The 57671-nt window shown below is 70.0% G+C and carries 50 protein-coding genes and 2 pseudogenes (1 of these 52 running past the window's edge); 26 read left to right on the forward strand and 26 right to left on the reverse strand.

The genetic code is table 11. The features are described 5' to 3' along the window. The 3 genes and pseudogenes from ACFQ4H_RS01920 to ACFQ4H_RS01930 form a co-directional block, all read right to left on the reverse strand. A pseudogene (locus ACFQ4H_RS01920) lies at positions 1 to 930 on the reverse strand (hypothetical protein); the annotation flags it as partial. Then, positions 927 to 1829, reverse strand: coding sequence for an ATP-binding cassette domain-containing protein (locus tag ACFQ4H_RS01925; protein ID WP_377566240.1), 903 nt, complete (start codon positions 1827 to 1829; stop codon positions 927 to 929). The pseudogene ACFQ4H_RS01920 and the gene ACFQ4H_RS01925, both read right to left, overlap by 4 nt. Positions 1830 to 1839: 10 nt before the next feature. Beyond that, entirely contained in the window at positions 1840 to 2667 is an 828-nt protein-coding gene (locus ACFQ4H_RS01930; protein WP_377566242.1) for a DUF4097 family beta strand repeat-containing protein, read from the reverse strand. A gap of 168 nt (positions 2668 to 2835) precedes the next feature. Between ACFQ4H_RS01930 and ACFQ4H_RS01935 the strand changes: the two genes are divergently transcribed. Then, positions 2836 to 4161 carry a sensor histidine kinase gene (locus tag ACFQ4H_RS01935; RefSeq protein WP_377566244.1) on the forward strand — a complete coding sequence of 442 codons (1326 nt, stop codon included), beginning with the start codon at positions 2836 to 2838 and terminating at the stop codon, positions 4159 to 4161. Further along, complete coding sequence (locus ACFQ4H_RS01940; RefSeq protein WP_449289014.1) at positions 4152 to 4832, forward strand: response regulator transcription factor; 681 nt, start codon at positions 4152 to 4154, stop codon at positions 4830 to 4832. Before ACFQ4H_RS01935 ends, ACFQ4H_RS01940 begins: the two co-directional genes overlap by 10 nt. Positions 4833 to 4860: 28 nt before the next feature. Here the strand turns inward: ACFQ4H_RS01940 and galE are convergent, their stop codons facing one another. Further along, entirely contained in the window at positions 4861 to 5877 is a 1017-nt protein-coding gene (gene galE, locus ACFQ4H_RS01945; protein ID WP_377566246.1) for a UDP-glucose 4-epimerase GalE, read from the reverse strand. A gap of 216 nt (positions 5878 to 6093) precedes the next feature. Here galE and ACFQ4H_RS01950 point away from each other — a divergent pair, with 216 nt between their 5' ends. Together ACFQ4H_RS01950 and ACFQ4H_RS01955 are read left to right on the forward strand one after the other, a co-directional pair. Then, entirely contained in the window at positions 6094 to 7287 is a 1194-nt protein-coding gene (locus ACFQ4H_RS01950) for a thiolase family protein (protein WP_377566248.1), read from the forward strand. Positions 7288 to 7292: 5 nt separating this feature from the next. Further along, a complete protein-coding gene (locus tag ACFQ4H_RS01955; protein WP_377566655.1) occupies positions 7293 to 9374 on the forward strand; it encodes a 3-hydroxyacyl-CoA dehydrogenase NAD-binding domain-containing protein in 2082 nt (693 codons plus the stop codon). 143 nt (positions 9375 to 9517) lie between these two features. On the opposite strand, the gene ACFQ4H_RS01960 is transcribed toward ACFQ4H_RS01955, so the two are convergent. From ACFQ4H_RS01960 to ACFQ4H_RS01970, 3 genes are all read right to left on the reverse strand, one after another. After that, the gene (locus tag ACFQ4H_RS01960; protein ID WP_377566250.1) at positions 9518 to 9901 is read right to left on the reverse strand and encodes a VOC family protein; all 384 of its coding nucleotides are present in this window, start codon (positions 9899 to 9901) and stop codon (positions 9518 to 9520) included. 205 nt (positions 9902 to 10106) lie between these two features. After that, complete coding sequence (locus ACFQ4H_RS01965; protein ID WP_377566252.1) at positions 10107 to 11327, reverse strand: sensor histidine kinase; 1221 nt, start codon at positions 11325 to 11327, stop codon at positions 10107 to 10109. Beyond that, entirely contained in the window at positions 11324 to 12010 is a 687-nt protein-coding gene (locus ACFQ4H_RS01970; protein ID WP_377566254.1) for a response regulator transcription factor, read from the reverse strand. The genes ACFQ4H_RS01965 and ACFQ4H_RS01970 overlap by 4 nt, the downstream gene beginning before the upstream one ends. A 197-nt stretch (positions 12011 to 12207) precedes the next feature. Between ACFQ4H_RS01970 and ACFQ4H_RS01975 the strand changes: the two genes are divergently transcribed. Beyond that, positions 12208 to 13452: a C39 family peptidase gene (locus ACFQ4H_RS01975; RefSeq protein WP_377566256.1), complete on the forward strand. Its 1245-nt coding sequence runs from the start codon at positions 12208 to 12210 to the stop codon at positions 13450 to 13452. Between the two features lie 13 nt (positions 13453 to 13465). Here ACFQ4H_RS01975 and ACFQ4H_RS01980 read toward each other — a convergent pair whose 3' ends face one another. Further along, positions 13466 to 14776 (reverse strand): outer membrane protein assembly factor BamB family protein, encoded by a 1311-nt coding sequence (locus tag ACFQ4H_RS01980; RefSeq protein WP_377566258.1) that lies wholly within the window; start codon positions 14774 to 14776, stop codon positions 13466 to 13468. Between the two features lie 100 nt (positions 14777 to 14876). Between ACFQ4H_RS01980 and ACFQ4H_RS01985 the strand changes: the two genes are divergently transcribed. Beyond that, complete coding sequence (locus tag ACFQ4H_RS01985) at positions 14877 to 16703, forward strand: hypothetical protein (protein ID WP_377566260.1); 1827 nt, start codon at positions 14877 to 14879, stop codon at positions 16701 to 16703. A 234-nt stretch (positions 16704 to 16937) separates the two neighbouring features. Here ACFQ4H_RS01985 and ACFQ4H_RS01990 read toward each other — a convergent pair whose 3' ends face one another. Together ACFQ4H_RS01990 and ACFQ4H_RS01995 are read right to left on the reverse strand one after the other, a co-directional pair. Continuing rightward, positions 16938 to 18830 (reverse strand): hypothetical protein, encoded by a 1893-nt coding sequence (locus tag ACFQ4H_RS01990; protein ID WP_377566262.1) that lies wholly within the window; start codon positions 18828 to 18830, stop codon positions 16938 to 16940. Positions 18831 to 18887: 57 nt separating this feature from the next. After that, entirely contained in the window at positions 18888 to 20792 is a 1905-nt protein-coding gene (locus ACFQ4H_RS01995) for a hypothetical protein (RefSeq protein ID WP_377566264.1), read from the reverse strand. A gap of 290 nt (positions 20793 to 21082) precedes the next feature. Here ACFQ4H_RS01995 and ACFQ4H_RS02000 point away from each other — a divergent pair, with 290 nt between their 5' ends. Beyond that, complete coding sequence (locus ACFQ4H_RS02000) at positions 21083 to 22276, forward strand: hypothetical protein (protein WP_377566266.1); 1194 nt, start codon at positions 21083 to 21085, stop codon at positions 22274 to 22276. Between the two features lie 70 nt (positions 22277 to 22346). Here the strand turns inward: ACFQ4H_RS02000 and dxs are convergent, their stop codons facing one another. From dxs to ACFQ4H_RS02015, 3 genes are all read right to left on the reverse strand, one after another. Next, positions 22347 to 24329 carry a 1-deoxy-D-xylulose-5-phosphate synthase gene (gene dxs / locus ACFQ4H_RS02005; protein ID WP_377566268.1) on the reverse strand — a complete coding sequence of 661 codons (1983 nt, stop codon included), beginning with the start codon at positions 24327 to 24329 and terminating at the stop codon, positions 22347 to 22349. Positions 24330 to 24479: 150 nt separating this feature from the next. After that, on the reverse strand, positions 24480 to 25841 hold the full coding sequence (locus tag ACFQ4H_RS02010) for a class I SAM-dependent RNA methyltransferase (RefSeq protein WP_377566270.1): 1362 nt from the start codon (positions 25839 to 25841) through the stop codon (positions 24480 to 24482). Positions 25842 to 25893: 52 nt separating this feature from the next. Then, positions 25894 to 27981, reverse strand: coding sequence for an APC family permease (locus ACFQ4H_RS02015; protein ID WP_377566272.1), 2088 nt, complete (start codon positions 27979 to 27981; stop codon positions 25894 to 25896). 223 nt (positions 27982 to 28204) lie between these two features. Between ACFQ4H_RS02015 and ACFQ4H_RS02020 the strand changes: the two genes are divergently transcribed. Further along, positions 28205 to 28870 carry a potassium channel family protein gene (locus ACFQ4H_RS02020; protein ID WP_377566274.1) on the forward strand — a complete coding sequence of 222 codons (666 nt, stop codon included), beginning with the start codon at positions 28205 to 28207 and terminating at the stop codon, positions 28868 to 28870. A 2-nt stretch (positions 28871 to 28872) separates the two neighbouring features. Continuing rightward, complete coding sequence (locus tag ACFQ4H_RS02025; protein WP_377566276.1) at positions 28873 to 29562, forward strand: potassium channel family protein; 690 nt, start codon at positions 28873 to 28875, stop codon at positions 29560 to 29562. 104 nt (positions 29563 to 29666) lie between these two features. On the opposite strand, the gene ACFQ4H_RS02030 is transcribed toward ACFQ4H_RS02025, so the two are convergent. The 4 genes from ACFQ4H_RS02030 to dut form a co-directional block, all read right to left on the reverse strand. Further along, positions 29667 to 30341 (reverse strand): DUF3159 domain-containing protein, encoded by a 675-nt coding sequence (locus ACFQ4H_RS02030; protein ID WP_377566278.1) that lies wholly within the window; start codon positions 30339 to 30341, stop codon positions 29667 to 29669. Between the two features lie 70 nt (positions 30342 to 30411). After that, positions 30412 to 30792, reverse strand: a complete 381-nt coding sequence (locus tag ACFQ4H_RS02035; protein WP_377566280.1) for an OB-fold nucleic acid binding domain-containing protein — start codon at positions 30790 to 30792, stop codon at positions 30412 to 30414. 196 nt (positions 30793 to 30988) lie between these two features. Continuing rightward, positions 30989 to 31654, reverse strand: coding sequence for a DUF3710 domain-containing protein (locus tag ACFQ4H_RS02040; protein WP_377566657.1), 666 nt, complete (start codon positions 31652 to 31654; stop codon positions 30989 to 30991). A 93-nt stretch (positions 31655 to 31747) separates the two neighbouring features. Next, positions 31748 to 32275, reverse strand: coding sequence for a dUTP diphosphatase (gene dut, locus ACFQ4H_RS02045; protein ID WP_377566282.1), 528 nt, complete (start codon positions 32273 to 32275; stop codon positions 31748 to 31750). Between the two features lie 111 nt (positions 32276 to 32386). Here dut and ACFQ4H_RS02050 point away from each other — a divergent pair, with 111 nt between their 5' ends. Then, positions 32387 to 32839, forward strand: coding sequence for a DUF3093 domain-containing protein (locus ACFQ4H_RS02050; RefSeq protein ID WP_377566659.1), 453 nt, complete (start codon positions 32387 to 32389; stop codon positions 32837 to 32839). A 51-nt stretch (positions 32840 to 32890) separates the two neighbouring features. On the opposite strand, the gene ACFQ4H_RS02055 is transcribed toward ACFQ4H_RS02050, so the two are convergent. Further along, positions 32891 to 33769 carry a hypothetical protein gene (locus ACFQ4H_RS02055; protein ID WP_377566284.1) on the reverse strand — a complete coding sequence of 293 codons (879 nt, stop codon included), beginning with the start codon at positions 33767 to 33769 and terminating at the stop codon, positions 32891 to 32893. Positions 33770 to 33928: 159 nt separating this feature from the next. Continuing rightward, positions 33929 to 34225 (reverse strand): DUF4193 domain-containing protein, encoded by a 297-nt coding sequence (locus ACFQ4H_RS02060; RefSeq protein ID WP_377566286.1) that lies wholly within the window; start codon positions 34223 to 34225, stop codon positions 33929 to 33931. Positions 34226 to 34664: 439 nt separating this feature from the next. Here ACFQ4H_RS02060 and ACFQ4H_RS02065 point away from each other — a divergent pair, with 439 nt between their 5' ends. Then, entirely contained in the window at positions 34665 to 35180 is a 516-nt protein-coding gene (locus ACFQ4H_RS02065) for a LytR C-terminal domain-containing protein (protein WP_377566288.1), read from the forward strand. A 170-nt stretch (positions 35181 to 35350) separates the two neighbouring features. Here the strand turns inward: ACFQ4H_RS02065 and ACFQ4H_RS02070 are convergent, their stop codons facing one another. Then, positions 35351 to 36178, reverse strand: coding sequence for an inositol monophosphatase family protein (locus ACFQ4H_RS02070; RefSeq protein ID WP_377566290.1), 828 nt, complete (start codon positions 36176 to 36178; stop codon positions 35351 to 35353). A 286-nt stretch (positions 36179 to 36464) separates the two neighbouring features. On the opposite strand from ACFQ4H_RS02070, the pseudogene ACFQ4H_RS02075 reads away from it, so the two are divergent. Next, positions 36465 to 36786: pseudogene (locus ACFQ4H_RS02075) on the forward strand (RNA polymerase sigma factor region1.1 domain-containing protein); the annotation flags it as partial. Between the two features lie 132 nt (positions 36787 to 36918). On the opposite strand, the gene ACFQ4H_RS02080 reads toward ACFQ4H_RS02075, so the two are convergent. Further along, positions 36919 to 38598, reverse strand: coding sequence for an MFS transporter (locus ACFQ4H_RS02080; RefSeq protein WP_377566292.1), 1680 nt, complete (start codon positions 38596 to 38598; stop codon positions 36919 to 36921). Positions 38599 to 38705: 107 nt separating this feature from the next. Between ACFQ4H_RS02080 and ACFQ4H_RS02085 the strand changes: the two genes are divergently transcribed. Beyond that, the gene (locus ACFQ4H_RS02085; protein ID WP_377566660.1) at positions 38706 to 39542 is read left to right on the forward strand and encodes a DUF3027 domain-containing protein; all 837 of its coding nucleotides are present in this window, start codon (positions 38706 to 38708) and stop codon (positions 39540 to 39542) included. Positions 39543 to 39601: 59 nt separating this feature from the next. Here ACFQ4H_RS02085 and ACFQ4H_RS02090 read toward each other — a convergent pair whose 3' ends face one another. Continuing rightward, positions 39602 to 39868: a DUF2530 domain-containing protein gene (locus tag ACFQ4H_RS02090; protein WP_377566294.1), complete on the reverse strand. Its 267-nt coding sequence runs from the start codon at positions 39866 to 39868 to the stop codon at positions 39602 to 39604. A gap of 118 nt (positions 39869 to 39986) precedes the next feature. Between ACFQ4H_RS02090 and ACFQ4H_RS02095 the strand changes: the two genes are divergently transcribed. From ACFQ4H_RS02095 to ACFQ4H_RS02115, 5 genes are all read left to right on the forward strand, one after another. Further along, positions 39987 to 41435 carry an NCS2 family permease gene (locus tag ACFQ4H_RS02095; protein ID WP_377566296.1) on the forward strand — a complete coding sequence of 483 codons (1449 nt, stop codon included), beginning with the start codon at positions 39987 to 39989 and terminating at the stop codon, positions 41433 to 41435. An 87-nt stretch (positions 41436 to 41522) separates the two neighbouring features. Next, entirely contained in the window at positions 41523 to 41972 is a 450-nt protein-coding gene (locus tag ACFQ4H_RS02100; protein ID WP_377566298.1) for a MarR family winged helix-turn-helix transcriptional regulator, read from the forward strand. Between the two features lie 70 nt (positions 41973 to 42042). Beyond that, on the forward strand, positions 42043 to 43326 hold the full coding sequence (locus ACFQ4H_RS02105; protein WP_377566300.1) for an MFS transporter: 1284 nt from the start codon (positions 42043 to 42045) through the stop codon (positions 43324 to 43326). A gap of 106 nt (positions 43327 to 43432) precedes the next feature. Then, positions 43433 to 43954, forward strand: coding sequence for a hypothetical protein (locus ACFQ4H_RS02110; protein WP_377566302.1), 522 nt, complete (start codon positions 43433 to 43435; stop codon positions 43952 to 43954). A gap of 38 nt (positions 43955 to 43992) precedes the next feature. Beyond that, complete coding sequence (locus tag ACFQ4H_RS02115; protein WP_377566304.1) at positions 43993 to 44649, forward strand: 2'-5' RNA ligase family protein; 657 nt, start codon at positions 43993 to 43995, stop codon at positions 44647 to 44649. A 32-nt stretch (positions 44650 to 44681) separates the two neighbouring features. Here the strand turns inward: ACFQ4H_RS02115 and sepH are convergent, their stop codons facing one another. From sepH to ACFQ4H_RS02130, 3 genes are all read right to left on the reverse strand, one after another. Beyond that, positions 44682 to 45770 carry a septation protein SepH gene (gene sepH / locus ACFQ4H_RS02120; RefSeq protein ID WP_377566306.1) on the reverse strand — a complete coding sequence of 363 codons (1089 nt, stop codon included), beginning with the start codon at positions 45768 to 45770 and terminating at the stop codon, positions 44682 to 44684. Between the two features lie 213 nt (positions 45771 to 45983). Further along, entirely contained in the window at positions 45984 to 47111 is a 1128-nt protein-coding gene (gene serC / locus ACFQ4H_RS02125) for a phosphoserine transaminase (RefSeq protein ID WP_377566308.1), read from the reverse strand. A gap of 319 nt (positions 47112 to 47430) precedes the next feature. Further along, entirely contained in the window at positions 47431 to 48537 is a 1107-nt protein-coding gene (locus ACFQ4H_RS02130; RefSeq protein WP_377566310.1) for a citrate synthase 2, read from the reverse strand. Positions 48538 to 48809: 272 nt separating this feature from the next. Between ACFQ4H_RS02130 and pdxH the strand changes: the two genes are divergently transcribed. The 8 genes from pdxH (at position 48810) to ACFQ4H_RS02170 (ending at position 57582) form a co-directional block, all read left to right on the forward strand. Beyond that, positions 48810 to 49439 (forward strand): pyridoxamine 5'-phosphate oxidase, encoded by a 630-nt coding sequence (pdxH, locus tag ACFQ4H_RS02135; RefSeq protein WP_377566312.1) that lies wholly within the window; start codon positions 48810 to 48812, stop codon positions 49437 to 49439. 83 nt (positions 49440 to 49522) lie between these two features. Continuing rightward, positions 49523 to 50845 carry an MFS transporter gene (locus ACFQ4H_RS02140; protein ID WP_377566662.1) on the forward strand — a complete coding sequence of 441 codons (1323 nt, stop codon included), beginning with the start codon at positions 49523 to 49525 and terminating at the stop codon, positions 50843 to 50845. 169 nt (positions 50846 to 51014) lie between these two features. Further along, a complete protein-coding gene (locus tag ACFQ4H_RS02145; RefSeq protein WP_377566314.1) occupies positions 51015 to 51962 on the forward strand; it encodes an aldose 1-epimerase family protein in 948 nt (315 codons plus the stop codon). A gap of 14 nt (positions 51963 to 51976) precedes the next feature. Further along, positions 51977 to 52591: a nitroreductase family protein gene (locus ACFQ4H_RS02150; protein ID WP_377566316.1), complete on the forward strand. Its 615-nt coding sequence runs from the start codon at positions 51977 to 51979 to the stop codon at positions 52589 to 52591. A gap of 188 nt (positions 52592 to 52779) precedes the next feature. Then, the gene (locus tag ACFQ4H_RS02155; RefSeq protein ID WP_377566318.1) at positions 52780 to 53079 is read left to right on the forward strand and encodes a type II toxin-antitoxin system VapB family antitoxin; all 300 of its coding nucleotides are present in this window, start codon (positions 52780 to 52782) and stop codon (positions 53077 to 53079) included. Between the two features lie 41 nt (positions 53080 to 53120). Further along, entirely contained in the window at positions 53121 to 54281 is a 1161-nt protein-coding gene (locus tag ACFQ4H_RS02160) for an acyl-CoA dehydrogenase family protein (RefSeq protein WP_377566664.1), read from the forward strand. Positions 54282 to 54445: 164 nt separating this feature from the next. Next, a complete protein-coding gene (locus ACFQ4H_RS02165) occupies positions 54446 to 55276 on the forward strand; it encodes a DUF4230 domain-containing protein (RefSeq protein ID WP_377566320.1) in 831 nt (276 codons plus the stop codon). Between the two features lie 386 nt (positions 55277 to 55662). Then, positions 55663 to 57582 (forward strand): arabinofuranosyltransferase, encoded by a 1920-nt coding sequence (locus tag ACFQ4H_RS02170; RefSeq protein ID WP_377566322.1) that lies wholly within the window; start codon positions 55663 to 55665, stop codon positions 57580 to 57582. A 59-nt stretch (positions 57583 to 57641) separates the two neighbouring features. On the opposite strand, the gene ACFQ4H_RS02175 is transcribed toward ACFQ4H_RS02170, so the two are convergent. After that, positions 57642 to 57671 carry the 3' end of a PspC domain-containing protein gene (locus ACFQ4H_RS02175; RefSeq protein ID WP_377566324.1) on the reverse strand. It continues 171 nt past the right edge of the window, so 30 of the gene's 201 nt are visible here — the last part of the coding sequence; its start codon lies beyond the right edge, outside the window; its stop codon occupies positions 57642 to 57644.

The following is a 57671-nucleotide window of genomic DNA, read 5'->3' on the forward strand; positions in this document are numbered from 1 at the left end:
GGCGGGTACGACCCCGGCGGGCACGGCCCCGGCGGGTACAGCCCCGGCGCCGGGCTGGACCCGCAGGCGACCCCGGGCCGGGTCGAACCGGCCGAACCACAGCGCCCCCAGCGTCGCCAGCACGACCGCGACCAGGACGAACACGATCCGCCCCCCGACGAAGCCGGCGGAGAGGTCCAGCCCGGACCATTCGAACGTCCGGAGCGGATGGTCCAGGTACATCAGTCCCAGGGCAAACTCGCCGTTGGCCCGGCCGCCGTGTTGGGCCACGATGTCGGCCCGCATCGAATCCCGGATCTCGCCGATGCCGAGCCCACCGAAGAGGTCATCGGTGCCCTGTCCCACGAAGACGAAGACCAGCCAGCCGAAGAACCAGACGACGTTGCCGAGGCCGCCTCGCAGCGGCCGGACCGTCTCGAAGAACACCGCCGCAGCGGCGGTCACCGCCAGGACCGGCAGCGCGATCAGCACGAACGGCACCAGCAACCCGACCGGATCGACGGCCCGGGACTCACCACGCACCAACTGCATCATCAGTGCCGTACCGGCCAAGGCCAGCAGCATCGAGCCGAACACCATCAGGTTGCTGAGCCACTTTCCGGCCAGGTAGGTGGCCATCCGCAGTGGCGTCGCGGCCAGCAGTTGGCCGACCCGGGTCTGCTCGTCGCGGGCCACGGCGTTGCGTACGACGTAGAACCCGCCAAGGGTGAGCCAGAGCATGCCGGCGAGGGCGGTCACCGTACCGACGTAGGCGCTGTCGTAGACGCCCCGGAAGTTGCCGGCGTTCAGGATCACCCAGCGTCCGTCCACAGCCGGCGCCGCCAGGTAGCCCAGGCCGATCGCGGACACCAGGATCGCCAGGTACGCCGGGCGGCGTACCCGCTCGCGGAAGTCGGCCACGGCGAGCGCGCCGAGTACACCCGGCCTCATCGGGGCACCGCCGGCAGTTCGCCGGTGCTCGCCCCTGATCCGGGAACCACACCGAGGTAGACGTCCTCCAGGTCCGGTGGCACTGCGATCGCGTCGGCGGTGGGCGGCCCGCCCGACAGTAGCCGGACCCGTACGCCGGCGGTGGTCCGTACGGTGCGGCTGACCACGTACCGTGCCTGGAGTTGGGCCGCCTCGGCCGGGCCGACCACCGTCTCCCAGACCTGCCCGGTCATCGTGCCCAGCAACTCCTCCGGGGTGCCCCGGCGCCGTAGCCGCCCCTGCGCCATGATCGCGATGTCGTTGGACACCGACTCGATGTCGGAGACGATGTGGGTGGAGAGCAGCACGATACGGTCGGCCGCCAGATCACTGAGCAGGTTGCGGAACCGCACCCGCTCCTCCGGGTCCAGCCCGGCGGTCGGCTCGTCGACGATGATCACCCGAGGGTCGGCCAGCAGGGCCTGGGCGATGCCGACCCGGCGCAGCATGCCGCCGGAGTACCCGCCCAGTGGCCGCTTGGCCGCCTCGGTCAGGTTGACCAGTTCCAGCAGTTCGTCGATACGGCTGCGGGCGGACCGGGCGGACAGTCCCTTGACCGCCGCCAGGTAGGACAGGAACTCCCGGGCGGACAGGTGGGGGTAGACACCGAAGTCCTGCGGGAGAAAGCCCAGCGTCTGCCGTAGCTCGTTCGGCCGGGCCACCACGTCGGTGCCGTTGAACAGGATCCTCCCGCTGCTCGGCCGGGTCACCGTCGCGGCGATCCGCAGCAGGGAGGACTTGCCCGCCCCGTTGGGTCCGAGCAGGCCCAGCAGCCCGGTCCCGATCCGCAGGGTCAGTCCGTCGATGGCCCGCTTCTGCCCCCGATAGACCTTCGTGACGTCGATCAATTCCAGTTGCACGTTCTGCTCCCTATCCGGCTTTCCGTACCGTGGCGTTGCCGTTCTCGGCCACCGCGGTGACCACCCGGGGGCTCGCCGGATCGTTCGGCACGGCCGACTTCGCCGTACCGGTGTCGCTGGTGGTGGTGACCCGATAGGTCTCGGCCCCCGCCGGGAGGGTGACCTTGACCGGGCCGGTGCTGGACCGGGCCTCGACCCGGGTCGGCGCGGCGGCGAACGACAGGTCGATGCCGCCATCGGTCGCCTCGGCGGTGACCTCGGCCGACCGGGACCCGGTGACCGTGATGTTCGCGTCGGAGCCGGTCAGCCGCAGCTTGCCGGACGGGTCCTCGACCCGCATCCAGTTGTCCGTCACCCTGATCGTCAGGTCGCCGGGGATCGCCACGGCCCGCACCGGCGCACCGTCGCTGCGCACCTCCACCGCGACCCCCGGCGGCACCTTGACGATGTGCCGCCCGCCACAGTTGATGACCAGGCCACTACAGGTGATCGTCAGCTTCAGCGTGCCGTCGGTCAGCGACCAGGTCGCGTTCTTCCCGGTGGCGGCCTTGCCGGTGAGCGACCGCTGCACCTCGACCGCCTCGCTGGTGCCGGCCACCAGGCGCAGGTCGGCGAGGCTGTTCTCGATGGTCAGCTTCGGGCCGGAGAACGGGAAGCTCTGCGTGTCCTCCCGTTGCTCGTCCCGCGCCGCCAGGTCACTGCAACCGGCCGCGCCGACCAGGGCCGCCACGACGGCGGGGACCAACAGCAGCCGACCCGCCCCGCGTCCTACCGGCAGACCGGTACGCCCCTGCGCTCGTTCAGGCAGTCGCCCTCGGTCCTCTGTTGTCTCCGGCATCACGAATGCCGCCTTTCTGCTGCTCCAACAACGCCGGTTCAGCAGACCAGTCGGGGGGTGGTGTGGGCACTACCAGCAGTTCCCCAAACCGAGGTAGAGCCAGGCATACCCGCTGGCTACGCGCAGGTGGCTGGGCTTCCGGCCAGGCGAGGGCCTAACCTGCCTCGGGTGGACACCCCGGATTCCAGGACAGCACTGGAGGCGATCGGCAGACGACGCCTCCTGCGCAGCGCGTGGCCATGGCGGTCCCTGGCCTACCTGGTGACCGCCCTGCCTCCGGTGTTCACCGCAGTCGTCCTGATGGCCGTCCTCGGGCTCCCCTGGGCTGTGCTCCTGCGCTGGTTGGGCACCCGTGCCGATCAGCCCCTCGGCGAACTGCTCTTCCTCGCCCTGCTCGGCACCGGGCTGATCGTGACCGTCGGTCCGCTGGGGGCGATGCCGTTGGCCGCGCTGGAACGGTCGCGGCTACGCCTCATCGACCACCGGCCGGTCACCGCCGGGCACCGCCCACCGCCGGAGGCCACCCCCTGGGCGTGGCTGCGGACCCGTTACACCGAGGCGGCCACCTGGCGCGAACTGGGCTACCTCTGTCTGATGGCCACCGTGGTCCCGGCGCTGTACGGCGTCGTCGGGCTGGTGGTGCTGCTGCTCGGGGTGTACGTGGTGAGCCCGTTCCTGGTCCACGACGGTGAACCGGTGGCGCTCGGCTTCGGAGAGATCACCACCATCGGTGGGACCCTGCCGTACGCGATCATCAGCCTGCTGCTGCTGCCGACGCTGGTGCCGTACCTGCTGACCGGCCTGGCCGGGGTGCACGGCGCGTTGGCGCGGACGCTGCTGCACGGCGGCTCCGACGAGGGGCTCCGCGCCGAACTGGTCGAGGTGTCCCGGTCCCGGGCCCGGCTGGTGGCCGCCTTCGAGGCGGAGCGCCGCCGGATCGAGCGGGACCTGCACGACGGAGCCCAGCAGAGACTGGTCAGCCTGACCCTGCAACTGGGGTTGGCCCGGCTCGACCTGCCGCCCGGCTCCGCCTCGGCACAGGCCGTGGCCACCGCACATGAACAGGCGAAGCAGCTCATGGCCGAGTTGCGCGAACTCATCCACGGCATCCATCCGCAGGTGCTCACCGACCGTGGGCTCACCGCCGCGGTACAGGAACTCGCCACCCAGGCCGCGATCGAGGTGGTAGTGCACGGTGAACTGCCCGGACGGTTGCCGGACCACATCGAGGCGACGGCCTACTTCGTGGTCGCCGAGGCGCTGACCAACGTCGCCAAGCACAGCGCCGCCACCCGCGCGACCGTGACCGTGCACCGGCATGGTGACCAGCTCGTCCTTGAGGTCGACGACAACGGCCGGGGTGGGGCCGACCCGGCACAGGGCACCGGTCTCACCGGCCTGGCCGACCGGATCGCGGTGGTCGACGGAAGAATGTTGCTGTCCAGCCCGGTCGGTGGACCGACCCGACTACGTGTGGAGTTGCCGTGCGGCTAGACCAGACCCCGATCCGAGTGGTCCTCGCCGAGGACGGTGTGCTGCTGCGCGAAGGGCTCGCCGGGCTGCTGACCCGGTTCGGGTTCGAGGTCGTCGCTGCGGTCGGCGATGCCGAGGCCCTCCTGCGGGCCGTTGCCGAGCATCGTCCTGACCTCGTCGTAACCGACATCCGGATGCCACCGGACCACACCGACGAGGGGCTGCGGGCCGCCGTACAGCTCCGCCGCGCCTATCCGGGGCTCGCTGTCGTCGCACTCAGCCAGTACGTGCAGCAGAGCTACGCCGCCGACCTGCTGGACTCCGGCGACGGGTGCCGGGTCGGCTACCTGTTGAAGGACCGGGTGGTCGACGTCGAGGAGTTCGTCACCGCACTCCGTCAGGTGGTCGACGGGGGCACCGTGGTCGATCCGCAGGTCGTACGTCAACTGCTGCGTCGGCGTAGCGATCCGTTGGCGTCACTGTCCGCCCGGGAACGTGAGGTGCTGGCGCTCGTCGCCGAGGGACACTCCAACGCCGCGATCGCCAGGCTGCTCGTCGTCACGGAGGCGGCGGTCGGAAAACACGTCGGCAACATCCTCGCCAAGCTCAGCCTCCCGCCGACCGACGACAGCAACCGCCGGGTCCTCGCGGTCCTGGCCTATCTGCGCAGCGGCGACGGCACCGCCCGGTAGCCCACAGGGGGAAACCGGCGGTCCCGACTCAGGGCCTCGCCGGCTGGTCGCCCAGTATGCTGCCCCGCTGCGCGGCCCAGTCCAGCGAGTGCCGGATGCCCTCCTCGACGGAGAGTTCCGGCCGCCAGTCGAGCAGCGCGGACGAACGGTCGCTCCGGGTGTACGAGCCGGCCGAGTCGCCGGGGCGGGGGTCGGTTTCGCGTACCCGCAGCGGCCGGTCCGCGACGGATCGGAAGGCGGCGACGAACTCCCGGACGGTGGTGCCGTTCCCGCTGCCGAGGTTGATGGACTCGTGGGACCGGGGCCCCCCGACCGGCAGGATCTCGTCGAAGCGCCGCAGCGCCTGGACGTGCGCCCGGGCCAGGTCCCAGACGTGGATGTAGTCGCGGATTCCCGATCCGTCGCGGGTGGGCCAGTCGACCCCGGTGATCAGGAACTCCCCGTCGTCCTCCAGCGCGGTGATCAGCTTGCCGAGTACGTGGCTGGGGCGACTGACCTGTAGGCCGGTACGAAGTTTGGGATCCGCGCCGATCGGGTTGAAGTAGCGCAGTGACAGGGCCCGTAGCGAGGTGGCCGCGGCGGTGTCCGTCAACACCTGCTCCATCATCACCTTGCTCCGGGCGTACGGGCTCGTCGGGGCGAGTGGGGAGGTCTCGTCGACGGAGAAGTCGTCGCCCGGCTGGTAGATCGCGGCCGAGGAGCTGAACAGGTAGCGCTCGCAGCCGTTGCGCAGCACGTGCTCGATGAAGTCGATCGACTTGGCCACGTTCTCCCGGTAGTAGCGCAGGGGCTGCTCGACCGACTCCGGCACCACGATCAGCGCGGCGGTGTGCACTACCGCTGCGATCCCGGGATGCTCCGCGAAGATCCGGTCGACCAGCGGGCCGTCGGCGATGTCGCCCTGATAGAAGATCCGATCCCGGGTGAACTCGATCCGGCCGGTGGCGAGGTTGTCCAGGATGACCGGTTCCAGGCCCTCGTCGAGGCACGCCGAGGCCACCGTACTGCCGATGAAGCCCGCGCCACCGGCCACCAGTACCTTCACGCCCACCTCCGCATCCCACCATGTTCCGCGCTCAACGTACCGGACCGGGACTCGACACCCGCCCGACCTGCTGTGGCCCGGAGCACACACCACCCTTACACGCTACGGTTACCGACGAGTAGCATTCGGGGGAACGCCCGTGCCGGCGACCTTCATTCGGTCCGTAGTGCCGCCTGTCGGCGCGGAGGCCGAATCATGGTCGAAAAGGAGGCTCCAGTGCCCCGTGAAGTCCGGGATGTCGTCTTCGTGGACGGCGTCCGCACCCCGTTCGGCAAGGCGGGTGGCATGTACGCCAACACCCGCGCCGACGACCTGGTCATCCGCTGCATCCGTGAACTGCTGCGACGCAACCCCCAGTTGCCGCCCGAGCGGGTCGAGGAGGTGGCCATCGCCGCCACCACCCAGATCGGTGACCAGGGCCTGACCATCGGCCGTACCGCCGCGCTGCTGTCCGGCCTGCCCAAGACCGTCCCCGGTTACTCCATCGACCGGATGTGCGCCGGTGCGATGACCGCCGTCACCACCGTGGCCGGCGGCATCGCCATGGGGGCGTACGACGTCGCCATCGCCGGCGGGGTCGAGCACATGGGCCGTCACCCGATGGGTGAGGGCGTCGACCCCAACCCGCGCATCCTGGCCGAAAAGCTGGTCGACCCGTCCGCGCTGGTGATGGGCGCGACCGCGGAGAACCTGCACGACCGGGTTCCGCACATCACCAAGGAGCGGACCGACGCGTTCGCCCTGGCGTCCCAGCAGAAGACCGCCAAGGCGTACGCCAACGGCAAGCTCCAGCCCGACCTGGTCCCGGTAGCCGTCCGTGACCCGGAGACCGGCTGGGGGCTGGCATGCGTCGACGAGGCCCCCCGGGACACGTCGCTGGAGAAGTTGGCCACCCTCAAGACGCCGTTCCGCCCGCACGGCAAGGTCACCGCAGGTAACGCCGCCGGCCTCAACGACGGCGCGACCGCCAGTCTGCTGGCCGCCGAGGACGTCGCCCGCGAACTGGGTCTGCCGATCGCGATGCGGCTGGTGTCGTACGGCTTCGTCGGGGTGGAGCCCGAGGTGATGGGCGTCGGCCCGATCCCGTCCACCGAGAAGGCGCTGCGGATCGCCGGACTCGGCATCGACGACATCGGCCTGTTCGAGCTGAACGAGGCGTTCGCCGTACAGGTGCTGGCCTTCCTCGACCACTTCGGCATCGCCGACGACGACCCCCGGGTCAACCAGTGGGGCGGCGCGATCGCCATCGGCCACCCGCTGGCCTCCTCGGGCGTGCGGCTGATGACCCAGCTCGCCCGGCAGTTCGCCGAGCACCCCGAGGTGCGCTACGGACTCACCGCCATGTGCATCGGCATCGGCATGGGCGGCACGGTCATCTGGGAGAACCCGAACTGGGAGGGCAACAAGTGAGTGACATGTCTCCCTCGGCAACCGCCGCGATCCACAACCCGAACGAGGTCGTGACCAAGGCGCTGCTACGCCTGGTGAACGTACCCGGCCTGGACCGTCCGGCCGCACTGATCACGCTGGACAACGGCTTCGACCACAAGAAGCCCAACTCGCTCGGGCCGGCCGGTCTGGCCAGCCTGGACAGCGCGATCACCGAGGCGCTCGCCGCCGAGCCGGCGTTCGTCGCGATCACCGGTAAGCCGTACATCTTCTGTGTCGGCGCGGACCTGACCGGCATGCCGCTGATCACCACCCGCGAGCAGGCGCTGGAAATCGGGCGGCTGGGCCACCGGGTCTACGCCCGACTCAGGGACAGCACCGTACCGACGTTCGCGTTCGTCAACGGCGCGGCGCTGGGCGGCGGCCTGGAACTGGCGCTGCACTGCCACTACCGGACCGTTTCCGGTGGCGCGGCGGCGCTGGCCCTGCCCGAGGTCTCCCTCGGGCTGGTTCCCGGCTGGGGTGGCACCCAGCTGCTGCCCAACCTGATCGGCATCCCGATGGCCGCCCAGATCATCATCCAGAACCCGCTCACCCAGAAGACGCTCAAGCCGAAGCAGGCCGCCGAGTTCGGCATCGCCGACATCCTGCTGGAGCCGGCCGACTTCCTGGAGCGTTCCCTGGAGTGGGCCGCCGGAGTGGTCAAGGGCGAGATCACCGTGTCCCGGCCCGAGGTCGACAAGGACATGTGGGACGGCGTGCTCTTCTTCGCCAAGCACCAACTCGACCAGCGGCTGCACGGTGCGGTGCCGTCCGCGAACCGGGCGCTGGAGCTGCTCGGCCTGGCCAAGGAGGCGTCGTTCGCCGACGGCACCGCCGCCGAGGACGAGGCCCTGGCCGACCTGTTGATGAGCGAGGAACTGCGCAGCAGCCTCTACTCCTTCGACCTGGTCCAGCGCCGGGCGAAGCGACCGGTCGGCGCACCGGACAGGGAGCTGGCCCGCAAGGTCACCAAGGTGGGCATCGTCGGTGCCGGCCTGATGGCCTCCCAGCTCGCGCTGCTCTTCGCCCGTCGGCTCCAGGTGCCGGTGGTGCTGACCGACCTGGACCAGGCCCGGGTCGACGCCGGTGTGGCGTACGTACACAAGGAGATCGACAAGCTGCTCGGCAAGGGCCGGCTCGACGAGGGTACGGCGGCCAAGCTGCGCGGCCTGGTCACCGGCTCGGTGGACAAGTCCGTCTTCGCCGACGCGAACTTCGTCATCGAGGCCGTCTTCGAGGACCTGTCGGTCAAGAAGCAGGTTTGGGCCGAACTGGAGCAGATCGTCTCCCCGGAGACGGTGCTGGCGACGAACACCTCGTCGCTGTCGGTCAGCGCGATGGCGGCGGACCTGAAGCACCCGGAGCGGGTGGTCGGCTTCCACTTCTTCAACCCGGTCGCCGTACTGCCGCTGCTGGAGATCGTCCGGGGCGAGCAGACCGACGACGCCTCGCTGGCCACCGCCTTCGCGGTCGGCAAGGAGCTGCGCAAGTCCTGCGTGCTGGTGAAGGACGCCCCGGCGTTCGTGGTCAACCGGCTGCTGACCCGCTTCCTCGGTGAGATCTTCGCCGCGGTGGACGCGGGCACGCCGCTGGCGGTGGCCGACAGCGCGCTGGACCCGCTGGGCCTGCCGATGCGGCCACTGGCGCTGCTGCAACTGGTCGGGCCGGCGATCGCGTACCACGTCGGTGGAACGCTGCACGGGGCGTTCCCGGACCGGTTCGGGGTCAGCGACAACCTCAAGCGGATCGCCGAGGCCGGCAAGCCGATCATGGTGGACGACGAGGTCAACCCCGAGGTCGCCGCGCTGCTGGAGGTCGGCGACCAGCCGCTGACCGCCGAGCAGGTACGTCAGCGTGCCCTCGACGCGCTCGCCCAGGAGGTCCGGCTGATGCTGGACGAGGGCGTAGTGGCCGAGGCACAGGACATCGACCTGTGCATGATCCTCGGTGCGGGTTGGCCGTTCCACCTGGGCGGCGTGACGCCGTACCTGGACCGGACCGGCACCGCCGAGCGGGTCACCGGCCGGCGCTTCCTCCCCCAGGGCGTGGCCAGCCTCCCCGCCTGACGTGATGGCAAGGAGGGTCCCTTCCTATCGCTTCCTGCGCAGGAAGGGGCCCTCCTTGCATCTACTCCGGCTGGCGGAGGTTCTTCCCGATGGTCGACCGGGTACGCCGGGTGCGGCGTACCCGGTCGACCATCGGCGAACCGTCAGCCGGCCCGCTCGGCGGCGCTACGTAGCACGCAGAACTCGTTGCCCTCCGGGTCGGCCAGCACCACCCATCCGGCACCGTCCGGTCTGCGGTGGTCGGCCACCTGGGTCGCGCCCAGCGCGATGATCCGTTCTACCTCTTCGTCCCGGGTACGGTCATCCGGCTGGAGACACATGTGCAGCCGGTTCTTGATCGTCTTTCCCTCGGGGACCTGCTGGAAGAAGACGATCGGCCCTGCTCCGTCCGTGGGCAGGAGCATCGCCTCCGGGTCGCCGGGCTGGGCGTCCGCGTGCCGGGAACAACGGAGCACCTCAGCCCAGAAGCCGGACAGGGCGTACGTGTCAGCACAGTCGAAACAGATGTTGTAGATACGGGAACTCATCGATTCTCCAGGTTGGATGAACTGCGCCCCGCGAAGAACCGGATCGTCAGCGGGAACCGAAGCGAGGCGCGGGACTGGTCATGACGAACATCGACCGCACCTCCTTCCCCTGTCACAGGCTGACAGCCGCAACCTTACCGATGCCGGCGAGCACCCACAAAACCAGTGACGCCGACCCACCGGGTCGACGTGGCACCGATCGGCATCACCGCACAGCGTTAGACGGACCGGTCCCGACCGCCGCCGGCGCGGCCAGGACCGGAGTGGTCCGGGCGGCCGGCAGGGTCACGGTGACTTCCAGCCCGCCGCCGGGCTGGGCGACGGCGTTCACCGTTCCCCCGTGCGCGTCACAGACCGCCCGTACGATCGACAGCCCGAGACCGGACCCGCGGGCCCCGGTACGTTCCCGGCCGCCCCGCCGGAACGGCTCGAACAGGCCGGGCACGTCCACCTGCTCCACCTCGAAGCCGGTGTTGCCCACCACCAGGCACACCTGCTCCGCGTCGGCGCTGGTCCGAACCCACAACCGACCGTGCAGGTGGTTGTAGCGCACCGCGTTCTCCACCAGGTTGCCAGCCAACCGTTCGAGCAGTCCCGGATCGCCGACCACCGGGGCCGGGTCCAGCTTCGTGACGACCTCGAGCTTGAGCCGGGTGGCCTCGACCCGTACCGCGGACAGCGCGGCACTCACCCCGTCCGCCAGGTCGACGGGGAGCTTGCGCCCCAGCCGACCTCCCGACTGGGCCTCGCTACGGGCCAGTACCAGCAGCGCGTCGACCAGCCCGTTGGCCCGTTCGGAGGCGTCCCGGACCACGATCCCCATCCGCCGCAGTTCGGCCACGTCCGCCTCGTCGTCGGCCAGCGTCACGTCGATCTCGGTACGCATCACCGCCAGCGGAGTACGCAGTTCGTGCGACGCGTTGGCCACGAACCGCTTCTGCGCCTCGAACGCCTCACCGATCCGGTCCAGCATCGCGTCGAAGGTGTCGGCCAGCTCCGCCACCTCGTCGTCCGTACCGGTGTAGCGGATGCGCTGGTCGAGGGTCTCCTCGCCGAGCCGCCGGGCGGTCGAGGTGACCCGGTGCAACGAGCGCAACGACCGGCCGGCTACGGCGTACGCACCCGCCACGCCGACCACACTGATCGCCAACAGGGCAACCAGCCCCTTGGCCAGCAGTTCCCGGGACGCGCTGTGGACCAGTTGCTGCTGCCACTGGCGGGCGTCCATCGTCTCGCCGTTGGCCAGCACGACCGTGTTGCCGGCGTGCAGTTCGTCGGTCGGGCGTAACGCGTCACCGACCAGTAGCCAGGCCAGCAGCACCAGGATCGCCCCGGCACCGACCAGCAGGACACCATTGAGGAGGGTCAACCGCAGTCGTAGCGTCGGCCGCAGCCAGGGGCGTCCGCGACGCAGGTGGCCGGTCATGCGCCGACCTGCCCCGGCAGCTGCCCCTCCAGCACCCGGTAGCCCGCGCCCACCACGGTCTCGATCAACGGTGGCTCACCGAGCTTCTTGCGCAGGGTCATCACGGTCACCCGGACGATCGTGGTGAACGGATCGGTGTTGGCGTCCCAGACACGTTCGAGCAGTTCCTCACTGGAGACCACCGCCCCTCGGGCCTTGAGCAGTTCCTCCAGCACCCCGAACTCCTTGCGGGTCAGGTCCACCGGTACGCCGGCGCGGGTGGCCACCCGCCGGGCCGGATCGACGACCAGGTCCGCCACCGCCAGTACGGGCGGTGCGGCCGGCGTCGCCCGCCGGCCCAGGGCCCGGACCCGGGCGACCAGTTCGTCGAAGGCGAACGGCTTGGGCAGATAGTCGTCGGCCCCCAGTTGCAGGCCCTCGACCCGGTCGGCGACCGTACCACTGGCGGTCAGCATGAGGACCCGGGTCAGGGTTCCGGAGCTGACCAGGTCGGCACAGATCTGGTCACCGTGCATGCCGGGCAGGTCCCGGTCGAGCACCAGTACGTCGTACCGGGTGACGAAGGCCATCTCGTGCCCCACGGAGCCGTCGTAGGCGACGTCCACCGCCATTCCCTTGCGGCGCAGGCCACGCACGATCGCGTCGGCGAGATTGCGCTCATCCTCGACCACCAGTACCCGCACAGCGGCCCTCCCGAGTCCGTCTCCCGAGCCCGGTGCCCCAGCGGGACCGGATTGCGTCAACGCTAGTTCGACGCTGGAAGACAACCTACTCACGGTGGCCAAACCCGCAGGCCGGCCCGCCCTCCCGGACCATTGCAAAAAATCTTCTGGTGCGGAATGCTTCGCGACATCGATCTTCAGCACGAACGGGAGTGATGGTGGAACCGGTCCAGCGCGACGTCGCCTACCGGGGCTTCCGGACCGCTGCGGACTTCGCCACCGGCACCTTCCTCGGTACGGAACTGTCCGGTTCCGGCGTCATCCTGACCGACCCGGTGGAACAGGTCGGCCACACCGACGCGGGGACCGGGATCACCGGTACCTACGACCTCGCCACCTGGACCTCCCCACCGGTCACCCCTGGCTTCACCGCCACCGAGGTGATCCCCTCCTGGACCGCGGACACCCCCGGGAACAGCTGGATCCAGGTCGACCTGCGGGGCACCACCGACACCGGTACGACGACCAGGTGGTACACCCTGGCCCGCTGGGCAGCCGACGACACCGTCATCCGGCGGGCCTCCGTACCCGGTCAGGCCGATGCCAACGGCTCCGTCGCCGCCGACACCCTGACGACGGCCAGCGGCTGCGGGGTGACCGACTGGCAACTCCGGGTCACCCTGCTCCGCCCGTCCGGTACGACGCTCACCCCGACCCTGCGCTCGGTCGGTGCCGCCGCCTCCGGCCCGGCCTGCACCGTGAGCACGCCGTCGGCGGTCACTGCGCCGGGCGCAGTGACCGGGCAGGCCGCCCCGGGCACGTCAGCCGCCGGAACCGGGTCACGCACCGCCCGGGGGCTGACCCTGGACGTGCCGGCCTTCTCGCAACGGACACATGCCGGGCACTATCCACAGTGGGGCGGTGGTGGGGAGGCCTGGTGCAGCCCCACCTCGACCTCGATGGTGCTGGCCTACTGGGGCGTCGGGCCGGTCCCCGAGGACTATGCCTGGGTGGACCGGGGGGATCCCCGGCCGATGGTCGACCACGCTGCCCGGCAGTGCTTCGACTACGCCTACCAGGGTGCGGGAAACTGGCCCTTCAACACCGCCTACGCCGGCCGGTACGGGCTGGACACCTTCGTCACCCGGTTGCGATCGCTGGCCGAGGCGGAGTCGTTCATCGCCTCGGGCGTGCCGTTGATCGTGTCCGCCTCGTACCGCAGGGGGGAGATCCCCGGTCTGGACTACGACACCAGGGGACACCTGCTGGTGCTCGTCGGGTTCACCGCGGCCGGCGATCCGGTGTTGAACGATCCGTACTCGCCGACGGATCAGACGGTGCGCAAACCCGTGGACCGGAACCGGTTCGAGGCGGCCTGGCAGGGTGCCAGCGGCGGCCTGGTCTACGTGATCCGCCCGGAGACGGTGCCGCTGCCCGCCCCACCGGCCCAGGCGAACTGGTAGCTGGACGGGTCGGCTAGGCCGGCAGTCGCCACACCATGATCGCCCCGTCGGACCGCCGACAGATCAGCACGCCGGTACCACCGTCCGGGTGGACGTAGCAGTCACCGGAGACGTCCCGTACCACCAGCACGATCCGGGCCTTCTGTTTCGCCAGATCCAGCCAGGCGATCCAGGCCCGGCCGTCCGAATCCGACCGGATGGCAGCGACGGGTCTGCCGTCGGCCACCGGGCCGGCGATGTTCCACCGGCCCAACTCACCCAGCACCCGACCGGTGTCGGAGGCCAGCACGGCCAGCATCGGAGGCCGCCGGGTCAGGTCCGCCTCGGTGGCCAGCAGGTAGCCGTCGAGCGACGAGACCATGCCCCACTTTGCGTCCGCCCACCGGTCCTTTCCGGTCGACGCGTCCACCGCCCAGATTCCACCCGATGGATGGAAGAAACACAATGAATCGCCGCAGTCGATGGGCCCGAACACCCGGTTCCGGTCTCGTTGAATCGTCCAGCGGTGCTCCAGCCGGTCCAGCCCGTACGCGGTGATCTGGTCGTTGTCGCCGGGTGCGATCAGCAGGTCACCGACGATGTAGGGCATCCGTTGCTGGTCCTCCGGCAGGCGGGGCGGCAGGTCGATCGCCCGGATCAACGCGCCCGTCGTCATCTCCCGGAGCTCCACCCGGCCCGATGGCAGTCCCACCATGATCTGCGATATCCGCTCCGTGCCGGACGAGTAGGAGAAGGACGTGGACAGCGTCGCACCGGCGGGCACCCGGTGCGACCACACGACACTGCCCGATGCCGGATCCACCGCCATCAACATGCTCGGCTGCTGGTTGCGCACCTCCCCGTCGCGCAGGAGCAGAACGTCGCCGGTGCCGATTCCGGCCAGGGTGGCCGGATGCCGCCAGGAGAGTGCACCCGTCTTCGGGTCCACGGCCGCCGTCTCGCCGGTCTCCCCCGGCTCGCGGGAGGCGGTCAGGATCAGACGTCCGCTCAACAGGCCGTAGATGGTCGGTTGCCCGACCATCGGCGGGCTCTGCCACAGCCGCCGGCCGTCCGACGCCCGGATCGCGCTGATCTGCCCTCCGTCCTCGGTCGGCTCGGAGAGGAACAGCCGGTCCCCCTCGATCGTCAACTGCGCGCCCAGTCGGGCTGGAATCACCAATTCGGGCAGGTACCGGGGCAGGGGGTCACCGGCGGTGACGACGGCCAGCAGCAGGATCAGTACCAGGATCAGCCGGGGCCACCTCAGGGACAGCCACCGGGGCAGCCTCGGCTCGGTGTCGAGCGGGACCTCGTCACGACGTTCGCCCAGCTCGATGATGACCATCGCACTTCCTCCCCAGGTCGTGCAGGTTCTGTGGACGCTACGCCAGCATCCGCAATGGTCCCGGCAAATCACCCAACATGCGCCTGTACGATGGCGCGTCGTGGCTGTCCCAGTAATCGACAATTCCTCGGATGCCGAGTCCGCGTCCACCGAACCGACCCGGTCCGGCTGGCGGCGCAGATTCCGCCCTCCGGCTCGCGCCGATCTGCTGGCCATCGGAGCGTACGTCCTTCTCGGTGTCTTCGTGTGCGCCAAGTACTGGGCAGACATCGACCACCGAGTATCTTCGCACCTACCCACCGACCACAGCTGGTTCGAATGGCTGTTCTCGCACGGGGCCTACTCGGTGCGCCATCTGGAGAACCCGCTCTTCTCACTGCGGCAGAACGCGCCCGACGGCGTCAACATGATCGCCAACACCTCGATACTGGGTGTCACCCTGCCAATGGCGCCGATCACCATGCTGTTCGGTCCGCAGGTCGCCTACGCGCTCTACCTCGGTGGGGCGCTGGCCGCGACGGCAGCCACCTCGTACTGGATGCTCTCCCGCCACCTGGTCACCTCTCGGACGGCGGCCTTCATCGGTGGGGCGTTCCTCGGCTTCGCGCCGGGTGTCATCCACCACGCCAACGGGCAGCCGAACTTCGTGTCCAACTTCCTCCTCCCGGTGATCGTCGTCCGGGTGCTACGCCTGGGTGAACCGGGCCGCTGGCTGCGCAACGGGGTGGCCCTTGGCCTGCTGGTGGCGTACCAGATCTTCATCAACGAGGAGATGCTGCTACTCACCGCGCTCGCGATGGCGGTCATCGTCGTGCTGTACGCCGTACAGCGGTGGTCGGCGATGCGGGCGCAACTTCGTACGTTCCTGCTTGCCCTCGGTGTCGGTGGCGGGCTGGCCCTGCTGCTCACCGCCTACCCGATCTGGTTCCAGTTCAACGGTCGGCAGTCCTCCCGGGGCCTACAGGATGGCGTGTTCCACAGCTGGGGCGAGGACCTGAAGGCATTCGTGACCTTCGCCCGGGACACCGTCGCCGGTTCGCCCGAGGTGGAGCAGACCATCGGATTGACCGAGCAGAACAGTTGGTTCGGCTGGCCACTGGTCATCCTCACCCTGGTCGCCATCGTGCTGCTCTGGCGGGGCTCGCTGGCCGCCCGGATCGCGGGAATCGTGGCCATCTTCTTCACCGTCGTCTCGCTCGGGCCGTACCTGCGGTTCGACGGCGAGGTGACCGAGATTCCGGGACCGTGGCACTACCTTCCCACGGACCTGCCACTGGTCGAGATGATGATGCCCACCCGGATGGCGCTGGTCGTCACCGGAGCCGTGGGTGTGCTGTTGGCCCTGGCCTGGGACCGTGTGGCGACCATGCACCAGCGCGCCGGGTCCGCCGATCCGCGTCGTCGCGGGCTGAGCTTCGTCGGGTACGCGGCCGTCCTGCTGGCCGTACTGCCGCTGTTCCCCCGGCCCCTGCCGGCCCAGCACGTCGACGCACCTCCGAAGTTCATCACCTCCGGCGCGTGGCGGCCGTACGTGCCGGACGGACGTACGCTCGTGCCGGTGCCGATCCCCAGCAACGTGCACGGCCTGTCGACGTTGCGGTGGAGCGCCCTGACCGGGCACGAGTTCCCGGTGCCCGGCGGCTACTTCATCGGCCCCGGGCCGGCGGGTGAGGGCATGTTCGGAGCACCGACCCGACCGACCACCGGTCTGATCTACACGACCATGGACCGCGACGAGGTCCCGCCGATCACCGAGGAAAACCGGCAACAGGCGCTCGAGGACCTACGCTACTGGCGGGCCTCGGTGGTGGTGCTCGGCGAGCATCCGGACGCCGAGGTGCTACAGCGGCTGATGACCGAACTGCTGGGTCCGGGGCAACGGGTCGACGACGTCTGGCTCTGGGACGTACGTCCTCAGGTGCCGTAACGACTCCCTGCCCGGGGCAGCAGGTCCGGTTCCGCTGCTCTGCTTCCGTATCCGAGACGGGTGCCGTCCGATCGTCGGACGGCACCCGTTCGGCTCTGCCCGTAGGTGGCCGCAGCACCGGTCGGTCGACCTGGGCGCACAACCGAGGCAGCTCGACAGCCTCTGCACCAGGCTCCCCGACCGAGTGCCCGGAAGGTCCCGGCGGGAAGCGTGATCCCGGTGAGAGTGACCTCGTCAGCCCACCCGGTCCCGTACGTCCCACACCCACGCACCGGAGATCTCCCGGCTCGGCCCGAGCAGCCGGTCGACGGTCTCCTTGACCGGATAGCCGTTGTGCAGACCGCCCTGCACCACGATCGCCGCCCGCCAGTGCCGCAGGTCCTCGATCGCCTGTCGACGGTGCTCGTCGGTGATCTCGGGGACCCGCCCGGTACGGGCCACCTCACCGAGCAGCACCGCCGTCGGACGATCGACCGGTCCCCACCGGGCGGTACGGTCGTCCGGCCCGGTGGGGCCGATGAAGTAGCCGCCCGGTGCGGTGAACGCCAACCCGGTACGGGCCGACCAGAGCATGCCGGCCGTCGCCTCCCCACCACCGGTCGGCGGGACCGGCACGAGGGTACGCCCCGGTGGTACGTACGATCGCCATTCCCCGCTGGCAACGAAGTCCGGGACGGGCCACACCGGGTCGGCCCGGATGGGTGTGGGTGCCAACGGCAGCAACACGGCGACGACCGCACCGGTCCAGAGCAGCCGGATCGGCACCCGCGCGGGTGCGGCGGCGGGCGCCGGGGTGGACGTCGGATCAGCGTCGGGCACCCGACGGTGGACCTGGTCGATGGAGATGGCGATCAGGATCGCCACGACCGGGATGCAGATGAGCGGAAAGCGGGCCGGCACCGCCAGATCGATCAGGGGAAGTCCGGCAATCAGCCGGTAGGGTCCCGGAACTCCGGTGGCCACGCCGTTGAACCGGATCTCCGACCCCAGCGACAGCGCCGCGAAGATGAGCCCACAGACCGCGACCGCCTTGACCATCGGACGACGCCACAGCCAGATCACCACGACCGCGCAGAGCACGATGAGGGCCAACCCGAAGAAGGAGTTCTCCTCGGTCGGGTTCGGTGACAGCAGGCGGGAGGCCTGTTCGTGGCCGGTGATCGACTGCCGGCCCGTGGTGGTGAACGAGCTCAGGTCGAGCGCGTACGCCTCCTTGTTGAACGGCAGTCCCCGGTAGTGGCCCGGCCCGAAGAACTGGTACCACAGCGGATAGGCCAGCAGCACCAGTGCCGTCCCCGCCCCGACCGCCAACCGGCCGAGGACCGCCTTCACCATGCGCCGTGCCGCCGTCCGGTCGGCCACCGCGTACGCGATCGTGAACACGCCGCAGGCCAACGCCAGGAAGAGCAGCACCTCCTCGGCAAGGAACACCTGGTAGCTCACCAGCAACCCGAGCAGCAGCCCCTGCCGGAGCACCCGGCCGGTCCCGGGACTGAACACGATCCACAGAATGGCCGGCACCAGGAACTGGGCGATCATGTGCAGGTGCCCGCCGGCCTGCGAGATCATGCCGGGCGCGAAGCCGCAGAACAGCCCGCCGACCGCAGCGGCGAACCGGGACCGGACCAGCCGGCGGGACAACAGCAGGTACCACCCGGCGGAGGTCCCCGCCAGGGACAGGATCATGGCCAGTACGAACGTGGCCTGCGAGCCGAACAACAGGGTCACCGGGGTCAGCGGGATGCCGAACCCGAGCACCGAGATGTTCGCCATCAGGTTGATCCCGTCCGGCGCGTTGAGCTGGCTGCTGTAGAACGGGTTCTCCCAGTCGGTCACCGCCCGGGCGGCCCTGGCCAGCATCCACTCCAGCAGCATCTGGTCGTTCTCCATGTGGACCATCCGCTCGGGATGCCACAACCGCCCGGTGCTGTAGAGCGCGGCCAGCAGGTAGCCACAGATCACCGCCGCGTCCGTACGCCATCGCCGGAACGCCCGGGCACCACGCCGCAACCAGATGCCGGGTCGGCCCCATGCGCCGAACCGCCACCGTCCACGCCCACCACTGGCGGGGGTCGCGGTATCGGAGACCGCGACCCCGCTGGCGTTTCGCGTGGCTGGTTCAGCCACGGTCACCCGTACGTGTAACGGCCACCACCGGTGGACGTACGGCGCCCGGCCGACTCATCAGACCTTCCTGCCGGTCAACTCGCGGACGTCCCAGAGCCAGACGTCGGACTGCCGTCGGGCCGGGCCGACCAGTTGCTCGACGGTACGACGCAGCGGTTCCACGTTCTGCTGGCTCAACGGCAGCACCAGGATCGCCGTGTTCCAGTGCCGCAGTTCGTCCAGTGCCCGGCGACGCTGCCGTTCCGACAGCTTGGGAACCCGACCCGTGGTAGCCACCTCCTCCAGGATGCTCTCCAGACCGTTGGGCCGCCCACCGAACCGGCCCGGATCGCCGGTGTTCCCGTTGCGCGGGGCCAGGAAGTAGCCACCCGGAATCTTGAAGTCCAGGTTGGTCGACGCCGCCCACCGCATGCTGTGCGTCGCGCCCATCGCCGGTACCGGCACCGCCACCAGTGTCTGGTCCTCCGTCACGTACGGCCGCCACTGGCCGGAGGTGATGAACTTCGGCACCGGGGGCCGGGAGCCCACCTTCAACGGCATCGGCAGGATCGGCACGAACGCGATGGCCAGCGCCGCCGCCAACACACCACGCAGGGCACGGCGGTTGGCCACCTCCAGGCGCCAGGCCCGGTCGACGGCGAGGGCCAGTAGCAGCGCCACGGTCACACTGGTGATCATCCCGAACCGGGTCGGTACCACCGCGTCCAGCAACGGCGCCTTGACCAGCAGTTCCCACGGGCCCCAGATGAGTTCCCGGTCCCAGTAGGAGATCCGCTCACCGAGGGACAGCACCGCGAAGAACGCACCGGTGAACGCCAACGCCCGGACGATCATCTCACGGCGCAGCCAGACCACGATCGCCACGACGATCAGTGCCAGCCCCCAACCGAAGAACGCGTTCTCCTCGGAGTAGTTGGGCGCGAGGTTGGCGTTGGCGCGTTCGTTGCCGCCGATGGTCGGTGAACCCGGGCTGAAGAAGGCGGCCAGGTCGTTTCCGTAGTCCTGCACCGCGTCGCTCAGGCCGTGGTACGCCTGCGGGCCGGCGAACTGCACGTAGAGCGGGTACGCCAGCAGCGCACCGGCGAGGACCGCGCACACCGCGACCCCGATGCCCAGTGGCCGCCAGGCCGTCAACCACCGCCGGGGCTGCTGCACCAGTACGGCCAGGAGGAACACCCCGCAGGCCATGGCGGTGAAGAGCAGGATCTCCTCGTTGATGAATGCCTGGTAGGTGACCAGGAGCGCCAGCACGATCCCGTCGCGGATCGGCCGGGTCGAGCGGGTCAGCAGGATGACCCGCCACACGATGAACGGCAGCAGGAACTGCGAAATGATGTTCGGGTGCCAGTTGGCATGGGACAGCATCGCCGGAGAGAACCCACAGAACCAACCGCCCACGATCGCGGCGACCGGGTTGCTGACCACATGCCGCGAGATCACGTAGTACCAGGCCGAGGCGGTTCCGGCGAGGCCCAGGGTCACCAGCACCACGAACGAGACGGCGGGCCCGAAGAGCAGGGTCACCGGCACCATGGGAATGCCCAACGCCAGGATGGCGGTGTTGGCCATCAGGTTGACGCCGTCGGGATAGTTCAGTTGCTCGGTGAAGAACGGAAACTCGCCGTGCAGCACCACACGCACCGAATGGGCGAGGAAGTACTGCACCTGGGCGGGGTCGCTGCTGTAGAGCGAGGCGACCCGACCGGCCGGGTCGATCCAGATCTGGCTGGTCGTCCAGAGTGCGGTGAGCAGGAAGAAGCCGTACACGGCGACGTCACGCCGCCAGGTCGGCCAACGCGGGCTCCGGGTGGTCGGCGCGTCGTCGGCACCCGACGACCGGGCCGGCTGTCCAGCTGGACCGGACGCCTCCCTGTGCCCGGCTCCGGATCCGGTCCCGGATTGCGTCTTTCCAGTTCCGGATTGATCCTGCCCGGTCCCGGACGGGGAATCCGGTACAGGCATCGGACTCTCATCGATGGCCGCAGAGCCATCGGACTCGGGCAATTCCGGACCGGGTGTATTTTCGAGACGGGACTCGGGAGGCGTCACAGTCGGCGGAGTCTACCGGAGCGCCTACGGTAGACCTGAGTCGCGTGACGCCGCCACCGGAGCTCTCCAGAACCTGCTCCACGGCCGGTAACAACGAGCTTACCCCCCATGGAGCCGAGCTTACCTAGGTCGCACCCGTGCGCCGTGCGAGATCTCGTACGATGTGGCTTCCGCTTAGGCAGTCGGATTGATCGGGGGCGCAGGTGGGTTCAGTCCGTCGTCGCGGCTGGATGGGCGTCGCGTTGACGCTGGGGCTCTTCGCGGCAGGTTGTGGTCCGATCGCGGAACGACAGACACCAACCCTGCGGACCGGCTACGACACTCTCGACGGCACCCTGCAGGTCTGGCCGGCCCGGGGTGGACTCATGGCCGACGCCGGGGCCACCGCAGCGGTCACGGAAGCCGTGCGCAACTGGCGTTCGCCGATCGACGACCGGGTACATCTGCCCTCCTCGGGCATCCTCTGGCTCGGCGAGGTGGACGGTGCGCCACTGGCACTGGTCGCGGCCAGCGTTCCCGGCGAGGCCGCCTCCTGGCTCCTGCAACTCACCCGTAAGGGCACCGGGTTCGAGGTGAGCCGCTCCGCGCAGTACACCGACCCGGGCTACCTGGTCTACTCCGACGTGCTTCCGGTGCAGTTGCCGACCGGTCGACGCTATCTGACCTCCACCCGGGTACAGCGTCTGGTCGGACCGGAGAACAAGGCACTGACCATCACCGATGGTCTCACCGCTCCGGTGGAGGTCCCCACCTGCACGGCCGTCCCGCTCACGGCGACCCTGATCACCACCGAGTCGTTGCCGAACGGCAAGTCCGACCGGCTGCTCGACCTCGGCACCGCGGTCGACTCCCCGCGCTATCCGCTGGTGGGTGACGACTCCGGGTCCGGTCGCCGGGTCCTCGAGGGGCTCGACACCTGCACGTTGACCGCGAAGACCGGACCGTTCGGCAGCATCCCGCAACGCCGTGGCGACCGGGAGGAGCCCAACTCCGTACCCGAGTCGTGGCCGATCGACCGGATCGCCACCCGGTCGCTGGGTACCATCTCGCTGCCCGGGGAGAAGCCCGGCCAACTCGACCAACTGACCTGGCACACGGATGCGGGCAACATGAGCGCCGTCATCTTCCGGCCGGCGGAGGGTACGCCCGTGGTGTCGGTCGCGGATCGCCTCGATCCGCTGCAGTCCTATCCGCTGGCCGTCGGCGACCGTCAGCTGGTCGTCCTGACCTGGAAGGCCGGCTCGGAGAGCACGCTGTCGGTGCCACCGGAGACGCCGTTGCTGGTCGACAACGCCGGCCTGGCCGTGGTGCCCAGGCCAGCCACCGCGGAGACGGTCAGTCTGGCCACGCCGGACAAGACCTACTACCGGTCGATCGGCGGCAAGATCCGCGACTGACGACGGGCGCGCCGGACGGTTTCCCGTCCGGCGCGCCCGGTCTCGTACGTATCGTGCCGGTGTGCCGTGATCAGGCGTGTCCGGCGGCCCGCTTGCCCCGGCTGCCGTTGGCCGTCACCGGGACCGGCTCGACCGCCTCGTCCAGCCGCGAGATCCAGCCGGTGACGTCCCGGGCCACGTCCTGCGCGGTCAGCCCGAGGTCGGCGAGGATCTGCGCACGGGTGCCGTGCGGCTGCCAGACCGCCGGCACGCCGAGGTCACGTACCGGGACGTGCACATCGGCGTCCCGCATCGCCTTGGCCAACGCGTCGCCCACACCGCCGGTGCGTACGCCGTCCTCCACGGTCACCACGAGGCGGTGCGAGCTGGCCAGCTTGACCAGTTCCGGCGAGACCGGCCGCACCCAGCGCGGGTCGACCACGGTGACGCCGTAGCCGTGCTCGGCGACCCGGGCGGCCACCTCGACGCCCAGCTGACCGAACGCACCGACCGCCACCAGCAACACGTCGGCACGGGCCGACTCGGCCAGTACGTCGACCGCGTGTGCGGTGCCCGCCCCGATCCGGCGTACGGCGGGCAGGTCCGCAGCGACCGAGCCGGTCGGGAAGCGCAGGATGGTGGGGCCGTCGTCGACGGCGACCGCCTCGCGCAACTCCTCCCGTAGGGTCGCGGCATCACGCGGGGCGGCCAGGCGCAGGCCGGGCACCACCCCGAAGACCGACATGTCCCAGATGCCGTAGTGACTCGGCCCGTCCGGGCCGGTGATGCCGGCGCGGTCCAGCACGAACGTCACCGGCAGCTTGTGCATCGCCACGTCGAGCAGCACCTGGTCGAAGGCACGGTTGAGGAAGGTCGCGTAGACCGCCACCACCGGGTGCAGGCCGCCCAGCGCGAGGCCGGCCGCCGAGGTGGCCGCGTGCTGCTCGGCGATGCCGACGTCGTAGACCCGTTCCGGGTACTTGCGGGCCAGCGCGGCGATGCCGGTCGGCTCGGCCATCGCGGCGGTGATCCCGACCACGTCCGGCCGCTCGTCGGCGATCGCCACCAGTTCGTCGGAGAAGACGTGCGTCCACTTGACCGACGGCGCGGCCAGCAGCTTGCCGGTCTCGACGTCGAACGCGCTGCTCGGGCCGTGCAGGCAGTCGGCCTCGTCCTCCTCGGCCGGCCGGTAACCGTAACCCTTGCGGGTCACCGCGTGCACGATGACCGGGCCACGGAAGCCCTTGGCCGCCCGCAGCGCCGACTCGACCGCGCCCAGGTCGTGGCCGTCGACCGGGCCGACGTACTTGATGCCCAGGTCCTCGAACATGGCCTGCGGGGCGACCGCGTCCTTGATGCCCTTCTTGACGGCGTGCAGCACCTCGTACATCGGCTTGCCGACCAACGGGGTCGACCCGAGGGCGTCCTTGACCGTGTCGAGGATCTTCTCGTAGCCGGGGCTAAGCCGCAGCGAGGACAGGTGGTCGGCCAGGCCGCCAATGGTCGGGGCGTACGACCGGCCGTTGTCGTTGACCACGATGACCAGCGGGTTGCGGGCGGTGGCGATGTTGTTCAGCGCCTCCCAGCACATGCCCCCGGTCAGCGCCCCGTCACCGACGACGGCGACGACGCTGCGCTGCTCGCCGCGCAGGGCGTACGCCTTGGCCAGCCCATCGGCGTAGGAGAGCGCGGTCGAGGCGTGGGAGTTCTCGATGATGTCGTGTTCGCTCTCGGCCTGGCTCGGGTAGCCGGACAGGCCACCGCGCTGGCGGAGCTTGTCGAAGCCGTCCAGCCGCCCGGTCAGCATCTTGTGTACGTACGACTGGTGCCCGGTATCGAACAGGAAGCGGTCCCTGGGCGAATCGAAGACCCGGTGCATCGCGAGGGTCAGTTCGACCACCCCGAGGTTGGGCCCGAGGTGTCCACCGGTGCGCGACACCTTCGCGACCAGGAAGTCCCGGATCTCAGCGGCGAGGACGTCCAAATCCTCGGCAGACATCCGCTTGACGTCCTGCGGACCGCGGACCGTGGCCAGCAACCGGCCGTGGTTGGCCGAGCCCTCTTCAACACTCATGACGGGAGAGTCTATCGGCCCTAGCCGAGACCGCAGTCCGAGCCGAGATCATCTTCACCAATCCCTCGCATTCCCCGAGCGGACAACCTGTTCGGAACCGTTCCGAACAGCCGGTGAGCTTCCCCACCCGCAGCCGTCCCGGACGGCCGGCTACGGCACCAGCAGTCCGACCAGTTCCACGTGCTGGGTCATCGGGAAGAGGTCGTAACCGCGTAGCGCGACCAGCCGCCAGCCCGCATCGCGGAACGTCCGTACGTCCCGGGCGAAGGCAGCCGGATCACAGGCCACGTACGCCACCGCCCGTGCACCGGAATCGGCCACCGCCCGGGTCACCGGGCCGCCCGCTCCGGTGCGCGGCGGATCGAGCACCACCAGGTCGACCGGGCCGGTCACCCGACGACGCGCCAGAGCCGTCTCCACCCGGGCCGACACCACCTCGACCTGCGGCAGGTCACGCAGGTTCTCCCGGGCCGCCGCCACACCGGGCGGCGCCGCCTCGACCAGGGTGACCCGCCCGGTCGGGCCGACCCGACCGGCCAGCGCCCCGGCGAAGAGCCCTGCCCCGCCGTAGAGATCCCAGGCCGACTCCCCCGCCACCGGGTCGAGCAGGTCGAGCACCGCCGCCACCAGGGTGTCCGCAGCAGCCGGATGCACCTGCCAGAACGCCTCTGCCGGGATCTTCCACTCCCGCCCGGCCGCCAACTCCCGTACCGTCGGAGCACCCGCGTCGACCGGACCCGCGTCGACCGGACCCGCGTCCCCGGCACCAGCCCCCCGGGGACCGCCACCACCGGCACCGGCCACCTCGCCGAAGTCACCAGCCTCGAACAGGTCGCCGAACCCACCGGTGCCGGCAGAGATCCCGCGCACCACCACGTCCCCGCCGGACGAGGCCACCGTCTCCACCGCGTCAGCATCCGGCCACCGCCGTCCATTCGACGCCAGCACCGGCAACTCCTGGATCGCGGGGTGGGCGATCAGGCAGCGGTCGATCGGTACGACCTCGTGCGAACGATGCTTGAGCAGTCCGGCCCGGCCGGCGGCATCCACCGCGTACCGCACCCGGGACCGCCAGCCCAACATGCCGCCCGGCAGGGCCTCGACCCTCACCCCGAGGTCGTCCAGCTCCGCCTCGCTGAAACCACCCAACCGCCGCAACTGCTCGCGTACGACGGAAGCCTTCCACGCCCGCTGCCCGTCCGGTGACACATGCTGGAGATCACAGCCGCCGCACCGGTCGGGGCCCGCGTACGGGCACGGTGGAGTGACCCGCTCCGGTGCGGCCGTCAGCACCGTCACCGCGTCCGCCCGCAGATATCCGCGATGTACCTCGGTGATCTCCGCGACGACCCGTTCACCGGGCAGCGCGTGCCGGACGAAGACGACCTGACCATCGAGCCGGGCCACGCAGTGACCGCCGGGCGCCACCGAGTCGACGGTCAACTCGACCCGCTCGGTCTCGTACCGCCCGTTCGCGACTGCGGGGCTCGCAAGCTCACTCCTCGCGCTCACTGAACCCACCCTCCGTTCGCGACTGCGGGGCTCGCAAGCTCACTCCTCGCGCTCACTGGTCGTGGCCTCCTTCGGTGCCGGCCCGGCGATCAGCAGCGGGTCTGCCGGCCGGTGCGGGGGGTGGTGTGGGTGGCGCGAGCTGACCGCCGAGGCTCGCACCACGCGGCCCCCGGGCCGGTCCCCAGTTGAGGGTGGCGTCTAGACGGTCCAGGTTCTTGTTGGCGGTGGAGGCCAACTGCCACGGGACGCTGGTCACCATCACGCCCGGCTCGAAGTGCAGCCGGGTCCTGATCCGCAGGGCACTCTGGTTGTGCAGCAGGTTCTCCCACCACCGGCCGACGACGTACTCGGGGATGAAGACGGTGACCACGTCGCGGGGCGCGTCCCGGCGGGTCGACGCGACGAAGTTGAGGATCGGCCGGGTGATCTCCCGGTACGGCGAGTCGATGATGGTCAACGGCACCGGTATCCCGCGCCGTTCCCACTCCTTCTGCAACGCCCGGGTGTCCGACTCGTCGACGTTGACCGTGACCGCGGTCAACGTGTCCGGACGGGTGGCCTGGGCGTAGGCCAGTGCTCGCAGGGTCGGCTGATGCACCTTGCTGACCAGCACGATCGCGTGGTTGCGGGCGGGCAGCACCGGCCGCCCGTCGGCCGGGGTCAATTCGGTGGCGACGGTGTCGTAGTGCCGGCGGATGCCGAGCATGAGCAGGAAGATGACCGCCATCGCGACGATCGCGATCCACGCGCCGAGCAGGAACTTGGTGACCAGCACGATGATCAGCACCGCGCCGGTGAGCACCATGCCGAAGGTGTTGATCGCCCGCGACCGGAACATCCGGCGACGCGCCACCGGGTCCCGCTCGGTACGCAGCAGCCGGTTCCAGTGCCGGATCATGCCCGCCTGGGACAGGGTGAAGGAGACGAAGACCCCGACGATGTAGAGCTGGATCAGCTTCGTCACCTCGGCCTGGAAGGCCACGATCAGCACCATCGCGAACAGCGCCAGCAGGATGATGCCGTTGGAGAAGGCCAGCCGGTCTCCCCGGGTGTGCAACTGGCGGGGCAGGTACCGGTCCTGGGCGAGGATCGAACCCAGCACCGGGAAACCGTTGAACGCGGTGTTGGCGGCCAGGAAGAGGATCAGCGCGGTCATGCCGGCGACCACGAAGAGCAGCACCGACCCGGAGCCGAAGACGGCCTCGCCGAGCTGGGTGGTGACGGTCTTCTGCACGTAACCGGGCGGGCCGGAGACGATCTGCAACGCCGGGTTCTCGACGAACTGCAGACCGGTCAGCCGGGCCAGCCAGATGATGCCGACCAGCATGGTGATCGCGATCACGCCGAGCATCAGCAGGGTCGCCGCCGCGTTGCGGCTCTTCGGCGGCCGGAACGCGGGTACGCCGTTGGAGATCGCCTCCACACCGGTCAGCGCGGCACAGCCGGAGGAGAACGTCCGTAGCAAAAGGAAGACCAGCGCAAAACCGGTGACGCTGTGTTCGGCCCGGATCTCCAGGCCGGCGCTGGGGGCCTGTAGGTCGTGACCGAGCACGAAGACCCGTACCAGCCCGGTCAGGATCATGCCGACAATGACGATCATGAAGCCGTAGGTCGGGATGGCGAAGGCGTTGCCCGACTCCCGTAGGCCGCGCAGGTTCATCGCGGTCAGGATGATCACCGCCACGGCGGCGATGCCGACCTTGTGGGTCGCCACGAACGGCACCACCGAGCCGAGGTTCGCCACCCCGGACGAGACCGACACCGCGACGGTCAACACGTAGTCGACCATCAGCGCGCTGGCGACACCCACCCCGAACTTCGGTCCGAGGTTGACCGTGGCCACCTCGTAGTCGCCGCCGCCGGACGGATAGGCGTGCACGTTCTGCCGGTAGCTGGCCACCACGGTCAGCATGACCACCACGACGGCCAGGGCGACCCAGGGCGAGAACACGAACGCCGACGCGCCGGCGATCGACAGGGTCAGCAGGATCTCGTCCGGCGCGTACGCCACGCTCGACAACGCGTCGGACGCGAAGACCGGCAACGCGATGCGCTTCGGCAACAGGGTGTGCTTGAGTCGGTCGGACCGGAACGGTCGTCCGAGCAGCAACCTCTTCAACAGGGAGGTGGGACTGGCCACAACCGGTAAGCGTACGTCCGCGGGGAAACCGGCGTCGGCGGGTGCCGTAGCGGTAGTCGTCACACGTTGGCGGTACGTTCGACGCCGCCCGAGGCAGTACCGTCAATCGGTCGGCGACCGGCGCGGTCCGGTCGGTCGGCGCCGGCGGGCGTGGTCGTGGCACGCTCTTGGTGACAGGCCCACCGGCAACGGACGGGGGCACGCGGTCTGTGGAAGGAACACCGTGCACATCGTGATCATGGGGTGCGGCCGGGTGGGCTCGACGCTCGCCCACAGCCTTGAGTCCCGAGGTCATTCGGTCGCCGTCATCGACCAGGACGCGGACGCCTTCCGGCGGCTCGGGGCGGACTTCGGCGGGCTCACCGTCACCGGCATCGGCTTCGACGGCGAGGTGCTGCGCCTGGCCGGGATCGAGCGCGCCGACGCGTTCGCAGCGGTTTCCAGCGGCGACAACTCCAACATCATCTCCGCTCGACTGGCCCGGGAGACGTTCGGCGTCGCCCGGGTCGTGGCCCGCATCTACGACCAGAAGCGGGCCCAGGTCTACGAGCGGCTCGGCATCCCGACCGTGGCCACGGTCCGCTGGACCGCCGACCGGATGGTCCGCCATCTGGTGCCCGAGGGGAACGTGGAGATCTTCCGTGATCCCACCAGCACCGTCTCGATCATCGAGGTCCCGGTACACGACGACTGGATCGGCCGGCCGCTGCGGGGGCTGGAGGAGGCGGCGGGCGCCCGGACCGCGTACCTGATGCGGTTCGGTATCGGCACGCTGCCCACCGCGTCCACCGTCCTTCAGGAGGGTGACCAGCTCTTCATGCTGGTCACCGACGACATCGCCGGACCGGTGACATCGGTGGCGGGCGCGCCGCCGGAAGGGGGACAGTGACGATGCGCGTCGCCATCGCGGGAGCCGGCAACGTCGGGCGGTCCATCGCCCAGGAGCTGATCGAGAACGGGCACCAGGTGATGCTCATCGAGCGGCAGCCGAAGATGCTGCGCCCGGACCGGGTGCCGGCCGCCGAGTGGGTACTGGCCGACGCCTGCGAGCTGACCAGCCTGGAGGAGGCCGACCTCGCCAGTTGTGACGTGGTGGTGGCCGCCACCGGCGACGACAAGGCCAATCTGGTCGTGTCGCTGCTGGCCAAGACGGAGTTCGCGGTGCCCCGCGTGGTCGCCCGGGTCAACCGGGCGGAAAACGAGTGGCTCTTCACCGACCAGTGGGGCGTCGACGTCGCGGTCAGCAAGCCCCGGGTGATGGCCGCTCTGGTCGAGGAGGCAGTCACGGTCGGCGACCTGGTCCGGCTGATGACCTTCCGACAGGGCGAGGCCAACCTCGTCGAGATCACCCTGCCGCCGTCCGCTCCCTACGTCGGGCATCCCATCCACAGCGTGCCGTTGCCGCGGGACGCCGCGCTGGTCGCGATCCTGCGGGGCAAGCGGGTGCTGGTGCCGACCCCGGACGACCCGTTGGAGGTGGGCGACGAACTGATCTTCGTCTGCACGGCGGAGATCGAGGACTCCGTCCGTACGGTCATCCTCGGTGCCGACAGCGTCGAACGCACCCGCAACGCCGGCTGACCGTCCGACGACTGATCGTCCTACGACCACCGGGCTGACCGCGCAGGCGCGCGGTCAGCCCGGTCAGGAAGTCAGCACAGCCGGTCAGGGGCGTCAGCAGTGGGTCAGGGAGTCAGTGGGGCCGTGTTCCGGGTGACCCGACGTACCGTCCAGCCCGTGATCACCAGCAGCAGTGCGTACGGCGGATAGCCCAGCGCCAACCGGGCGACTCCGAGCGCCGTGTCCATGTCGGCCAGGTAGAGCCCCGCCTGCACCCCGACCTTGGCCAGCCAGACCACTCCCCACAGCACGGTCAGCCAGGTGAACGTACGCACCAGACGGGGGTTCTGCCGCCACTCGGAGCGCCCACCGGCCGCGAGTACCGACCAGATCCAGCCGACCAGGGGCTGACGAACGGCCGCGGAGCCCAGCAGGACCAGCCCGTAGCCGATGCCGTAGAGGATGCCGGGCAGATGGAAGTCCTTCTCGCTGCCGGTCTTCCAGGCGATGACCGCACCGATGCCGACACCGAACAGGCCGTTGATCGCGTGCCGGATCGGCTTGCGCTGTACCAGCCGCAGAATGGCGATCAGCACCGCGACGGACACCGAGGCGATCACCGCCGGCCGTAGTTCGGCCAGGATGTTGACCACCACGAAGACGACCACCGGGATGCTCGACTCGGCCAGCCCCCGCCAGCCGCCGAGTTGCTCGGCGACCTGTTCGGCGATGCTGGGCAGTGGTGCGTCGTCCTTCGGGTCGGTGTCGACCTCGGCGTCCCGGTGTTGTCCGGTCGTCATCTGCACCTCTCCCGTTCGCAACCGCAGTCAGTTGTCCCGCCTCGGGTGAGGCGTCGGAGTGTTCTCCCGCTCACCGGGACATTTCCAGCTCGTAGTACGGGTTGTAGATGACCTTGCGGTCGTCGCGCACCGCCACCCGGCCACGGACGGTCAACTGTCGGCCCGGTTCGATCCCTGCGATGTGGCGACGCCCGAGCCAGACCAGGGTCACGACGTCACTGCCGTCGTAGAGGTCGGCCTCCAGCGTGGGCAGGTTGGTACGCGGCGTGTAGACCACCGTACGGAGTCGTCCGGAGATCGAGACCACCTGGCCACGCTGGCACTGCTGGGCAGGGGTACCGCCGAACTCGGCGCTCTCCCGCCGCAGCTCCTGCGCCTCGATCTCCGCCTCACTCGCGGTCAGCCGCTGCAGCATGCGCCGCAACGACACTCGACCCTCATCGGTCGCCATGACCTCGGTGTCACCCTTTCCCGGCGCGATCCGCACCCGCCCGCGCGCCAGCCCGGCACGACCCCGACTGGGGCCGTGCCGAAAGCGTACGCGCAACCACGGGCTCCCGGCGGGCCCTGGCGGATCGGCACGGGATCCGGGACCGGCCGGCCGGGGCCGAGCCGCTGACCCGGGGCGGGCCAGCCGCGAAGTCGGCTCAGGCCGATCCGCGGGGACGGGGTGAGGGCTTGTCCCGGTGTGGCGTCTGATGCCCGGAAACGACGCCGTTGACCGGTGCGCCGGACGACTCGTCCTCCGCCGGGCCGGCCTGTTCGGCGACCTCCTTGGGCAGTTGCAGCGGCAGTGGTTCGCGTACCGGCTTCGCCTCACGCCCACGGTCCACCACCAACCCGTCCAGGCACTCGGCCAGCGGACCGGCCGCGGCCGGGTCGACCGCCGCAGCGCCCTGGTAGACCCCGCGCACCATCCACCGTGGCCCGTCGATGCCGACGAAACGCAGGGGGGTCGGACCGTCCGGGGTACGGACCTGGGCGCGCAGTTCCACGCCGTACTCGCCGTCGACCTCCTCGGTGGTGGCCCCCTCGTTCGACAGCGAGGTACGGATCTCCGACCGGACCTCGTCCCAGATGCCCTCCGACCGGGGAGCGGCGAACACACCGAGTTGCAGGGCGCTCTCGCCGTGCACCAGCACGATCTGCTGGATCACGCCGTCGGGGTTGGCCTGAACCCGGATCTCCACGCCGTTCACCGCCGGGATCCGCAGACTGCCCAGGTCGAGTCGCTGCACCTCGGGTGCGGCCTCCGCGGCGTCGTACGGGCCACGTAGGGCCCCCTCCGTCGCGGCCTCGCCGTCGTGGCCCACCGCCGCATCGACGTCCTGCTGCCCCGACCGGGCCTGCTTTCCAGAGCCCCGGCGTCCTCGGGAGAAGATCACTTTGCCCGCCTTCCGTCTTACTCAGCTGTTGTCGCTCGCGCCACGCGGCGTGAGCAGGTCCGCGTGCCCGCCGGTCGACCCGTGCCCGCCGTCGCCGCGCCGGGATTCGGGCAACTCGTCGACGACGTGGAAAAGGGCCCGTTCGACCCGCTGCACCACAAGCTGCGCGATCCGATCACCACGGGAGATCTTCGCCGCGCTCACCCGATCATGGTTTACCAGGTTGACCAGGATCTCGCCACGGTAGCCGGCGTCGACCGTACCGGGGGCGTTGAGCACCGTCACGCCCAATCGCGTCGCGAGTCCCGATCTGGGATGCACCAGCCCGACGAACCCGTCCGGGAGGGCGATCGCCAGACCGGTGCGGACCAGCACCCGGCCACCGGGCGGGATCTCCACGTCCTCGGCGGCCACCAGGTCGGCGCCGGCATCACCGGGATGGGAGTACGCCGGCAACGGCAGATCCGGGTCTAGCTGCCGTACGGCGACTGGCACGTCGTGGGTCACGGTCTCCCTGCTTCCGTCCGAGAATTCGGTGCTCGCTCCCATCCTGCCGGGTACGGCCACCGCGCCGCGCCGTACCCTCGGACCGTGACCTCGTCCCGATCCAAGTCCGCGCTCGCCACGACCCCTGCGGTCGCCACCGGACACACCGAACGGATGACGCTGCCATGGTGGGCGTGGCTGCTCGGCATCGGCTTCGCCTGCTTCATGGCGACGGAGATCTGGATGGGCTCGACCGGGCTCCGGGCGTGGCTGCCGTTCACGGTGCTGGTGCCGGCGGCCGGGGTCGGCCTGTGGTGGCTCGGCCGGATCACGGTGGCCGTACGCGGCGGCGAACTGCTGGTCGACGACGCTCGGCTGCCGGTCCGGTTCATCGCGGACGCCATTCCCCTGGACAGTGCCGGACGGCGTGAGGTGCTCGGCGTCGGTGCCGACCCGCTGGCGTTCGTGGTGCAGCGTCCCTGGGTGGGCGGTGCCGTACAGGTGGTCCTCGACGATCCGAGCGACCCCACGCCCTACTGGGTGGTCAGCTCGCACGATCCGGTACGGCTGGCCGCAGCGATCCTCGCCGCCCGCGACACCGACCGGCCCGCCGGGGACGCCGACTGACACGTCGCCGACCACGACCGACGCCCGCACGGCAGCGACCGGACCTACGGTTCAGCCGTGGTTCGGCGGAACAGGGGCGATCGCTGTCCCCGGCCCGCCGCGCAGGTCGGCGCGGATCTGATCGCCCAGCTTCCGGGTGGCCCGGCTGTTGAGGAAGCTGGCCACGGCGGCACCGGTGAGCAGGGGGCCCATCGTGGTCAGGTTCCGCCCGAACCGACGCAACAGGGTGTCCCGCAGTTCCTTGCGTGCCGCGGTGCCGAGCACGGTGCCCACGCCTACCCCGGGCACCATCGGGTTGACCCCACGCCGGCTCGCCCAGGAATGGATCATCCCAACCGCACGTTGGGTGCCGCTGCCGGTGAAGGGCACCCCGTAGACCTCGTGCAGCTCACCGATCAGCTTGATCTCGATGGCGACCACCGCCACGGTCTCGGCGGCCAGCAGCACCGGCGCGGACAGCAGGGTCGGCGCGGCGGCCCACTCCACCGCCGCCACGCCACCACCGGCGGCCCCGACGCCAGCGGTCGCCCGAGCGGCGTTGCGGACGAGACGCTCGGCCAGCAGATCACCGTCGAGTCCGTCGAAGTGTCGGCGCAGCGTCTCGTGGTCGCGGACCGGGATGTGTGGCGCGACCTCGCTCACCACCGAGGTCAGCCAGGCGATGGCGGCCCTCGGCTTGAACATGTCGCCCAGCCCTCGGGCACGGACCTGGCCGACCAGGTTCCGCAGCAGCCGCCGCCGCTGCGCCTGCTCGATGTCGTTGTCGGTCAACGCGACGACGGTCACCCCGAGGTCCCCGTCAGCCCGGCCCGACTCGGCGTGCGGAGGCACACCGGCCGGCCCGGCCTCCTCGTCGGAGACCGGTGAAGCCGGTCCGCCGGGAAACGGTGAAGACGCTGTGGTCTCCGACACCCGATCCGGGCCACTCATCGTTCGGCCTCCAGCCATGTCGATCCGCCCGACGTCGAGTGTGCACGAACCCGTCCAGCATCGAGCTGCCTGAATCAGGTCAGGCAGCTCGACACCCCCGTACATCCCGATGCAGCGACCTCCACAGCCGAGGTCGCTGCCCGAGCCCCCTACGTAGGATCAGGCACACTCGCGGCAGATCAGCTCGCCGTTGCGCTCGGTAGCGAGTTGGCTGCGGTGATGCACCAGGAAGCAACGCCCGCAACGGAACTCGTCCGACTGCATCGGCAGCACCTTGACCGTGAGTTCCTCATCGGCCAGGTCGGCACCGGGCAGCTCGAAGCTCTCGGCCACCTCGGCCTCATCGACGTCGACCGCACCTGACTGTGAGTCGACCCGTCGCGCCTTGAGCTCTTCCAGACTGTCCTCGCCGAGGTCGACCTCGTCGCGGCGCGGAGCGTCGTAGTCGGTGGCCATCGGTTTCACTCTCCCATATCGATATAGTCGCTGCCGGTTGTAACGCCGGACGACAGTGTTTCGGTTCCCGCTGGCCGGCCTTCTTTTTTCCGGTCCTGCGCCCCGGCATCTCTGCCCGGTCGCAGTCGCCAGGGAAACTCCCCCGGCGAGCGCGGTACCTTACCCCCCTTTAGGCAGGGCATGTATACCGCCCTCGCGGCGTACATGTACGCCCGAGCGCGCGGAGTTGTTCCCAATGTGACTCAGGCGACACGAAGATAGGGGCAGTAGTACGCTGATCGCCATCGGCGCGCCGGCACAACCGCCTCTTTCCGCGTGAGTCGCCGACAACCGCTAGCCTCATCGGCATACTCGGTAGCCGGCGACGGCGGGCTCCGCCCGCTCCCGGCAGCCAACCATCACACTGCATGGGGAGCCCCCGGATATGAGTTTTGCGCGGGTGCGAGCGCTCGTTGTCGTCGGCGCACTGGTGGTGTTCGCCCTGGTCTTCGTGGTCGTCGCCCTGGTCCGGGACACACAGAGCGGGGTGAACGGCGCCAAGGGTTGCCCGGACGGCTACGCCTTGGCCGACGTCACACTGCGCGCGCCGAAAGACGTCAAGATCAATGTCTACAATGCGACCGACGAGGCCGGCCTGGCCAGCAGCATCGCCGACGACTTCCGCAACCGGAAGTTCCAGGTGCTGAAGACCGGCAACGAGAAGGCCACCGACGACGTGGCGGTGCTCCGCTTCGGCCCCAAGGGGGTCGGATCGGCGCATCTCCTGCGGGCGTACTTCCTCAACGAGGCAGAGCGCGTGTACGACCCGAAGCGCGAGGACGACGTCGTGGACGTGGTGATCGGCTCGCGTTTCCGGCAGTTGGCCACCACGACCGAGGTCAATCAGTCGTTGGGTGAGATCGGTGGCCGGCCGGTGCTCCCGGAGAACACCTGCGCCGCCCCGGCGGACAAGTGATCCATTCCGGCTGGTAGGCAATTCCGTCACGATCAGGCAACGCCCCAGGGGCGGTCCGGACGTTGGTGCGGACCGCCCCTGGGCGTCCGTGGGAGCCACGGCGAGGTCCGTGGAAGCCATGGCGAGGTCCGTGGAAGCCATGGCGAGGTCCGTGGGAGCCATGGCGAGGTCTACGGCCCACCGGAGGCGTCCAACCCGGCCAACAGGTCGTGTAGCGGCTCGAAGAGCGTGGGCGGGGCGGCAATGACCAGATCCGGCCCCGCTGCGGCACCGGCGAGACCGGCCACCCGCAGCCCGGCCTCGGCGGCGATCAGCCCCCCGGCCGCGAGGTCCCAGGCCGCCAGCCCCTTCTCGTAGTACGCGTCGACCGCACCTTCCGCGGCGAGGCAGAGATCGAGCGCAGCGGCTCCGAAGCGCCGGATGTCACGGATCTGCGGGATCAACTGGGCCAGCACGCGAGCCTGGTGGACCCGCCGGGCCGAGTCGTAACCGAAGCCGGTGGCCACCAGTGCCTGCCCGAGGTCGGTCTCGGTCGAGCAACGCAGCCTTCGGCCGGCGCGGTAGGCACCGCCACCCCGGGTGGCGGTCCACTCGTCGCCGGTCGCCGCGTTCCGCACCACGCCCGCGACCACCACGCCATCGACCTCCGCCGCCAGCGAGACGGCGTACTGCGGCAGGCCGTAGAGGTAGTTCACGGTGCCGTCGATCGGATCGACGATCCACCGGACCGCCCCGGGCACCGCCGACCGGTCCGGACCGCCGGAGTCGCCGTACTCCTCGCCCAGCACGGTGTCCTGTGGGCGTGCCTCCCGCAACGCGGCCAGGACCTGGCGCTCCACCGCCCGGTCCGCCGCCGTGACCACGTCCGTCCTGGTGCTCTTGGTGGTCACTCCGGAGACGCCCTCGACACGCATCACCCGGGCGGTGTCAGCGGCCTCCCGGGCGACCACCAACGCAATTTCCAACAGCTCGCCCGGAGCCGGCGCTGTGTCCTGCATCTCGTCCCCTTCCCGCACGCCTGCGGCATCGCGTGCCGGGCGCGAGTATCATCCTTACAAAGTCCAAATTTGCTTCGAGTTGGCGGCCCCGGCCGCCTCTCTGGCGTGCGGCGCGGGATGATCGCCGCAGACGGCGTTACAATTCACGCCTGCCCACGCGCCACGGACCGCCCGACAACGGCCGGCCCGCGACACGGGGGTTCCTAAACCACATCGGCCCGGCACGACGCCTAGCGCTGCGCTGGCCGAGCGGCCGTGCTCGCTCATCGCCTCCGGAAGGTCATTCGTGACAGAACCCCGCCACACCGGCGCCGACGTACGCTCGCTCACCGAAACCCTGATCGCCCACGCGCAGAACGCCGGCGGCCAGCTCACCTCGGCCGAGCTCGCGCGCACCGTCGAGACCGCTGAGGTGACTCCGGCCCAGGCCAAGAAGATCCTGCGTGCGCTCTCGGACGCGGGCGTGACCGTCGTTGTCGACGGCTCGGCGAGCACCCGCCGCCGGGTCGCGGCAGCGCGCTCGGCCACGCCGGCCTCACGGGCAACCACTGCCAAGACCACCAAGAAGGCGGCGGCTCCCGCGCCGAAGCAGGCGCCGGCCGCCGACGAGGCGGTGCCGGCCGCTGCGGCGGCGGGCCCGACCCCGACCGGGGCGACGGTGGTGGCTGCCGGGGTGGTCAGCCCAGCCAGCAGCGCGTCCGCCTCGGCTGGTACGGCAGTGACGACAAGGATTCCACCGGTCAACTCTTCGGTCCCTGGGGTTCGCGAGCACCCTCGTCACCCGATCCGGGGCGGGGCAGCGTCGATGATGGTCGGTAGATGTGGAAGCCGGGGGGAGCCAGCGGCTGGTCGTCCGCAGGCTCGACCGGAGCAGAACTGCTCCGGTTCGCTGGCGTGGCCGCCGCAGCCGTAGCCGCAGACGGGCTCGGGGCAGGGGCCGGGGCCGGGCTGGGGGACGGCGTGGGCGCGGCGGGTCTGGGCAGGTCGGCTGCCTCGTCGGCTCCCGCCTCGGTCCCCTCCGGCTCGGCCGGGGCACGCCCGTGCAGCTTCTCGCCCCGCAACCGGGCCGCCACCACCACTGCCCGTACGGCAGACAGAACGGCCAGTCCGGCCAGGACCGCGATCCCGATCCGACCGTCGAACGGGATCAGGCCCAGCGCCCCGCCGGCCACGAAGGCCAGCATCAGCACCGTCTCTGAACGGGCGAACGCACTGGCCCGGAGTCGTTCCTGGACGCGTTCCTGGATGCTGGCGTCCACGGCGAGCTTGGCGATACCACTGACCATGGCGGTCACCAGGCAGAGCAGCGCCACCATGAGCAGCGAGAACTTGAGTGCGGCCAGAATGGCCACCCCGGCCACGATGACCATGCCACTGGACTGGATCGCGGCCGGCTGATAGATGCACAGTCTGGTGCCCAGGGCGGTGGCGAGGAAGGTGCCCGTCGCGAGGCCCGCGCCGACCAGCGCCAACGCCCCCTCGTCACCGAGTTCCCGGCCGAACACCATGGTCGTCAGGTCGTTGGCCTTGATGGCGAAGGCGAGGAAGAGCAGCAGGAAGCCGAACATGGCGCGTAGCGCGGCGCTGCCGATCAGGGTGCTGATCACCAGACGCCCGGAGGGCTCGCCCCGGCCGAGTGCCCGACCGTCCTTGCCGCGCCGGAACCACATCGTCGAGAACGTCCGGGGTACCGACTCGGGTGGTGCGGAGTCCGCCTGGGCCGGCAGTCGCAGCGAAAGCACCATCCCGACCAGGAAGATCACCGAGGCGGCCCGTAGCGGCCACTGCGCGCCGAACCAGAACAGGCCCAGACCCACCGGGGCGAGTATGCCGCCGGCGATCGTGCCGTAGACGCTGGCCCGGGCGCCCACCTGGGACAGGCCCAGCCCGGCGGGGAGCAGCCGGGGTACGACTGCCGAGCGGGCTACGCCGTACGCCCGGGACAGGGCCAGCACACCGAATGCGGCTGGGTAGAGCCCGAAGCCGTTCAGGTAGTCGGAGATCAACCATGCCAGGAAGGCCCGGCCCAGCATGGTTGCCGCCAGGGCGTACCGGCGACCGTGGCGGAAGTGGTCGAGCAGCGGTCCCACCACGGGGGCCAGCAGCGCGAACGGAACCATCGTGACCAGCAGGTAGAGGGCCACCTTGCTGCGTGCCTCGCCGAGCGGGGCGTTGAAGAAGATCGTGCCGGCCAGCCCGATCGCGATCAGGGTGTCACCGGCGCAGGAGATGGCGTGCAGGTCGAACAGTCGGGTCATGCCGACCTCGCCGCCGGCCCCCTTCCGCCGTACCTGGCCGACGCGGCGAGCCGTCCAGCGACTGCTGCCCAGCATGGTGCGGACCATGAAGCGGATGAGCCGGATGGCGGTGCCGACGGTACGCCCGAGGTCCGATCGGCCAGAGCGGGAGAACAGCGGCATGCGCACCATCCTCGCCCATCCGGTCGATCTTCGCCGGACCTGGCTCTAGATCCTCCCGGGGAGTGTTCCAGATCTTCCTGGGGGATGGGTGCGGGTCGACCGCACGGATAGGCAAGAATAAGCGGGTGACCAGGACCGTCGCTCGTGCCGCTCGTCTCGACCAGGTTTGCGCCAACGCCGTCGAGGTGGCTCGTGCCGGGATCACCGAGGCGGATCCGTCCGATGTCGGCGACCACCTGGCGGCGGTCGCCGAGGGCGATCGGCTGGTGACCCACTTCTTTGAATGTCGGATGGCCGGTTATCAGGGCTGGCGGTGGGCGGTGACCGTCACCCGGGTAGCCCGTAGCAAGAACGTCACGGTCTGCGAGACGGTGCTGCTGCCGGGACCCGACGCCCTGCTGGCCCCCGGCTGGCTGCCCTGGCAGGACCGGCTCCAGCCGGGTGACCTCGGCCCGGGGGACCTGTTGCCGACCCCGCCGGACGACGATCGGCTGGCTCCCGGCTACCTGCTCTCCGACGACCCGGCGGTTGAGGAGACCGCCTGGGAGTTGGGCCTCGGCCGACCCCGGGTGATGTCGCGCGAGGGACGGATGGAGACGGCCCAGCGCTGGTACGACGGCGACCACGGCCCCGCCGCGCCGATCTCCGTTGCCGCGCCCGCAGCTGCCCGGTGCGGATCGTGCGGGTTCTACCTGCCGATCGCCGGTGTGTTGCGGCAGAGCTTCGGTGTCTGCGGCAACTTCTACGCGCCGGACGACGGTCGGGCGGTCAGCGCCGACCATGGTTGTGGTGCCCATTCGGAAACGTTGGTGGACTCCACCGAGACCCAGGAAGACGAGCTGCCCACGGTTTACGATGACGGCGAGGTGGAGGCGCTCCCGATGAGCCGGCCAGCCGGGTCGGTGGGGACCGGTGAGCCAGCCGAGCCGTACGGGCACGGCTGAGCGTACGGGCACGGCACGGCTGAGCTAGCCGGCTGGTTCGTCTCTACGGACGGACCAGCTCACTCGACGGAGCTGGCCTGCCCGGCGGCCCGCCGTCGCCGACGGTTGGCGTCGTGCTTGATCATCACGGCCAGTCCGGGGAAGCCCAACAGGAAGCCGGCCAGGCAGGTGTAGAGCCAGTTCTCGTGTCCCTGGCTGGTCAGCGTGTCCCGGAAGAAGACCAGTAGCACCAGGCCGACGATCGCCCAGAGAGCGATCCCGGCAACAGCAAACGGAACCATCGGCGGGTCGAGTGGTTCGGGTCGTGGGGGTTGCTTCTGGGACACGTGGGACAGGGTACGGGATCAATTTTCGCCGTAGGTCCCTGATCTGCGACGATGCGCGCGGCAACGACGGATCGCCTGCGAGGATCTGATGAGCAAAACCCCAACTAAGCTCCATAAAATGGACGGGAAGCCGGAGCCCCGTAACGGCTTCGACCGGTTCTTCGAAATCACCGCCCGTGGCTCCACGCTGGCCCGTGAGATGCGCGGCGGCCTGGCGACGTTCTTCACGATGGCCTACATCGTGGTGCTCAACCCACTGATTCTCGGCGGCGGCATCGACGGCGACGGCAAGAAACTGGCCATCCCGGCGCTGGCTGCGGCGACCGCCCTGGTCGCCGGCCTGATGACCATCCTGATGGGGGTCGTCGGTCGCTTCCCGCTGGCGCTGGCCGCCGGCCTCGGTGTCAACGCGCTGGTGGCGTACGAGATTGCCCCTGAGATGACCTGGGCCGACGCGATGGGCCTCGTGGTGATCGAGGGTGTGCTCATCGCGGTGCTGGTGCTGACCGGGCTGCGTACGGCGATCTTCCGCGCGGTCCCGACGGCGTTGAAGACGGCGATCGGTGTCGGCATCGGCCTGTTCCTGACGATCATCGGTCTGGTCAACGCCGGGTTCGTCCGGCGGGTCCCGGACGTGGCCAACACCACCGTCCCGGTCGGCCTGGGCATCGGCGGCAAGCTGGTGAGCTGGCCGTCGCTGGTGTTCGTGGTGGGTCTGCTGGTGACCCTGGTGCTGGTGGCCCGCAAGGTGCGGGGTGCCATCCTGATCGGCATCCTCGGCTCGACCGTGCTGGCGATCATCGTGGAGGCGATCGCCAAGGTCGGGCCGTCGTTCGTCAACGGGCAGCCCAACCCCAAGGGCTGGGCGTTGAACGTGCCGGAGTTGCCGGCGAAGCTGCTGGACGTTCCCGACCTGTCCCTGCTCGGCAAGTTCAACCTCTTCAACTCGTGGGAGCGGGCCGGTGTCCTGGTGGCGCTGATGTTCGTCTTCACGCTGTTGATCACCGACTTCTTCGACACGATGGGCACGATGGTCGCGGTCGGTCAGGAAGGGAACCTGATCGACAAGGAGGGCATGCCGCCCCGTACCAAGCAGATCCTGCTGGTCGACTCGATCGCGGCGGCGGCCGGTGGTGCGGCCAGCACGTCGAGCAACACGTCGTTCGTCGAGAGCGCGGCCGGGGTGGCCGAGGGGGCCCGTACCGGTGCCGCCAACCTGGTCACCGGCGCGTTGTTCCTGCTGGCGATGTTCCTCGCACCGTTGGCCGTGGTGGTGCCGTTCGAGGCGGCGTCGATCGCTCTGGTGGTCGTCGGCTTCCTGATGATGGCCGAGGTACGGACGATCGACTGGTCCGATTTCGAGATCGCCATCCCGGCGTTCCTGGCCATCACGCTGATGCCGTTCACCTACTCGATCTCGAACGGTATCGGTGCGGGTGTCATCACGTACGTGCTGCTCAAGATCTTCAAGGGCAAGGCCCGGGAGGTGCATCCGCTGATGTACGGCGTGGCCGCACTCTTTACTCTGTACTTCCTGCGCGGTCCAATTGAGACATTGGTCTTCTAGTTCTGCCTGGTGGGCGGTAACCGCCCACGGGTGACAGCGGTCATAAAGAGTGGTCGTTAGCCTAGCTTATTAGTTAGGCTAACGACCGTGACGGAGCGGACGGTGATGGCGAAACGCGTGCCGCCTGCGCAGCTGGCGATCCTGCTGCGTGACGCGATCACCCGGCTCAATCGGCGGGTCCGGCAGGCCCGTCCGGTCGGCGACCTCACGGTGACCCAGCTCTCCGCCCTGACCAGCCTACGGCTGGCGGGCGCGCTGACTCCCCGTGAGCTAGCCGACACCGAAAGGGTTCAGCCGCCGACGATGACCAAGATCGTCGCGAAGTTGGAGGAGCGCGGCCTTGTGCAGCGCACCCCCCATCCGACCGACGGTCGACAGGTCATCCTCTCGACGACCGAGGCCGGCCACGCGGTGCTCGTACAGAACGAGCGGGTCCGCGACGAGTGGCTGGCCCGGCGGCTCGCTGAGCTGTCTCCGGAAGACCGTGACACCCTGCTGCGTGCCGCTGAGATCCTCGAGCAGGTGATCCGCGCCTGACCGGCGCTGATCACCGGGTCTGCTTCGTCCGCTCTGGATGACGCGTACGACCCGAGGAGGCGCACCCCGCGTGCGGGCAAAGCTGAGCACCACGTTCCAGTCCCTGACGGTTCGCAACTACCGGCTCTTCGCCACCGGTCAGCTGATCAAGCTGATCGGTGTCTGGATGATGTTCATCGCCCAGGACTGGTTGGTCCTTGAACTCTCCGACGACTCGGCGACCGCGCTCGGTGTGGTGACCGCGTTGCAGTTCACCCCGGTGCTCCTGCTGACCCTGCTCTCCGGCCGCCTCGCCGACCGGTACGACAAGCGGCTGCTGCTCTTCGTCGCCAATACGACCTGGAGTGTGCTCGCCCTCGGCATGAGCCTGCTGGTGGTCACCGACCTCGTCCAGCTCTGGCACGTCTTCCTCTTCGCCCTCCTGCTCGGCGTGGCCAACGCCGTCGAGACCCCGGTCCGCCAGGCGTTCGTCTCCGAACTCGTCGGCACCTCGCTGCTGCCCAACGCGCTCTCCCTGTCGGCGGCGACCTTCAACTCCGCCCGGATAGTCGGACCGGGTCTCGCCGGCCTGGCCATCGCCGCCTTCGGCGTCGGACCGGTCTTCGTCTTCACCGCACTCGTCTCGGTGGCCCCACTGGTCAACCTGGTACGGATGCGTCCGGCGGAACTGCACCGGGCGACCCTGCCGCCACGGGACGAACGGGACTCGGCCCGGGTCGTGGACGGTCTGCGCTACGTCTGGCGGCGGGCGGACCTGTTGCTGCCGATGGCCCTGATGTCGGTGATCGGGATGACGCTGTTCAACTTCCAGCTCACCCTCGCCGCCCTGGCCAAGACCGTCTTCAACACCGGTGCCGCCACGTTCGGCCTGTTCTCCACGGCCCTGGCCGTCGGCGCGCTGGTCGGGGCACTGGCCGGCAGTGGCCGGCGTAGCCGGCCGTCGGTCTGGCTGGTGCTCGGTGCCGCCGTCGCCTGCGCCATCGCCGGCACGCTGGTCGGCCTGGCCCCGACGTACTGGCTGGTCGTCATGTTGCTGCCGATCGCCGGGTTCTTCATGGTCTTCTTCGCCCAGGCCGCCAACCAGCGGGTCCAGCTCGGTACCGACGCCGCGTTCCGGGGTCGGGTGATGGCGCTCTGGGTGCTGGTGTTTCTCGGCACCAACCCGATCGGTGCACCGATCATCGGTTGGGTCGCCGAGCGGTTCGGTGCCGGGGCCAGCATCTGGATGGGTGGCCTGATCTCGCTGGCCGCCGCCACGGTGGCGCTGACCTGGCAGCTGCGGCGCTCGGGTGCCCGACTGCGGCTGCGGATCCTCCCCTCACCCCGGTTCTACGTGGTGCCGGCCGACTGCTGAGGGGCGGGGAAGGGCTCCTTGTTGTCGGTTTCCGTCCTGCGAGGGGCCGTTCCTTACCCTCGAAATCGGTGGCGGTCCCCTCCGCCGCCGCCTAGCGTCAGTTGATATGGCTGTCCTGCACGCCCTCGTGCTGGTGCTGGCACTCCTCGCGGTGGTGTGCCTACCCGCCGCCGTGGCAGCGGTCATCTGCGCCGACGAACTGGTCGACCGGATCACCGTACGGTTCGCCGAACGGCGGCAGCGGTTCCGGGATCGGCGTACCATCCGGCGGCTCGACCGGGCGATCGAGGCCGACTCGCTGACCCGTGACGTCGACCTGACCGGGCTCGACGACAGCCGGCCACCGATCGAACGGATCGCCGCCGACCTGCGCCGGCTCGGTGGTCAACGGCTCGGCAGCCGCCGGCCGGAGGCGGCCCGGCGATCGGCGTACTGGCACGAGGGGGTGCTGCGGGCGTACGACGAGCGGCTCCGGTTGGCCAGCCGGTGCCTGGGCGTGGTCGAACACCTGGGCGAACTCGACGGCTTCGACCTCGAGATCGAGCGGATCCGGGTCGAGGGGGAGTTGCAGGCGGCCGGCCTGGCCCTGCCCACCGCCACGGCCGATCGGCACCGGCGGCAACTGTGAACCGGCATGTCTGACACGACGATGACCGAGGAGTCGGTTTGAGGCTCTTCGTGGCGCTCTATCCCCCGCCCGAGGCGCTCGACGACATCCTGGAACAGGCGGGCCGGCTCCGGATCGGTGAGCTGTCCGCCTCGGGGGTGAACGTCCGGTTGGCGGCCCGGGAGACGTACCACGTGACCCTGGCCTTCCTCGGTGAGGTCGACGAGGACCGGCTCGGCGACGTCCACGATGCGCTCGGCCGGGCCGCCGAGCGCTACCGCCGGTTGCGGGCCCGCGCGACCCGGGGAGTCACCGGTACGGTCGCTGCCCCCGTCGACGAAACTCCCCGGCTGCGACTGGGCGGGGGCGGCCGGTTCGGCCGTGGCCGCTTCACCGTGCTGTGGGTCGGGCTGCAGGGAGAGATCGCCGCGCTACGGACCCTGAGTACGGCGATCCGGCGGGAGTTGAAACGGGCCCGGGTGCCGTACGATCCGCGACCGTACCGCCCGCACCTCACCCTGGCCCGGCCCGGTGACCGGGCGGCCCGGGAGGCGATCGACGCCGACCGGGACACGCTGAACGACTACCTTGGCCCGTCGTGGCCGTTGACCGAGATGGTGCTGGTACGCAGCCACCTCGGCCCTCGACCGCTGTACCACCATCTCGGAGTCTGGCCGCTGGGAACCGACCAGACTCCGCTCAGTTCCGATGGCTGATCCGGCCCGCTGGCCGGAGGAGACCAGGCCGGTCAGGACGACTCGCGGGCGGCGGCCGGGCCACCGCCGAAGAGCACGTCATCCCAACTGGGCAGCCGCTTGCGGGGCTTGCCCGAACCGTCGGCGGCCTCAGGGCCAGCCGCTGCCGCCGAGCCGCCGGTACGCCGGGGCCGGAGCACCGCCAGCGACGGTACGGCCGGAACCTCCTTCGGCGCGTCGGCATCGTCGTCGAAGGCGGAACCCTGGCCACCGCCGAGCAGTGCTGCGGCACCGCCACTGACCGCCCGCTTCCGTGGCGTCTCCTGGCCGGCCAGTGCAGCCGGTGAGACCGGGTCCAGGCCTCGGCCGGCGGTGGACCCGAGCGGACGGTCGAGCGAGGCCAGCAGGGCGTCCCGGCCGGCACGGATCGGATCCCGGGTCGGCCGGGGCTCGACGGCTGCCGCTGGCAGACCGTGCCCGCCCCGGCTCGGCTCACCGCGCGACGGGCCGGGCAGCGCGTGCCCACCCCGCTCCCGCTCGGGCGTCGGCTCCTGGCCGAGGATCGGGGTGGCCCGTTCGGTGCACAGGTACTGCGCCATGTCGTCGTGCGGCGTCACGAACTGGCGGGTCTTGTCGAGGTCCCAGATCGCCTGGGCGGTGGCCTTCCCGGACGGCCAGGTGGCCACGATCCGCCAGGTGCCGTCGTCGCGGCGGTAGGCGTCCCAGGAGATCTTCTCCGTGTCGATGCCGTGCTGCCCCAGACGGGCGTCGACGACCTCGGCCAGCGGAGTGGGCTTCTCCGAGTTACGGAGCCTGGTACGCCGGGCGTGCTGGGCCAGCATCGCCCGTTCCTGCAGGACCGGTCCGGCGTAGCGCAGCACCCGGTCGACCGGCACACCCGCGATGCGGGCCACGTCCTCGGCCGATTCGCCGGCCCGGATCCGGGCCTGGATGTCGCGCGGAGAAAGGGAGGGAGCCGGATCACCGGCGGTGGCCACGGTCAGTGACACCCCGCCCGGTTCGGCGTGCAGGGCAGTGGACACCCGCTCGTCGATGGGCAGCGCAAGGAGCCGACCCACCTCGTCGGTGAGCACCAAAGCCTGGCCGTCCTCGGAGAGGGCGACGAAGCGTACTGGCCGCATCGCGTTGCCTCCGTCCGTGTCGCTGGACCCTGCCGTCTGCTGGGGTCACGCCACGAGCCAGCCACCCGGGCGTCCTAGACACGGTACGCCGGTGTGTCACCCGGTGGGGGGAGGCCACGCCAGCATGTCGTTTCTGAGCAGCGCGGATCGATCACACCTCGGGTGGCTCCGTCCGGCGGGTGCCCGGTCACCGGACACCCGCCGATCATCGGCTCAGAGTCGTTCGATCACGTAGTCCAGGCTGCGGGTCAACGCCTCCACGTCGGCCGGCTCGATGGCCGGGAAGAGGGCGATCCGCAGCTGGTTACGCCCGAGCTTGCGGTACGGCTCGGTGTCGATGATCCCGTTGGCGCGGAGAGTCTTCGCGATCGCGGTCGCGTCGACCCCGTCGGCGAAGTCGATCGTCGCCACGACGTTGGAGCGCAGTGTGGGATCGGTCACGAACGGGGTCGCGACGGCGGAACGCTCGGCCCAGTCGTACACGATCGAGGCGCTCTCGGCCGTGCGCTTGGCCGCCCAGTCGAGCCCACCCTGGGCGTTCATCCAGTCGGTCTGCTCGGCGGCCAGGAAGATGGTCGCCAGCGCCGGGGTGTTGTACGTCTGCTCCAGCCGCGAGTTGTCGATCGCGGTGACCAGGTCCAGGAAGGCCGGGATGTAGCGACCGGACTCCTTGATCTCGGTGGCCCGGGCCAGTGCGGCCGGTGACATCAGGGCGATCCAGAGGCCACCGTCGGAGCCGAAGCACTTCTGCGGGGCGAAGTAGTAGACGTCGCTCTCGCGTACGTCGACGTCCAGGCCACCGGCGGCGGAGGTGGCGTCCACCAGCACCAGCGCACCCTCGTCGGCACCGGCCACCCGGCGGATCGGTACGGCCACACCGGTGGAGGTCTCGTTCTGGGGGAGGGCGTAGACGTCGACCCCGGCCTCGGCGACCAGCGACGGTGCCGACCCCGGGTCGGCCTTACGGATGGTCGGCTCGCCGAGGAACGGGGCGTCCTTGACGGACTTGGCGAACTTCGCGCCGAACTCGCCGAAGCTGGCGAACTGCGCCCGTTCCCGGATCAGGCCGAACGTCGCGACCTCCCAGAACGCGGTGGTGCCACCGTTGCCAATGACCACCTCGTAGCCCTCGGGCAGGGAGAAGAACTCGGCGATTCCGCGCCGCAGCCGGGCGACCTGGTCGCGAACGGTCTTCTGCCGGTGCGACGTGCCCAGGTAGGTGGTGCTCACGTCGGCGAGGGCGGAGACCGCCGTCGGACGTACCTTGGACGGCCCGCAGCCGAACCGTCCGTCGGCGGGCTTGATCTCGTCGGGGATCCGAATCGTCGGTGCGTCAGCCACGGTACGCAGGTCCTTCCGCTTGGGCTGGCGGGCCCAAATGAACTGGCGGGCCCGGCCCCACGGGTCGTCGGCGCGGACGCGCTACGGAGCCGGGAGTCGGGCAGATGTCCGGCGGCGCTGCCGGGACTCCATCCTGTCACCCGACGGACCGTGGAAACGCCGATGTCCCATGGCTGGGGCTGAGGTGTGCCCCACAGTTCGGAGTCGACGCGTGACGGTCGACACCTCGTCGCGTACGGGCAGGTCGGTGAAGCGGGGCGGGGGTGGTGTTCCCGGCGGATCCGCCGGGAACACCACCCCCACCTGGAGAACGAGACGGTCAGACGCCGTGCGGGATGGCGTTCCAGCCCTCGACCTCGCTGGGCTTACGGCTGCCCGGGCCCCGGTAACGGGCGGACGGGCGGACCAGGCGACCCAGCTTCTTCTGCTCCAGGATGTGCGCGCTCCAGCCACCCATCCGCGCGCAGGTGAACATCGAGGTGAACATGTGCGCGGGGACCTCGGCGAAGTCGAGCACGACGGCCGACCAGAACTCGACGTTGGTGGCCAGCACCCGGTCCGGCTTGCGGTTGTGCAGTTCCTCCAGGGCCGCCTTCTCCAGCGCCTCGGCCACCTCGAACCGGGGTGCGCCCAGCTCCTTGGCGGTGCGCCGGAGCACCCGGGCGCGGGGGTCCTCGGCCCGGTAGACCCGGTGTCCGAAGCCCATCAGCCGCTCGCCCCGGTCGAGTACGCCCTTGACGTAGCTCTCGGCGTCCCCGCTGCGCTCGACGGCTTCGATCATGTGCAGCACCCGGGACGGCGCGCCCCCGTGCAGCGGACCGGAGAGGGCACCGATTCCGGAGGAGATGCAGGCGGCAGCGTCGGCGCCGGTCGAGGCGACGATCCGGGCGGTGAAGGTGGAGGCGTTCAGGCCGTGTTCCGCGGCGGAAATGAAGTACGCGTCGACCGCCTTGACGTGCCGGGGGTCGGGCTCGCCGCGCCAGCGCTTCATGAACCGCTCGACGATGGTCGACGCCTTGTCGATCTCCTTCTGCGGTACGGCGGGCAGGCCGAGACCACGGGCCGACTGGGCGACGAAGGACAGGGCGGTGACCGAGACCCGGGCCAGGTCCTCGCGGGCCTGCTCGTCGGAGATGTCCAGCAGTTGGGAGAGCCCCCAGTACGGGGCCAGCATCGCCACGGCCGACTGCACGTCGACCCGGATGTCACCGGAGTGCACCGGTACGGGGAACGGCTCGGCCGGCGGCAGGCCGGGACCGAACCGCCCGTCCACGAGCAACGCCCATACGTTGCCGAACGAAACCTGTCCGATCAGATCCTCGATGTCGACGCCTCGGTATCGCAGCGCGCCCCCTTCTTTGTCGGGTTCGGCGATCTCGGTCTCGAAGGCGATCACGCCTTCCAGCCCCGGCTTGAAGTCGGACATTCTGCTCTCCTGGATCTGGTTGTCCACGTACCCTGGCTCGTCCGGTGTTGTTCGGAGAAGCTCCTTAGGCGACCCTCAGGGATGTATTCGTGCCATCTTGCCTGGTGGGTAACTGACTTTGCGACCCTGCCCGGGTGTGCTATGCCCAACAATGCGATCCACGTTCGCGATTGGAACGGCTCCGGCCGGCTTCCGCCGCCGGTCCGGTGACCAGGCAGAGGAGGCGCGTACGCCGGGAAGTGTGATGGGGGGACACAGTGCGGGCAGCCGAGATGCGCGACGACTACGTCGGGGAACCGGGCCTGTCCGGTGCCGAACTGGCCGGTGACTGGCAGACACAGTTCGATCGCTGGTTCAGTGAGGCGGTGGCCTTCCGGCTGCCCGAGCCGAACGCCATGGTGCTGGCCACCGCCGACGTCGCCGGGCGCCCCAGCGCCCGTACCGTCCTGCTGAAGGGCTACGACGAGCGCGGACTGGTGTTCTTCACCAACTACGAGTCGCGCAAGGGTGTCGAAGCGCTGACCAACCCGTACGTCAGTCTGGTGTTCCCGTGGATTCCGATGCACCGGCAGGTGGTGGTCTGCGGGACGGTCACCCCGGTGGACCGGGAGGAGACCGAGGCGTACTTCGCCAGCCGGCCCCGCCGTTCGCAACTCGGTGCGTGGGCCAGCCCACAGTCCCGGGTGCTCCCCGATCGGGCCGCCCTGGACCAGCGTTTCCAGGCGACCCTGGACCGGTTCGCCGGCGACGAACCGGTGCCCGCGCCGCCGCACTGGGGTGGGCTGCGGGTCGCCCCGACGACGGTGGAGTTCTGGCAGGGTCGGGCCAGCCGGCTACATGATCGATTGCGCTACCGTCGTACCGACGAGGGAGAGTGGATCATCGAGCGGTTGGCACCTTGACCGGAGTAGACGAGGAGTCCGTCCACAGCGAGAAGCAAGCAGGTCAGCAGCGGGAGCGCGGTCTTCGGGCCGCACGGTGGGCGATAGACGTACGACCGCTGCGGGTGCCCCCGTACCGACGGTTGTGGGTCGGCAACGCGGTGTCGATGTTCGGCTTCCAGTTCACCGCCGTCGCCGTGCCGGTGGAGATGTACGCCACCAGTGGTGGCTCGTTCTGGGTCGGGCTGATCGGGCTGGCCGGACTGGTGCCGCTGCTGGTGTTCGGGCTCTGGGGCGGAGCGGTAGCCGACCTGGTCGACCGTCGCCGGCTGCTGATCGCCAGTTCCAGCCTGATGTGGCTGTCCACGCTCGGGCTGCTGGTACAGGCGTTGTTGCAGGTGGGCAGCCCGATGCTGCTGTTGGGGCTGGTCGCCGTACAGTCCACCGCCTTCGCGGTCAGTTCGCCGGCACGCGCTGCGATCATCCCGCGCCTGGTGCCGACGGAACTGGTGCCGGCCGCGAACACGCTGGGCTTCACCACCTACCAGGCCAGCATGGTCTTCGGGCCGCTGACCGCCGGTCTGATCTTTGCGGCCTGGCCGCCCAGCACCGCGTTGCCGATCGCCTACGGCGTCGACGCACTGCTGTTCAGCGTCTCCATGTGGGCCACGCTCCGGCTGCCGCCGATGCCACCGTCCGGGCCGGACGCCGACGGGGCCGCCGAGGTCCGGTCGGACACCGGTACGTCCGTAGGGGTCGGCGCGGCCGGCGGAGCCGGTTCCGCCGCCGGGTCCGGTGGCCGGCGGCGTGCGGCGTTCGGTCTGGGCGGCATCGTGGACGGGTTCCGCTACCTGGCCACCACGCCCGTGCTGCTGCTGTCGTTCGCCATCGACATCGTCGCGATGGTGCTGGCGATGCCCCGCTCACTCTTTCCCGAGGTGGCGCAGGAACGGTTCGGTGGCGGTGCGGCGATCGGCTGGCTGTACAGCGCCATCGCCATCGGGGCGGTACTGGGTGGGCTCACCTCGGGCTGGATCGGCCGGGTACGCCGGCAGGGTGCGGCTCTCGTGGTGGCGGTGGTCGGTTGGGGGCTGGCGGTCGCGTTGGCCGGCGTGGCCCGGCAACTGTGGCTGGTGGTGGGCCTGCTGGCGCTGGCCGGAGCGGCGGACCTGGTCAGCGCGGTCTTCCGGCAGTCGATGCTGCTGGTCTACGTACCCGACCGGATGCGGGGGCGGTTGCAGGGCATAAACACGGTGGTGGTGGCCGGGGGACCTCGACTGGGTGACCTGCGGGCCGGGGCCGGTGCCGCCGCCTTCGGGGTCGGTTTCGCCTGGGTGGGCGGCGGGGTGGCGGCGGCCGTGTTGGCCGTGGTGCTGGCCCTGGCCTTCCCGGCGCTGCTGCGGTACCGGTCGGCCACCGTCCGGTGAGACGGGCGCGGTCCGCCCGGTCCGGGATAGCCGACATGGTCGCCGGGGCCGGGATGACCGGCGTGGTCCCCCCGGTGCGGGATGACCTGCGCGGTCCCCCGGATGCGGGTGTGACCGGGCTTCGGGCACGACCGGACGAGCCTTCCCGGTAACCGATATCGTGCCCCACATGGACCGCGTCGATCAGGGTGTCCGCTCCCCGTCCGGTGCACAGTGGACTCTCTCGGCCAACGACCAGGAAGCCGTCGTGGTCGAGGTCGGTGGTGGGCTGCGGCTCTACCGGGCCCACGGGGTGGACTACCTCGACGGGTACGGCGAGGACGAGATCTGCGTCGGTGCCGCCGGTCAGGTGCTGGCCCCCTGGCCCAACCGCATCCGCGACGGCCGGTACACCTTCGCGGGCGACGACCTGCAACTGCCGCTGACCGAACCGGGTCGGCATACCGCCATCCACGGCCTGGTCAACTGGGTGCCCTGGCGGCTCGTCGACCGCGACGCCGGTTCGGTGACCGTACGGTGCGACCTGCCCGCCCAGCCCGGCTATCCGTGGCCGCTGCGGTTGCAGACCGCCTGGCGGCTGGACGCCGACGGGCTGCGGGTGACGCACGAGGCGACCAACCTGGGCGACACGGTTGCCCCGTTCGGCCTGGCCGCGCACCCCTACCTGCGGCTGCCGTCGGTCGCCGTGGACGACCTGCGGCTGCGGGTACCGGCGCGCAGTCGGCTGCTGATGGACGGCCGGGGGCTGCCGATCGGTTCGGCGCAGGTGGCCGGCAACGGGTACGACTTCACCACACCACGCCGGATCGGGGACGCCGTACTCGACACCACCTTCGGTGACGTCGAAGCGGAGCCGGACGGCGGGTCCAGCGTCACGCTGACCAGCGGCGACGGTACGGCCGGGGTCACCGTGTGGGCCGACGCTGCCTTCGGTTGGTGGCAGGTGTACACCGGTGACACCCTGGCCGGGCCACGGCAGCGACGTTCGGTGGCGGTGGAGCCGATGACCTGTCCACCGGATGCGTTCCGGTCGGGCCGGGACGTGATCATGTTGACACCGGGCCGGCCGTGGAGCGCCGACTGGGGCATCCGGCCCGGTCCACGGTCGGCGGGGTAGCCGGGAGGCGGGGCATGGAGTTCTCGGAGGTCGTACGGCGACGCCGGATGGTGCGCGACTACGACCCGGATCGGCCGGTCCCGCCCGACGTGGTCGACCGGCTACTCGATCACGCCGTACGTGCCCCGTCGGCCGGGTTCGCCCAGGGCTGGGGTTTCCTGGTGTTGGAGACCCCGGCCGACCGGGAGCGGTTCTGGACGGCGACCACCCCGGAGGAGGACTCCGGAAGTCGGGGACGGGGCCGCTGGCTGGCCGGCATGATGCGGGCTCCGTTGATCGTGGTGCCGCACGCCAACCGGTCGACGTACCTCGATCGTTATGCCGAGCCGGACAAGGGGTGGACCGACCGGGACGAGCGACGCTGGCCGGTGCCGTACTGGTACGTCGATACCGGGTTCGCATCACTGTTGATGCTGCTCACGGCGGTGGACGCCGGGTTGGGCGCGTGTTTCTTCGGTATCCCGCCGCAGCGGGTCGAGCCGTACCGGGAGGCGTTCGGTGTGCCCGGGGAGTTCACCCCGATCGGGGCCATCACGGTCGGCTACCGGGCGCCGGACAATCGATCTCCGTCGCTCAGGCGGGGACGTCGGCCGGTCGAGCAGGTCGTGCGTTGGGGACGGTGGAGCTGAGGGCATAACCTGGTCGTTGCCGGAGGGTGGCTGCTGACAGTAACGAAACTGACATCCGGCAACAAACCGCGTTGTCGCCGGTGGTCGCTAGGCTGGCACGGTCATCGGTTAACGGCGCGTCGGAAAGCGGTCGGGCAACGTCAGCGACGCGGGTAGGTCGGCTCGACCATGGGGAGGAGCGTGCCGTCGTGATCTTCAAAGCGGTTCGGGACGGGCGTCCCTACCCCGAGCACGGCCTCACGTTGAAGCAGTGGGCCGAGATCCCACCACGTCCGCTGCGGCTCGACCAGCTGATCACGACGAAGCGGGAACTCGCCCTCGACAAACTGCTGGCCGAGGACTCCACCTTCTACGGCGACCTGTTCCCGCACGTCGTGCAGTGGGGCGGCGGGCTCTACCTGGAGGACGGACTGCACCGCGCGCTGCGGGCCGCCCTCCAGCAACGTAACCAGATCCACGCCCGGGTGCTGCTGCTGCCCGCGCAGTGACCGCCATCGCCTGACGAATCGTTAAGGTGGCGGTCATGAGTATCGCCCCGCTGGACCTGCTGGCCCTCGACACGCTGCTCTCCGACGAGGAACGGCAGATCCGGGCCGTCGTACGCCAGCTCGTCGACGATCGGGTACGCCCCGAGGTGCCGCAGTGGTACGAGGACGGTCAGGTGCCGGTCCGGGACCTGGCCCGGGAGTTCGGCCGGATCGGGCTGCTCGGCATGCACCTGACGGGTTACGGCTGTGCCGGCGCCTCGGCCGTCGCGTACGGCGTGGCCTGCCTGGAACTGGAGGCGGGCGACTCGGGTGTCCGCTCGCTGGTCTCGGTGCAGGGCTCGTTGGCCATGTACGCCATCTGGCGGTACGGCAGCGAGGAGCAGAAGCAGCGCTGGCTGCCCCGGATGGCCACCGGCGAGGCGATCGGCTGTTTCGGCCTCACCGAACCCGATCACGGCTCCGATCCGGCGTCGATGACGACGGGCGCGCGGCGGGACGGCACCGACTGGGTGCTCACCGGTACCAAGATGTGGATCACCAACGCCCCGGTCGCGGACGTGGCCGTGATCTGGGCACGTACCGACGACGGGGTGCGGGGTTTCGTCGTACCCATGGACAGCCCCGGGGTGGCGGCCCGCGAGATCCGGCACAAGATGTCGCTGCGGGCCTCCTCGACCGGTGAGATCGTGCTCGACGGTGTCCGGCTGCCCGCCGACGCCGTGCTGCCGGACGCGGCCGGGCTCCGGGCCCCGCTGTCCTGTCTGACCGAGGCGCGGTACGGCATCGTCTGGGGCGCGCTGGGCGCGGCCCGGGACTGCCTGCACACCACCCTGGACTATGCGGGTACCCGGCAGCAGTTCGGCCGTCCGCTGGCCGGCTTCCAGTTGACCCAGGCGAAGCTGGCCGACATGGCGGTCGAGTTGCAGAAGGGCTACCTGCTGGCGCTGCACCTGGGCCGGTTGGCCGACGCCGGGGCGTTGCGTCCGGAGCAGGTCAGCGTCGGCAAGCTCAACAACGTACGGGAGGCGCTGGCGATCGCCCGGCAGTGCCGCACGATCCTGGGGGCCAACGGCATCAGCGGGGAGTATCCGCTGATGCGGCACGCGAACAACCTGGAGAGCGTGCTGACCTACGAGGGCACCTCGGAGATCCACCAGTTGGTGATCGGCCAGCGGCTCACCGGCCTGGCCGCGTTCGCCTAACCCTCGTCCGCCTAGCCGCCTCCGCCCGGACGATCCGTCCGGACCGCCTCCGCCCGGTCCGGGTCCGGGCTGGTCACGGGGGCCGGCACCGCTCGACTCGCGAGTGTCGTACCGGGGCCTTACCGTTCCAGTAGGCAGCATGTCTGATGAGGACGGTGAGGGCGATGTCCCGTAACGGAGATGTCAACGAGCCCACCCGGGAGTTCCCGGAGTACGCGAAGGGGCGGGCGACGCCGGATTCCGCGTCGTCGGACCCGGCGACCCGGTCCGACGACGACGGACCCGGGGCCGGCCAGTACGACTCCACGGACGATGCTCGGCGGACCCGGCCGGACCTGGTCGAGTCGTCCTCCACCCGGCGCGGACGCGGGCTGTTCTGGCTGGCCGGAGTCGTCGGCCTGGTGATCGTCCTGGTCCTCGGCGGTCAGGCCGCGGGGCTGTGGCCGCAGTGGCGTAACCCCTTCGCCCAGCAGCAGAGCGACCGTAGCCAGCCGCCGCTGCTCAAGTCGATCCAGGACCTCAGCCGGTACGTCGCGGCGGAGGGGAACTTCCAGGTCGTGATCGACCTGCAGAAGGACCGCAAGTACGTCCCGGACTTCCTGCTCAGTGAGCGGACCCTGTTCGTCGGGGCGGGCAGCGTCGTGGCGTTCGTCGACTTCTCGACCATCGCCGAGGGGGCGATCGTCGAGTCGGCCGACCGCAAGACCGTGGAGATCAAGCTGCCCGCGCCGCAACTCGGCGAGACCAACCTCGACCTGAAGAACAGCTACGTCTTCGCCGAGAAGCGCGGGCTGGTCAACCGGATCGGCGACGTGTTCGGCGGCGACCCCAACCGGCAGCGGGAGGTCTTCCAGCTCGCCGAGCAGCGGATCGGTCTCGCGGCCCGGGACAGCGGTCTCACCGACCGGGCGCAGGAGAACACCCGGAAGATGCTCGAGGGCCTACTGCGCTCCCTCGGCTACACGACGGTCACGGTCAGCTTCGTCGCCCCCTGACCCCTGGTTCGATCCACCAGGACCATGGCCAGGGCAGCCGGACGGATCTGCGCCGAAACCGCCAGACGAGGCACGAATGGTCATCGCGGGCGACCGGCCGACGAAATCGGATACCAGCCCGTGGTGTGTGTGTGGTAGGCGACCGGTTACGGCCCGGGCCGAAACCCTGACAGCGGCGGCTGGAAGCCGGGGCGGTATTAATGGTGGTTCCGCTCCCCCGAACGCTGGGCGGTGCGAATCGTCAAGTTACAGTGACGCCGAGAGATGCTAGCCAACGCTCGGGTATCGTGCGCCTCTGCCGAGCCCGGATGTAGTGCACCGTGAATGTCTGGTCGTGGCCGGAAAGCCGGGGATCGATGCCGGGAGAAACAGTGGGAAATCCTGCCGTGAGGCAAACGCTCAACGTCCCGCTCGCCGAGAACGGGGCCGCGGGCGAGGACCATCGGGCCCAGTCCGGCTCCGGTGCCGGCGGGACCGAGGTAGCGCCACAGCCCGGTAAGCGCCTCGGGTTGGCGGGACGGTGGATCAACGCGAGTACGGTCGCGGTGGCCACCAGTCTGGTGGCCGTTCCGGTGGCCTTCTTCCTGCCCAAACTGGCCGGGTTGGATCCCTTCACCACCCGGGCGGCGGCCTTCCCGATCGCGGCGGCCCTGTGTCTGATCGCCGCGTTGTTCGTCATGGCCGCCCGCTGGTCGGGCGAGGTGGTCGCGGGCCTGGCCGCCGGCCTGGCGGCTGCCTGGTGCGTGTTGATGTTCCGTACCGGCCTCGAAGGGACGCCCTTCGGGTACGGCGGGCTGACCGGGGACGCGGGCCGCATCGCCGCTGGCGCAACCCGCTACACCACCACGATCGCGAGCTCGGACACCCTGGTCCCGTCGCTGCCGTCGGAGTACCCGCCGTTCTACATGTGGCTGATCGGCCGGACCTCGGTGCTCCTCGACATACCGGCGTGGCAGTTGCTGGCCGACTTCCAGGTGCTCTTCGTCGCCCTCGCCGTACTCGTTCCCTTCATCCTGTGGCGGCGGCTGTTCAACAGTTGGATCGCCCTGGCGATCACGGCCCTGGCACTGGTGACCTGGGTCGATCCGCGCAAGCCGTACGAGGTGCTCACCCTCGGGATCTTCGTGCCCTGGCTGCTTGAGGTCTTCGCCCGTCCGCCCCGGAACCGGATGCACTGGCTGGCGGCCGGTCTGATCGGCGGCTTCATTGCGATCACCTACCAGGCCTGGGTCGTCTATGCCATCTTCGGCATTCTCGCGCTCATCGTGTACGCCTGGCGTACCGAGCCGGACCGGTGGGCCTACCTGCGCCGGTTGGGGCTCATCGCGGCCGTCGCCTTCGTGGTCTCCTCCTGGTACGTGGTCCCGTTCCTCTGGGGCGTCGCGACCATCGGCGGTGAACAGGTCCACGACCTCTACGTCTTCACGTCGAGCAACACGGAACTGTTCCCGTTCCTGTCCACTACGCCGATCGGCCTTCTACAGCTCGTCGGGCTGGTCGGCCTGGTGTGGCTGTGGCGTTCGACCTGGTGGGCCCGGCCGATCCTGGTAATGATCATCGCGGTCTACGCCTACCGGCTGGTGGCGATGCTCCGGTTCGTCGCGTCCGGGCACGAGAGCTTCCTGCACTACACCTCCCGACTGTTCGGGATCCTCTTCACCATCGCCGGGGTGCTGGTCCTGGCCCACGTCGTTCCGATCGCGCTGCGGCGGCTGCGGCTCACCCCGCCCCGGCTGGCCGCCTCCGCGTTGCTGGCGGTGGTTCTCGCCTGGGTCAGCACGACCATCACGTTGCAGTGGATGCCCAGCAACCTGGACTGGATGCCGGGCACGACCAAGTACTCCGCGTCGACGCACCTTGAGCCGTTGCCGGGCGGCGGCTACTCCGAGCACGCCCCGAAGGAGGGGCGGCGGGGTTGGTTCCCGATGACTCCGATCCGCCAGGCGGTCGAGAAGGAGCTGGGGCCGAATCCGCAGCCGGTCACGCTGTCGGTCGACGAACGGCTCTTCGCCTTCGTGCCGTGGCCCGGCTACACCGGGGTCGATCCGGTCGTCAACAGCACGCTGTCGCACGGCAAGGAACGGCATGCCGAGGTCAAGCGCCTGGCGGGTATCACCGATCCGGCCGCCTTCGCCGAGGCGTCGGCCAACACCAAGTTCGGGCCCATCGACGTCTTCGTCCTCTCCAAGCGGGAGGACGGCTGGGCGTGGCGGGACAACCGGTTCAAGCGGGAGCAGTTCTCGGCCGAGCACTGGACGATCGTGGACGACCTGCCACGGAACATCGTGGTGGTGATTCGACGCTAGCGCGACCGGCACCAGGGCCGGGGTGGCCCAGCGGTCCGATCACCGCTGGGCCACCGAACCTATGCGGACAGATAACGGTCCTCGTTCGG

Origin of the sequence: Micromonospora sonneratiae, from assembly GCF_042679305.1 — a bacterium.
Taxonomy (GTDB): Bacteria; Actinomycetota; Actinomycetes; order Mycobacteriales; family Micromonosporaceae; genus Micromonospora_H; species Micromonospora_H sonneratiae.

What these genes read in the sequence shown, in the direction of transcription:
- ACFQ4H_RS01930 (WP_377566242.1), bottom strand. Translation starts at nt 2,667, where the DNA reads ATGCCGGAGACAACAGAGGACCGAGGGCGACTGCCTGAACGAGCGCAG.
- ACFQ4H_RS01955 (WP_377566655.1), top strand. Translation starts at nt 7,293, where the DNA reads ATGTCTCCCTCGGCAACCGCCGCGATCCACAACCCGAACGAGGTCGTG.
- ACFQ4H_RS01960 (WP_377566250.1), bottom strand. Translation starts at nt 9,901, where the DNA reads ATGAGTTCCCGTATCTACAACATCTGTTTCGACTGTGCTGACACGTAC.
- ACFQ4H_RS01965 (WP_377566252.1), bottom strand. Translation starts at nt 11,327, where the DNA reads ATGACCGGCCACCTGCGTCGCGGACGCCCCTGGCTGCGGCCGACGCTA.
- ACFQ4H_RS01980 (WP_377566258.1), bottom strand. Translation starts at nt 14,776, where the DNA reads ATGGTCATCATCGAGCTGGGCGAACGTCGTGACGAGGTCCCGCTCGAC.
- ACFQ4H_RS01995 (WP_377566264.1), bottom strand. Translation starts at nt 20,792, where the DNA reads ATGCCTGTACCGGATTCCCCGTCCGGGACCGGGCAGGATCAATCCGGA.
- dxs (WP_377566268.1), bottom strand. Translation starts at nt 24,329, where the DNA reads ATGAGTGTTGAAGAGGGCTCGGCCAACCACGGCCGGTTGCTGGCCACG.
- ACFQ4H_RS02025 (WP_377566276.1), top strand. Translation starts at nt 28,873, where the DNA reads ATGCGCGTCGCCATCGCGGGAGCCGGCAACGTCGGGCGGTCCATCGCC.
- ACFQ4H_RS02030 (WP_377566278.1), bottom strand. Translation starts at nt 30,341, where the DNA reads ATGACGACCGGACAACACCGGGACGCCGAGGTCGACACCGACCCGAAG.
- ACFQ4H_RS02035 (WP_377566280.1), bottom strand. Translation starts at nt 30,792, where the DNA reads ATGGCGACCGATGAGGGTCGAGTGTCGTTGCGGCGCATGCTGCAGCGG.
- dut (WP_377566282.1), bottom strand. Translation starts at nt 32,275, where the DNA reads ATGGGAGCGAGCACCGAATTCTCGGACGGAAGCAGGGAGACCGTGACC.
- ACFQ4H_RS02050 (WP_377566659.1), top strand. Translation starts at nt 32,387, where the DNA reads ATGACGCTGCCATGGTGGGCGTGGCTGCTCGGCATCGGCTTCGCCTGC.
- ACFQ4H_RS02055 (WP_377566284.1), bottom strand. Translation starts at nt 33,769, where the DNA reads ATGAGTGGCCCGGATCGGGTGTCGGAGACCACAGCGTCTTCACCGTTT.
- ACFQ4H_RS02060 (WP_377566286.1), bottom strand. Translation starts at nt 34,225, where the DNA reads ATGGCCACCGACTACGACGCTCCGCGCCGCGACGAGGTCGACCTCGGC.
- ACFQ4H_RS02070 (WP_377566290.1), bottom strand. Translation starts at nt 36,178, where the DNA reads ATGCAGGACACAGCGCCGGCTCCGGGCGAGCTGTTGGAAATTGCGTTG.
- ACFQ4H_RS02080 (WP_377566292.1), bottom strand. Translation starts at nt 38,598, where the DNA reads ATGCCGCTGTTCTCCCGCTCTGGCCGATCGGACCTCGGGCGTACCGTC.
- ACFQ4H_RS02095 (WP_377566296.1), top strand. Translation starts at nt 39,987, where the DNA reads ATGGACGGGAAGCCGGAGCCCCGTAACGGCTTCGACCGGTTCTTCGAA.
- ACFQ4H_RS02110 (WP_377566302.1), top strand. Translation starts at nt 43,433, where the DNA reads ATGGCTGTCCTGCACGCCCTCGTGCTGGTGCTGGCACTCCTCGCGGTG.
- sepH (WP_377566306.1), bottom strand. Translation starts at nt 45,770, where the DNA reads ATGCGGCCAGTACGCTTCGTCGCCCTCTCCGAGGACGGCCAGGCTTTG.
- ACFQ4H_RS02130 (WP_377566310.1), bottom strand. Translation starts at nt 48,537, where the DNA reads ATGTCCGACTTCAAGCCGGGGCTGGAAGGCGTGATCGCCTTCGAGACC.
- pdxH (WP_377566312.1), top strand. Translation starts at nt 48,810, where the DNA reads ATGCGCGACGACTACGTCGGGGAACCGGGCCTGTCCGGTGCCGAACTG.
- ACFQ4H_RS02145 (WP_377566314.1), top strand. Translation starts at nt 51,015, where the DNA reads ATGGACCGCGTCGATCAGGGTGTCCGCTCCCCGTCCGGTGCACAGTGG.
- ACFQ4H_RS02150 (WP_377566316.1), top strand. Translation starts at nt 51,977, where the DNA reads ATGGAGTTCTCGGAGGTCGTACGGCGACGCCGGATGGTGCGCGACTAC.
- ACFQ4H_RS02165 (WP_377566320.1), top strand. Translation starts at nt 54,446, where the DNA reads ATGTCCCGTAACGGAGATGTCAACGAGCCCACCCGGGAGTTCCCGGAG.